We start from the raw sequence: 54,303 nt of genomic DNA on the forward strand, positions 1-54,303 counted from the left end.
TGATCGCCGGCGCCCGCGTCGACGTGGCCCCCTACAAGCAGCATCCCGCCGACTTCGTGCTGTGGAAGCCGTCCAAGGACAACGAGCCCGTCTGGGAGAGCCCCTGGGGTCCCGGCCGCCCCGGCTGGCATATCGAGTGCTCGGCCATGATCGAACAGGCGCTCGGCCTGCCCATCGACATCCACGGCGGCGGTATCGACCTGCTGTTCCCGCACCATGAGAACGAGATGGCCCAGGGTCTCTGCGCCGGCCATGAGCATGGCGCTGGCAAGGACACCGAATATGCCCGCTACTGGATGCACAACGGCTTCCTGAACATGGGCGACGAGAAGATGTCCAAGAGCGTCGGCAACGTCGCCCTGGTGCACGAACTCATCGCGCAGGCGCCGGGCGAAGCCCTGCGCTGGGCCCTGCTGGTGGGCCAGTACCGCGCGCCGCTGGACTGGACCAACGACCTGATCGAGCAGTCGAAGAAGGCGCTCGACCGGCTCTACGGCGCCCTGCGGCGCTCTAGCGAGGTGAAGGCGCAGGCCACGGGCCCGTCGGTGGCCTTCATGGAAGCCCTCGAGGATGACCTCAACACGCCGGCCGCCATGGCCGAGCTGTTCGCCATGGCCACGGCTCTGGAGACCGCCCGCGGCGAGGACCGCGCCTATGCCAAGGGCGAGCTGCTGGCCTCGGCCAATCTGATGGGCTTCCTGTTCGCCGATCCGGAATACTGGTTCCAGGCTGGCGTCAGCGACGAGCTGCGTGAGAAGGTCGACGCCCTGATCGCCGACCGGGTCGCCGCGCGCACGGCCAAGGATTGGGCCGCCGCCGACCGCATCCGGGGCGAGTTGACCGCGTTGAATATCGAAGTGATGGACAATCCGACGGGGGCGACCTGGCGGATAAAGGAACAGAGCTGATGCCGGGGATCAACCAACCCAAGACCTTCACCACCGCGGCGGGCCTGACCTTCAAGAAGGCGGGCGGCGGCGGCGGACCAGGCGGTGAGAAGATCGAATACCGTGTCGGTGTCCAGGCCCCGGCCCGGGTGGTCTGGGCGGTCATCGCCGACCTTGAGGCCTGGTCGCAGTGGAACCCGCTGTATCCCAAGGCCGTGGGACCGCTGTCCATCGGCAAGCCCCTGACGCTGACGCTGCAGCTTCCCGACGAGGCGCCGGAGACCATTCGCCCGGTGGTCACCGACTGGACGCCTGACAGCCTGCTGCACTGGAAGCTGACCCTGGCGGCCGGATTCGTCCGCACCGTCCGCTATCTGGAGATCGACGAGCTGGCGGAGGAAAGCTGCATCTTCTCCAACGGCGAGATCCTGGGCGGGCTGATGGGCCGCTACGTCGCCCGGCGCATGGGCCGCAAGATGTACCGCGGCTTCGAGGCCATGGGCGAGGCGCTCAAGGTCCGCGCCGAGGCCAAGTGGCGCGCCGAGAGCCGAAGCCCTACATCAAGCTCATGATCGACGAGCTCTATTCGACCAAGCTCCTGAAGCTCGCGGCCAACCTGCCGCACAGCGGACGGCTGCCGGATCCAGAGGGTTCGTCGGAGAAGATTTCCAAGCTCTGCGGCAGCCGGGTGACCATCGACGTGGTCATGGACGGCGACCGCGTCGGCCAGTTCGCTCAGGACGTGAAGGCCTGCGCGCTCGGCCAGGCCTCGGCCGCGGTGCTGGGCGCCCACGTGCTGGGGGCGACGCTCGCGGAGATCGAGATGGCCCGCGATCAGTTCCGTGCTATGCTGAAGGACGGCGCAGCTGCGCCTGTTGGACGTTTTTCGGACCTAGAGATGCTCGCGCCCGTGAAGGATTACCCGGCCCGCCACACCTCGACGCTGCTGGCGTTCGAGGCCGCGACCGATGCTGTCCGGCAGGCGAGCACCCGAACTAGCCGCGCCGGCATAGCTTGATCGCCATCAACCGTCGGCGTAATCGCTGCGGCTGACTTGCAAGGCGTCTGCGTCCCGGCATGACCTTTTATCAAACCTGCGTCAGAGGCGCCCTTCGCGCCTACAAGCTGACGCTCTCGCCTCTGATCGGGCGCCAATGCCGGTTTCTTCCGACCTGTTCGGAATATGCGGCGGAGGTCCTGATCGGGCATGGCCCCTGGCGCGGCTCCTGGCTCGCGGCCCGGCGGTTGTGCCGCTGTCATCCTCTGGGCGGTTCGGGCTATGACCCGCCGCCCCCGCCGCGCGGGACGCCCGAGGGCTCCGCCCGGAAATGGACGTGTGAAACATGATCGACCTGATTTTCCCCGACGGCTCCCAGCGCCAGTACGAAGACGGCGCCACGGGCCGTTCCGTCGCCGCCTCCATCGCCAAGTCCCTGGAGAAGCGCGCCGTCCTCATCAAGCTGGACGGCAAGCTCTATGACCTGGACCGCCCCCTGCCCTCGGGCGGTGTGTTCGAGATCCTGACGCGCGACGCGCCCGAGGCCCTCGACACCATCCGCCATGACGCCAGCCACGTGATGGCCGAGGCGGTGCAGGAACTGTTCCCTGGCACGCAGGTGACCATCGGCCCGGCCATCGAGGACGGCTTCTACTACGACTTCGCCCGCGACACGCCCTTCAGCCTGGACGACCTGGCCACCATCGAGAAGCGCATGAAGGAGATCGTCGACCGCGACGAGCCGATCACGCGCGAGGTCTGGAGCCGCGACGAGGCCATCGCCCATTTCACGGCGATCGGCGAGGCCTACAAGGCCGAGATCATCTCCGACCTGCCCGAGACCGAGGAAATCAGCGTCTATCGCCAGGGCGCCTGGAAGGACCTGTGCCTGGGTCCTCACCTGCCGTCGACGAAGCATGTCGGCAAGGCCTTCAAGCTGACCAAGCTGGCCGGCGCCTATTGGCGCGGCGACCACCGCAACGCCCAGCTGCAGCGCATCTACGGCACCGCCTGGGCCAGCGAGGCCGACCTTGAGGCCTACCTCACGCGCATCGAGGAGGCCGAGAAGCGCGACCACCGCAAGATCGGCCGGGCCATGGACCTCTTCCACCTGCAGGAAGAGGCCAAGGGCATGATCTTCTGGCACCCCAAGGGCTGGACCCTGTTCCGCATCGTGGAGAACTACATCCGCCGCCGTCTCGAGAGCGACGGCTACCAGGAGGTCAAGACGCCCCAGATCATGGACCGGGGGCTCTGGGAGCGCTCGGGCCACTGGGAGAAGTTCGGCGCCAACATGTTCGTCTGCGAAACGACGGAAGGCGAAGAGCTGGCCGTTAAACCGATGAACTGTCCGGGACACATCCAGATCTTCAACATCGGGCAAAAGAGCTATCGGGACCTGCCCCTGCGCCTGGCCGAGTTCGGGGCCTGCCATCGGTATGAGCCGTCGGGCGCCCTGCACGGCATCATGCGCCTGCGCGCCTTCACCCAGGACGACGCCCACATCTTCTGCCGCGAGGATCAGATCGAGGAGGAGACGACGAAGTTTGTCCGCCTGCTGAACTCGGTCTATTCCGACTTCGGCGTCCATCTCGACAGCGTCAAGCTGGCCCTGCGCCCCGACCTGCGGGCCGGTTCCGACGAGGTCTGGGACATCGCCGAGGACAAGCTTGACCGCGCCGCCCGCCAGGCGGTGAACATCGAGATCGAGCGGATGCCCGGCGAGGGCGCCTTCTATGGCCCGAAGCTCGAGTTCCACCTGCGCGACGCCATCGGCCGGACCTGGCAGTGCGGCACCCTGCAGCTGGACTTCGTGCTGCCTGAGCGTCTGGACGCGGAATATACGGCCGAGGACGGTTCCAAGCAGCGGCCTGTGGTCCTGCACCGGGCGGTGTTCGGGGCCGTGGAACGGTTCCTGGGTATCCTGATCGAGAACCACGCCGGGGCTTTCCCGCTGTGGCTCGCGCCCACCCAGGTGGTGGTCGCCACAATTACGTCCGACGCGGATGATTACGCCTTGGCGGTGGCTCAGGAGCTTCGCGCGGCGGGGCTGCGGGTTGAGACCGATCTGCGCAACGAGAAGATCAACTACAAGATTCGTGAGCACAGTCTGGCCAAGGCCCCGGTCATCGCCGTGGTCGGCCGGCGGGAAGCCGAGGAGGGCAAGGTGGCGTTGCGGCGGTTCGGATCGGACGGGCAGGAAATCCTTTCGCTCGCTCAAGCCGCGAAGACTCTTGCCTTGGAAGCCTTAGCGCCCGATGTTGCCCGCTCCACCACGGGGGCGGCGTCCGTTTCCCCTCGTGAACCGGTCGGGGCCAGGGAGGCTGGATGAACGGCATCGCCGCACCGATCGTCGCCTACGAACCCGCGCCAACGCCTGATTTCGTAAGGCCGCGCCGCAAGGTGTCGGTGGTGATGGTCGTGTTCATGACCGGTGCTGCGCTTGAGGAAAGCGTCGCCTGCGTGCTGGCCGATTCGGCGGTCGATGAGTTCGTCATCGTCGACAACGGCTCGACCCGCATGGAGGCGGCGCGGCTCGCTGGAGTGGCCGATTGTGACCGCCGGGTGGTGCTGATCAACGGCCAGGGCAATGTCGGATTCGCGCGCGGCGCGAATCTCGGCGCCAAGGCCGCCAGCGGCGACGTCATCGTCTTCCTCAATCCCGACGCCTTCCTGCAGCCGGGCTGCGTCACCGAGCTGGTCCGCGCCATCGAGGGCCGCCCGGTGCCCTGCATCGTCGGCGGCCGGGTGCTGAACACCGACCGCACCGAGCAGCGCGGCGCACGCCGGGGCGATATCACCCCCATCAGCGCCCTGATGAGCCTCAGCCACCTGGCCAAGCACGTCCCGGCCTGGAGCCGCTTCGAGGTGCATTGGGAAAACGACGCCGCTCCTGACTGTGTGGCCGCCATCCCCACCATCTCCGGCGCCTGCTTCGCCATGCGCCGCGAGGACTTCGACGCCGTCCAGGGCTTCGACGAAGGCTATTTCCTGCACGTCGAGGACGTGGACCTGTGCTGGCGTGTGCGCCGCGCCGGCGGCATCGTGCTCTTCCAGCCCAAGGCCGAGGTCGTCCATCTCGGCCACACCAGCCATGCCAGCCCCATCAAGGTGGAGTTCCATAAGGGCGTCGGCCTGGCGCGCTACTTCCGCAAGCGGGCGGAGAGCATCTCCGAGACCCTGCTGGCCTGGATGCTCTCGCCGATCATCGTCTGCACCGCCGTCGCGCGCCCCGTCATGTGGCGCGTCCGGGGTAGAGCGACCTAGAGCGCAATTCTTCGCTCATCCCGGCGAAGGCCGGGACCGAGGTACATCCACCGCATTCCGGATTCCTGACTCAGGCTGTGACCTATGACCTGGGCCCCGGCCTTCGGCGGGGTGAGCGGTTTAAGGTCAGGCGGGGAACAGCCCCGACCGCGCCACCGACGAGGTCGGCGGTTTTCCCAGCAGATCCGACACCCACTTGGCCGTGCTGATCAGGCCCGGCAGGTCGTAGCCCGTGCTGAAACCGGCCCGCTCCAGCATGTAGACCAGGTCCTCGGTGCCGATGTTGCCCGTGGCGTCGGGCGCGAAGGGGCAGCCGCCCAGCCCGCCGCAGCTGGCGTCCAGGATGTCGACGCCCGCCTCCACGCCGGCATAGGCGTTGGCCAGGCCGGTGTTGCGGGTATCGTGGAAGTGCAGCCGCAGCTTCTTATCGCCGATCGCCGCCTTCACCGCCTCGACCCGGGCGCGCACGGTCCAGGGGTCAGCCACGCCGATGGTGTCGGCGAGGGCGATCTCCGCGATATTCAGGCTGGCCGCCTCGCGGGCCAGCGCCACCACCTGGTCCTGCGACACTTCCCCGTCGAAGGGGCAGCCGAAGGCCACGGAGAAGGTGGCGCTGATCGGCGGCCCACCCTGCGCGTCGCGGCGGGCGGCGATGGCGGCCAGGGCGGCCATCTGCTCGGCGGTGTTGGCGCCCTGATTGCGGATGCCGAAGCCGTCGGTGGCGCAGACCACCACATTGGCCTCGTCGCACCGGGCCGCGACCGCCCGCTCCCAGCCCTTCATGTTCAGCACCAGGCCGATGCGCGAGCGCCCGGCGGCGGTGGGCAGGCCCTCCATCACCTCCTCGGCGCCGGCCATCTGCGGCACGCGCTTGGGATTGACGAAGGAGACGGTCTCCATCCGCTTGGCGCCGGCGGCCTCCAGGCGGCTGATGAAGGTCAGCTTCTGATCGACGTCCAGCAGGGCCTTTTCGTTCTGCAGGCCGTCGCGGGGGCCGACCTCGACGATCTCGATGAATCGGCTCATGGCGCGGGCTCCGGAAGCTGCGGCGGCGGGGCGTAGATGCGCAGGGTGGTGTCGTCGCCGTTGGAATAGTCCAGGCCGGTGATCTCGCCGATCTGGCGCGGTTTCAGGCCGCGCGCCTTGATGGCGGCGTCGAAGGCCTTCTGCTCGCGGCTTTCCACGACTGCGGGCCGGTTGTCGGCCAGGGCCTCTGCCGCCTGGTCTGGGCCGCCCAGGTCGGTGGGGGTGCCCAGTGCGAATACCAGGCTGGGCTCGGCGTAGCCGGCCACGGCCACGGGGGCCGGCGCAATCCCCTGGCGGGGCAGCAGTCTAGCCTGGGCCAAGGCGTGCTCCGTGCGTTGCGACAGCCAAAGCGGCTCCAGTCGTGGCGCGAGGCCGGCGACGAGGGCCGTGTGGCCAAGAATTCCCAGGGCGCCGGCCGTGACGAGCGCCGTCGCGGCCCGGCCCTTCATCAGCATATAGCCGCCTGCAAGGCCTGCCGTCGCCAGCAGAGCGCCCGCCGTCAGCGCGGCGGGGATGTCGGAGGCGTCGCCATACTGGCTCATCAGATAGCCGACCCCACCGGCCAGCAGGGCGCCGACGAAGGCCGAGAGGCCCGCGCCGATCCAGCGGACCCGGGCGCCCAACGGCTCGCGCAAGGCCGCCGCCGCTAGCCAGGCCAAGGCCCCGTAGGTGGGCAGGGTGTAGTGGACCAGCTTGGTGGGGGTCAGTTCGAAGACCAGGAAGGCCGGGATCAGCCAGGCCAGGGCGAACCGCACCCCGGGCTCAGCGCGATGGCGCCAGCCATGGGTCAGGGCCGCGGGCAGCAGCAGGGTGGCCGGGAAGAACAGCAGCGGCGTGGCCAGCGTATGATAGCCGGGGAAGGCCCCGTGGCTCTCCTGGCCGCCGGCCAGCTTGGGGGCGAGATCGCCCACCAGGGCGGCGCTCCAGAACCCGCCGTCGGTGGCCACGGTCACCGCCCAGGCCCAGGGCCCGACAACGGCGGCGAACAGGATCAGGCCCCAGCTCCAGCCCATGTCCTTGATCCAGGGCGCCTTGCGGTCCCAGATCCACAGGGTGATGGCGGTGAGCGCGACGACCATCAGGCCCACGGGGCCCTTCACCAGCACGGCGGCCGAAAGCCCCGCCCAGAATAGCAGCCGGGTCAGCCGTCCGGCGTGGACCTCGCCTCGGCTCGACGCGTACAGCCGGGCGAAGGCCGCGACGGCGAGCGTCGTTGTCCCGCACAGCACCGCGTCGGTCTTGGCGATGAAGGCCTCCGACGAGAGCAGGAAGGTCGAGGCCAGCGTCGCGCCGGCCAGCAGGCCGACAGGTCCGCCGAAGAAGGCCGCCGCCCCCCAGGCGCAGGCCGCCGCCGCCAGCATGGCGCCCAGCAGGGAGGGGATCCGATAGGCCCAGATGTCCCGCGCCTCGGCCTCCGACAGCAGGGCCACCGATCCGGCCTGCAGCCAGTAGATGCCCACCGGCTTCTTGAAGCGGGGCTCATCCTGGAAGCGGATCACCACGAAGTCGCCGGTCTCCAGCATCTGGGCCGTGGCCTGGGCGAAGCGTGATTCGTCGCGATCCAGCGGCGGCACGGCGAAGACGCCGGGCAAACCCGCCAGGAAGGCGATCAGGGCGGCCAGGGCCGGCCCACGCCAGCCCCGGCTCCAGCGTTCGATAAAGCCGTCCAGAGTCATGATCGCTTGATAGCACGATCCTTCCAGGCGCCGACTTTTCCGGTAAGGAGAGGACATGGCCAGTTCCGCAGCCTCAGGGCCCGACATCTCCGTGGTGGTTCCCGTCTTCGACGAGGAGGGCGCCGCGCCCGACCTGGCGCGGGAAATCGCCGCCGCCTTCGCAGGCCGAAACTACGAGATGGTCTTCGTCGACGACCGCTCGCGGGATGGCACGGTCGCCGCCCTGACTGCGCTGAAGTTGCAGATCCCGCAGCTCCGCGTCCTGACCCACCGCTCCAACTCCGGCCAGAGCCGCGCCATCCGCACCGGCATCCTGGCCGCCCGCGGCGACATCATCGTCACCCTCGACGGCGACGGCCAGAACGACCCGGCCGACGGCCCCAAGCTGGTGGACGCGCTGCTGGCCGGCCCCTCGACCCTGGCCCTGGTCGGCGGGGAGCGGGTGAAACGCCAGGACAGTCAGGCCAAGAAGATCGCGTCGAAGTTCGGCAACGGCGTACGCAAACGTCTGCTGAGGGACACCGCCAACGACACCGGATGTGGTCTGAAGGCCTTCCGCCGCGAGGCCTTCCTGCGGCTTCCCTATTTCGATCACATCCACCGCTACATCCCGGCCCTGATGATCCGCGAGGGCTACCAGGTGGATTTCGCGCCGGTGAACCATCGCCACCGCCAGACCGGCGCGTCGAAATACACCAATTTCGGCCGGCTGATGGCCTCGGTCTCGGACCTGCTGGGGGTGATGTGGCTCCAGACACGCGCCCGCAACCCTGGCGGCGCAGACGAGGTCTAGCCGACCCCGCTCGGTGAACCGCCTTTGCGGCCCGCGACAAAGCGGTTAACGCTTAGAGGTCGCCGGGTTTGCCGGCCGCGTGAGGGGGCTTTCGCGATGTTCGCCGCGTTTCCGCTGCTGGCCCTGCCGGTGCTGGTCTACAATCTGCTCGCGCTCACCCTGACCGGGGGCTTCTCGGCCTTCGACGCCTCGACGCGGATGAGTGAGCAACTGTTCGTCATCCAGATGACCTCGAAGGCCGCCTGGCCGGTCAGCCTGGGGGACCTGCTGCTGGCCGCCGCCCTGGTGGTGCTGTTCATCGAACTGCTTAAGTCGACCACCAGCCGGCGGGTCGCCATCGTCAATCACTCGCTGTCGATGATCCTGTTCATCATCTGCCTGGTGGAGTTCCTGCTGGCGCCAGCCTTCGCGACCTCCACCTTCTTCCTGCTGACGATCATGGTGCTGCTCGACGTGCTGGCCGGCTTCATCGTCACCATCGTCTCGGCGCGCCGCGACGTGGACTTCAACCCCGACGGGGTCTGAAGACTCTCCGCTAGGTGAGGGCCGTGAAGATCAGGGCGACCACGGCGACGTCGAAGATGCGGATGATAGCGAACATGGGGCGCCCCTGCGGGATGGTTTCCCGGGGGGTCAAGCAAGACCGGCGCCAGAGCGCGTGCGCCTGATGGCGCTCTTCTTCGACACCGCCTGGTTCGACGCCCAACTGGCCGAGCGCGGGCTTTCACGGCGCGTGATGGCCGCCGCCGCCGGTATGAGCGAGGCCGACCTGACCCTGGTGTTCAAGGATCAGCGGGAGCTGTCGGAGGCCGAGGTGGCGGCCTTCGCGGAGTTGCTGGGCACCGTCCCGGCGGAGATCGCCAAGCAGGCCGGCGTGTCCACGCCCGTCCCCGGAGCCGGGCCAGACGCGCGGATCTCGGCGCTGGAACGGAGGGTGGCGGCGCTGGAGGCGGAGCTCGCGCGGCTTAAACGCTAGACACATTACCCGCTCGTCCCGGCGAAGGCCGGGATCCAGATACATCCGCCGTGTTCGGGATTCTTGGTTCAGGTCGTGACCTAAGACCTGGGTCCCGGCTTTCGCCGGGATGAGCGGAGACTAGATTTCGGTCTTGCCGATGGAGCCCTTGCGGGCGCGGCGGTCAGCCTTGCCGGACCATTCGGTGGCCCCATAGACGCTTCTTGCCGCCCCGAGCGTCTCGGGCCCGCCGCGCAGGCCGCGCTTCTGGCCGTCCTGACCCATCAGCTGGGCGCTGAACATGCTGGCGCCCTCGGCCGAGTGATTCGGAGCCGGGCGGGCAGGCTCGCCCGCAATGACCGCCGGGACGCTGCGGTCGTCGGTGTCGTGCAGCTCTTCGCTCTCATTCACCCGGGCCCGGTAGGTCCGGCGCGCCTGGGCGGCTCTGCGAAGGGGATCGATGGGCGAGGTCATGACAAGGTGATCCTGACTCCGCCTTCGTTAAAAAACTGAGGCTTCAGGTTTTCGAGATCAGCTTCTCGATCTGGGCCTGCATCTCTTCCATCCGCCGCTTCATCTCGTCCAGGGCTGGATCGGCGGCCGGCGCCGGCGCGGGCTCCGGCGCGCGGCCCGCCGCCATCGGCTCTTCCGTACGGGTGTAGGCGAAGGGCGAGAACATCTTCATGGCTCGGTCGAACAGGGCCAGGTTCTGGCGGATCTGGTCGTCATAGACGCCGATGCCGGCGCCGTGGCCGAGCGTCGAGAACTGGGTGCGCATGCGCTCCTGCTGCTCGGCGAAGGTCGACAGGGACAGCTCCAGATAGGAGGGCAGGAAGGCCTGCATGGAGTTGCCGTAAAACCCGATGAGCTGGCGCAGGAACTGGATGGGCAAGAGGTTCTGTCCCTCGCGCCCTTCTTCCTCGACGATGATCTGGGTCAGGACCGATCGGGTGATGTCCTCGTTGGACTTTGCGTCATAGACCACGAAGTGGACGCCCTGCTTGACCATGTCGGACAGGTGTTCGAGCGTCACGTATGAACTCGACGCGGTGTTGTAGAGCCGCCGGTTCGCGTACTTCTTGATGACCACGCGGTCTTCGTTCGACTTGCCGGTATTGCCCTGAGCGTCCGCCATCCCAGATCCTTTTTTTGAGCGCGACCCCCGAGGCGCGCTCCTATCTTGCGGCGCAGTATCGCGGATGCGAGCGCGTTCGCAAAGCGCGCTCCGGTCGCAGGCGAACGATTTCACCCCCTTGCTCATTCATCAGCGGTTCTCGATAGATAGGCGCTCAAGAGCTTGAAGGAGCCCGCCATGACCGACGTCGTCATCGTTTCGGCCGCCCGCACCCCGGTCGGATCGTTCAATGGGGCGCTCGCCGCCCTTCCGGCGCACGAACTGGGCAAGATCGCCATCCAGGCCGCCATCGAGCGCGCGGGCATCACCGCCGCCGACGTGGAGGAGGTGATCATGGGCCAGGTGCTGCAGGCCGGCGCCGGCCAAGGCCCCGCCCGCCAGGCCTCCATCAACGCCGGGATCCCGCAGGAAAGCCCGGCCTGGAGCCTCAACCAGCTGTGCGGTTCGGGCCTGCGGGCGGTGGCGCTGGGCGCCCAGCAGATCGCCGACGGCTCGGCCGGCATCGTCATCGCCGGCGGCCAGGAGAGCATGAGCCAGTCGCCCCACGCCTCGCAGCTGCGCAACGGCACCAAGATGGGCGACACCACCTTCGTCGACACCATGATCAAGGACGGCCTGCTGGACGCCTTCCACGGCTACCACATGGGCCAGACCGCCGAGAACATCGCCTCGCGCTGGCAGATCACCCGGGGCGAGCAGGACGAGTTCGCCGTCGCCAGCCAGAACAAGGCCGAAGCCGCCCAGAAGGCCGGCAAGTTCGTGGGCGAGATCGCGCCGGTCACCATCAAGGGCCGCAAGGGCGACACCATCGTCGACCAGGACGAATACATCCGCCACGGCGCCACCCTGGAAAGCGTCGCGGGGCTGCGCCCGGCCTTCAACAAGGAAGGCTCTGTGACCGCCGCCAACGCCTCTGGCCTCAATGACGGCGCCGCGGCCCTGGTGCTGATGAGCGCCGACGAAGCCAAGAAGCGCGGCCTCAAGCCCTTGGCCCGTATCGCCTCCTGGGCCTCGGCGGGCGTCGATCCGGAGATCATGGGCACCGGCCCGATCCCCGCCAGCCGCAAGGCCCTGGAAAAGGCCGGCTGGTCGGTGGGCGACCTCGACCTCATCGAGTCCAACGAGGCCTTCGCCGCCCAGTCGATCTGCGTGGTCCGCGACCTCGGCCTCGACCCGGCCAAGGTCAACGTCAACGGCGGCGCCATCGCCATCGGCCATCCGATCGGCGCCTCGGGCGCCCGCATCCTGACCACCCTGCTGCACGAGATGAAGCGTTCCGGAGCCAAGAAGGGCCTGGCGACACTGTGCGTCGGCGGCGGGATGGGCGTGGCGATGTGCGTCGAGCAAGTCTAGCCGCGCAGTAGAGTCAGCGTCGGAGCAACCGGCGCGGGAACGGGTTTTAGGGAGAGACGGGAATGGCGAGAGTCGCATTCGTCACGGGCGGGACCCGTGGCATCGGCCGGGCGATCTGTGAACGCCTGAAGGCCGACGGCATGAGCGTCGCGGCCGGCTACTCCGGCAATGAGGAAGCCGCCGCCGCCTGCGCCAAGGAGTTGGGCGTCATGGTGGTGAAGGGCAATGTCGGCAACTTCGAGGATTGCGAGCGGGCGGTGAACGTGGTGATGGCCGAGCTCGGCCCCATCGATGTGCTGGTCAACAACGCCGGCATCACCCGCGACGGGGTCTTCCACAAGATGAAGCCCGAGCAGTGGTCCGAGGTCATCCGGGTCAATATGGATAGCGTCTTCAACATGACCCGCCACGTGATCGAGGGCATGCGCGAGCGCGAGTGGGGCCGGATCATCAACATCTCGTCGATCAACGGTCAGAAGGGCCAGATGGGCCAGACCAACTACTCCGCCGCCAAGGCCGGCGTGATCGGCTTCACCAAGGCGCTCGCCCTGGAGAACGCCCGCAAGGGGGTCACCGTCAACTGCATCGCGCCCGGCTATATCGACACCGAGATGGTGCAGGCTGTGCCGGAGAACGTGCTGGCCTCGATCATCAGCCAGATCCCGGTGGGCCGGCTCGGCAAGGGCGAGGAGATCGCCGACATGGTGGCCTTCCTGGCCGGCGAGCATGCGGGCTACGTCACCGGCTCGACCCTGTCGCTGAACGGCGGCCAGTACATGGCGGGGTAGGGCGCCAGCGCCACACCTTACCGATCAAGGCGTTCGGAGCTTGAGCGTAGGCCTATTGGCGTCCAAAAAGCGCCCCAGTCGTCGAGCATCACACCTACCTGATGAGAAGCGAAACCCCGGCGCCTGCGTGCAAGCTCGCCTTCGTCATGGCCCTGGCCATGACGGGGCTGTTCGCTGCGCCGGCCTGGGCCGGGCCGGACAATCTGCGGGAGAGCCTGTTCGGACAGCACCCGGCGGCGGGGCGTAGCCAGTCCCCGCCCGTCGCCCGCTATGTCAGCCAGGAGGGCGACGTCTTCGTCCTCGACCGCAGCCAGAACCGGCCGCTGCTGAAGTTCCAGGACAGCCCCGAGGTCTGGGCGCTGAAGCCCCAGCCCGCCCCGCGCGGCGACATCATCTACAAGAACGACCTGGGCGAGCCGGTGCTGCGCGCCACCCGGCTGGGCGGCCTGACCCTGTTCACGCCGGACCGGCCCGGCGGCACGGCCGCGGCCCTGGCCGGGGGCGGTCCGGCCCTGCGGCTGCCGGTCCTTGGCCCCCAGCAGCTGCTGGAGCGCCTGGCCCAGGCCAGCGCCCGGGCGACCCGGGCGGCGCGGCGGCTGATCCCCTTCGAGGCCGACGCCTCGCCGGCCTCCTCGGCCCTGGTGGCCGACGCCGCCCTGGTGACGTCGGAGGCGGTGATCCGCATGTCCAAGCGGCCCGGCGGCCTGGCCCTCATCGCCCGCTTCAGCAAGGTCAAGCTGGTGGAGGGCCACAAGCCCGGCGCCAGCGTCCAGCAGGGGGTCATGCGCATCACCATCACCCCCGACGATGGGCTGGCCGGGCGCCCCTCCTCCGACCGGATCATGGCGGCGGCCGGCGGTCGCTGACGTGGTGGCGGCGGCGGATGGAAGAGGTGGCCCTTCAGAGGCCGTCAGGCGCCGACCAACCCCTGTTTCATAAGGACCTCGGCCGACCGACATTGGCCAACAGGTGACCGTTGAGGTCCCACGCTATCCCTTGAAGCTGTCCTTGGCCGCGCGCACCGCGCCGAAGGCCTCGTGCGGCGCCATGCCGGGGTTCAGGACCGGGGCGCGCAGGAAGGGGTTGGTGGCCTTCTCCAGGCCGATGGTGGTGGGGACGGTCCACTCGCCCCGCGCCCGGGCCGCGAAGATGGCGTCGGTGCGGGCCTTCAGGTCCGGGCTTGCGTCCACCGACAGCGCGAAGAGGGCGTTTGAGGCGGTATATTCGTGGGCGCAGTAGACGGCGGTGTCGTCGGGCAGGGCGGTCAGCCGCGAGAGGCTGTCCCACATCTGCGCCGCCGTGCCCTCGAACAGCCGGCCGCAGCCAAGCGCGAACAGGGTGTCGCCGACGAAAGCCACATGGTCGGCCGCGTCATAGAAGGCGATGTGGCCCAGCGTGTGGCCGCCGGACTCGATCACCTCGAAGGTGGTCTCCCCCAGCTTCACGCGGTCGCCCCCGGCCACCTTGCGGTCGACGGGGGACAGCCGCTCCACCTCGGCGGGCCCCACGACCGTGGCGCCGGTGGCCGCCTGGATCGCCGCATTGCCGCCGGCGTGATCGGGGTGCCAGTGGGTGTTGAGGATCAGATCGAGCTTCCAGCCCAGCTTGGCCAGCTCGGCCAGGATGGCGGCGGCGTCCGGGGTGTCGATGCAGGCGGCCAGGCCGGTGGCGTCGTCGCGCACCAGGAAGCCGTAATTGTCCGACAGGCAGGGGAACTGGTGGATGGTGACCGACATGGGCTTTCCTCCTGAAGGGACCCTGCGGATTTAGGTTGGGGGTCGCGATAAGTCGAGGGCCGCCCTAAGTTCAGGCCATGCGCCGCGACGTCCTCGAGCTCCGCCAGTTCTACGCCTCCAAGCTGGGGCGGGCGGCGCGCGAGATGACGGCGCGCAAGGTGCTGGAGACCTGGGGCGACGGCCATGGCCTGGATATCCTCGGCCTCGGCTACGCCACGCCGTTCCTGGGATCCCTGCGGCCCACGGCGCGCCGGGTGGTGGCGGCCATGCCGGCCCAGCAGGGGGTGGAGGTCTGGCCGGCGGGCGAGCGCAATCTCGCAGCCCTGACCGCCGAGGACGCCCTGCCGTTCCAGAACGCCTTCTTCGACCGCATCCTGGCGGTCCACGCCCTGGAGGAGAGCCCCGACCCAGTGGGCCTGCTGCGGGAGGTCTGGCGGGTGCTGTCGCCCTCCGGCCGGGTGATCGTGGTGACAGCCGCGCGCAACGGCCTGTGGGCCAACGCCGAGGCCACTCCCTTCGGCCACGGCCGCCCCTATACGCGCAGCCAGCTGGCCGAACTGCTGCGCGAGGCCGAGCTGGAGCCGTCGGGCTGGACGCGGGCCCTCTATGTGCCGCCGATCCCCTGGATGGCCGGCTGGGCCGAGGGGTTCGAACAGGCGGGCTCGCGGCTGTGGCCGGGGTTTGCCGGCCTGGTGCTGATGGAGGCGGTGAAACAGACCTTCGCCGTCAAGCCCCGCGCCCACCGCGCCCGGGTCCGCGTGGCGGTCCCGGCGCTCAATCCCCTGCCGGCCGGCAGGGCGCCTGTTTCGCGGGCCCACGGCAAACTGATTAGGGTCCCCCTTGGAGCGGGCCGCGGTTCGCCCTAGCTTGGGGTCCAGCGGTCGCCCTGAGACGGCCCAGCCGGAGTTCCGCCCATGAAAATGATCGTCGCGATCATCAAGCCCAGCCGCCTCGACGCGGTGCTGGACGCCGTCACCGAGGCCGGCGCCTCGGGCCTGACCGTCACCGAGGTGCGCGGCTACGGCCGCCAGCGGGGCAAGACCGAGGTCTATCGCGGCGCCGAGTACGAGGTGAAGCTGCTGCCCAAGGTCAAGCTGGAGATCGCCGTCCCCGACGACATCGCCGAGCGCGTCATCGAGGCCGTCTCCCGCACCGCCAACACCGGCAAGATCGGCGACGGCAAGGTCTTCGTGCTGGACCTGGAACAGGCCCTGCGCATCCGCACCGGCGATAGGGACGCGGCGGCGATCGCGGGGTGATCCAACGTCCTTCTCCCCTTGCGGGAGAAGGTGGCCCTGCGGAGCAGGGTCGGATGAGGGGTCGCACGCCCCGACGGGTCGTCGTCAATTCTGTTCCGCCGCGCCGGTGTCACGGCGGGAAGACTAGGAACCCCACGAACGGCTGGCCACTCCCGAGGCCTCGCCGATTTCACGCCGTGTCACCGCAAGTCCGAGGGCGCGGTCATCGCAATTCGCGTTAGCGATCAGCTTGTCTCCGGCCGCCATTCGCGGCCAATAGGGTGGCATGAGCCGGAAGTTCTTCGCACCCAGGCCCTCTGTCGCGAACCCCCGAGCCGTCCTCCTGGGGGAGGTCTTGGCGTTCGCGAGATCGGCGTCGGCCTGCCCCGGCGTCCTCCGCATCGCGCTTGTCGGCTCCCTCGCCACCTGCAAGCCTGTCCCCAAGGATGCCGACGTCCTTGTCACCCTTGAGGACGCCGCCGAGTTGGGACCGGTGGCCCGCGCTGGGCGGCGCCTGAAGGGCAAGGCCGGGAGCATCAATCTGGGCGCCGACATCTTCCTTTGCCGGCCGGACGGTCGCTACATCGGCCGTATCTGTGGCTTTCGAGAATGCCATCTGCGGGTGGCCTGCCATGCCCGCACCTGCGGAGGGCGCGACCACCTTTGCGATGACCTCGATATCCTGACCCTTCCACCAGACCTCACCCTGGCGCCGCCCCTAGTGCTTTGGCCACGGCTTGAACGGCGCACCGTGCTGCCCGACGATGTCGAGCGGCTGCTGGTGGCGCCGCTGGCTACAGGATAATTTTGCAATTGATATCATGTCACCTAATCCACATAGGCCTCGGCCAGACGACGGGGGCCCGCCGGCGCTTGCGCGTCGACGGACGACCAAGGCGTCAGGGCCAGGAGGGCGGTGGCGAACAAGGCGCGGTGCATCCCCGACCCTGGCAGGCGACGCGCGGCTCGGCAACGGGTCTCCCTGGCCGAGGCGAGGGGTCAGGGGACCGGGGTCATGGACTCAGCCTCGACCGCGACGGCGGCGGCCTCAAGGGCGCATCCGTCGGGGCATTCCGAGTGGACACCCTCTAAGGCCTAGCTTGCGCTAAGGCCTAGCTTGAGCCGGCGGCGCGATGCTAGCCTGGGTTGCGCGAGGGGGAGCCATGCCTGAATTCAAAGCGGCGGTGCTGGCGGTCTGCGGACTGGCGTTTTCGCTGCTGTTCGGGGTGATCGCCTTCCGGGTGATCATACCGGCCATCCTCGAGGCGCATTTCGAAGGCGGCACCCTGGTGGCGTCGCTGGCGGGCCTGGCAGTGGCCGGGCTGCTGGTGGCCTTCACCGCCTGGTGGGTGCGGCTGGTCGCGCGGCGGCTGCGGGGCAGTAGCGGCGTCAAGATTGAGGGGAACCATGCCGAACCTGATTGAGGAACGCGAGGAGCGTGAGGCTGAGCGCAAGGCTGCGGCGGCGGAAGCCCGCCAGCAGTGGACCCGGCGCATCAAGTTCTTCGGCGCGGTCGGGGGCCTTGCGCTGTTTCTGCTGGTGTCGGGCTGCACGGTGCTGAGCCACTCCACCACCATCCAGTCGGGCGAGGTGGGGATCCTCAACAAGACCTTCGGCGCAAACGCCGGGGTGCAGCCGACCGAGCTGCGTCCTGGATGGCACTGGCGCGGGATCGGCGAGCAGATCATCAAGTACTCGACCCGCCAGCGCATCTATTCCTTCACCCGCGAGGCCAACAGCGACGGCAAGGAGAACGAGGAGATCGCCTTCGCCGACCAGACCGGCCTGCCGATGACCGCTGACGTGCAACTGACCATCAAGGTGCAGGACAACCGGGCCGCCGAGATCTTCGCCAAGTACCGGCTGAACTTCGATGACCTGATCGACGGTCCGATCCGCAATGACACCCGCTCCTTCCTCTCCCGCGAGACCGAGAAGGTGCCGGTGTCCTGCAACCTCAATCAGCCCAGCGCCGCGCCCGGCGGCGCGCCGACCCCCGCGCCTTCGGAGTGCACGGGGTCGCTGATGGGCGCCGGGCGCCAGGCGGTGCTGCAGAAGGCCTTCGCGCCGCTGCGGGCCAAGTGGGCCGCCGAGGGGGTGGAGATCTCCGACCTGCAGTGGGTGGGGACCATCCGCTATCCCGACGCCATCACCAACGCCATCAAGGCGCGCACCGAGACCGAGCAGCGGACCCTGGCGGCGCAGCAGCGGAAGGCCGAGGCCGAGGCCAACGCCGCCGCCCAGATCGAGACGGCGCGCGGCATCGCCGAAAGCACGCGGCTGCGGGGGGAGGCGCTGCGGGCCAATCCGGAGATCATCGAGCAGATCTACGCCGAGCGCTCGCAGGGCCTGTGCCCGCCCAAGGCCACCACCTGCATCCTGGGCCAGGGCGCGTGGGGTCTGGTGCCGACGGCGCCGAGGTGAGGGGTTTAAGGTGACTGCGGACAAATCGTCCGGACCCGCGTCTGGACCGTCCGCGCGCGCAGGGCGCTGTCGCCGCAATCCCGGATGACGTGCAATTGATAACGCGTCACCGTAATCCGGCGATCGGGATGCGGCGGCGATCGCGGGGTAGGCCTCCACCGCTCATCCCGGCGAAGGCCGGGACCCAGGTGAAATCCACGTCGCGAAGCCGCAACTCGACCGTCGATGACCTCTAGCCGCTCGGGATGAATCTGGGTCCCGGCCTGCGCCGGGATGAGCGGATAGGGTGGATTCCCTGCTCATGCCAGGCTCAATTTGAGCAATTTATAACGCGTCACCGTAATTTTTGAATAGAAGCCAGCCCGGCTCTGATCTGGGGAATGGCGCTGCTGTCCTCGTATTTCCGTAGCTAAGCAAATGACGAGGTTTGGAACCTGACGGACGGGCCTCCGTTGGCTGGAGATCATTAGCGCCGTGCAGACAGCGGCTCGCCCCGGGAAACATCCATGGTCCGCTCTTCCGCCGCCTTCGCCATGCTCGGCGCCGCTTCCATTCTGGCTCTGACGGGGGCGGGTTGCGCGCCCAAGACCACCGAGGCGGTCCCCGCCACGCCCCTGGCCGCCGCGGCGCCCACCGCCGACGCCGACATGCAGGCTGTGCTCGACCAGTTGGCGGCGCTGGGCGGCAAGCCCATCGAGACCCTCGAACCGGCGGAAGCCCGCAAGCAGCCGACGCCCGCCGACGCGGTCAAGGCGCTCATGATCAAGCAGGGCATGAGCACCGCCGCCGACCCCGCCGTCACCACCAAGGATGTGACCTACCCGGCGGGCGCGGGTCTGCAGAAGGCGCGCGTCTACAGGCCCACCGGCGCCAAGGGTCCGCTGCCCGTGGTTCTCTACATTCACGGCGGCGGCTGGGTGATCGCCGACATCGACGTCTATGACGCCGGTCCCCGCGCCCTGGCCAAGCTGGCCAACGCGATCGTGGTCTCCATCGAATACCGCCATGCGCCGGAAGCCAAATTCCCGGCCGCCCACGATGACGCCAACGCCGCCTATCAGTGGGTCGTCGCCAACGCCGCAAAGTGGGGCGGTGATCCTAAGAAGCTGGCCATCGTGGGCGAAAGCGCCGGCGGCAACATGGCGATGACGGTCGCCATGACCGCGCGCGACAAGGGCTGGCCCAAGCCGCTGGCTGTCGTGGCCGTCTATCCAGTGGCCGACACCTCCATGGAGACCGCCTCGAAAAAAGCCTTCACCGCGGCCAAGCCGCTGAACACCCCGATGCTGGCCTGGTTCTTCAAGCACACCCTGACCTCGAGCGATCAGGCGAGCGATTCGCGCCTCAACCTGGTGTCGGCCAAGCTCGACGGCCTGCCGCCGACCACGATTATCCTGGCGGAAATCGACCCGTTGCATGATGACGGCGCGCACCTCGCTGACAGACTGAAGGCCGCCGGCGTGACCGTCGACGTGAAGGAATACGCCGGCGTCACCCACGAATTCTTTGGAATGGGTTCGGTGGTCGCCGACGCCAAGGCGGCGGAGACCTACGCGGCCGACAAACTCAAGGCCGCCTTCGGTCTGTCCCCCGCATGACCTGACGTCGCCCGCTGGCGATCGTCGGAGACGGCCAGGCGCCCGTGGGAATAGGCCTCGCACAGGCGCTCGGCCGCGGTTTCGGCGTCGGCGAAGGTGACAGCGCCTGGACGGCGTGGCGCAGGCGGGGCGCGTGGGTCAGGCTCCAGCCTCGCCCCACGGGGCGCCGTTCGCAAGGGTGCAGAGGGAACCCCCCGTCGCCCCGGCGCTTGTGGGTTCACCAATGAGGTGACCCATGAAACTCCGCGCCCAGCCGATCAATTGCACCCTGAAAGGGGACGCCACCAAGGCGAGCTCGACCGACGCCATGATCGCCCTGCTGGCGAAAGAGTTTGGAGCCCTTGAGGTCGAGGTCGCCGATCCGATCCGGATCGCGGCGCTGAACATCGCGCCCGGGGTCAGTTCGGACGAGGGCGACGGGGATGAATGGCCCGGCGTGCGGACGAAGATCCTCGCCGCTGACATCCTGATCTTTGGCACACCGATCTGGATGGGGCAGCCGTCCAGCGTCGCCAAGCGGGTGCTGGAGCGGATGGACGCCTTCCTGGGCGAGACCGACAAGCAGGGACGGATGCCCTCCTATTCCAAGGTCGCGGTGGTGGCCATTGTCGGCAATGAGGACGGGGCGCACCACAGCTTCGCCGAGATCGCCCAGAGCCTGAACGACACCGGCTGGACCCTGCCGGCGGTGGCCGGCTGCTACTGGGTCGGGGAGGCCATGGGCTCGGTGGACTTCAAGGACCTGAAGGCCACTCCCAAGAAGGTCGCACAGACCGCCAGGATGGTGGCCGGCAACGCCGCCCATCTGGCGGGCCTGCTCAAGGCCAAGCCCTATCCGGGCTAGGGCCCCTCAGCCAGAGATCATGGGCCTTCCAGCGCCGTGATCATCGCCACCCGGGGGGCATGGCGGCCGCCGTCGAAGGGGGCGGTCAGGAAGGCGTCGACGATATCGAGCGCCAGGCCTTCGCCCACCACCCGCGCGCCCATCGACAGCATGTTGGCGTCGTTGTGCCGGCGGATCATGCGGGCCGAGAAGGTGTCGGCGCAGACGCCGCAGCGGATTCCCTTGATCTTGTTGGCGGCCATCATGATGCCCTGGCCGGTGCCGCACAGGATGACGCCGAACCGGCAATCCCCCGACGCGACACGGCGCGCGGCGGCCGCGCCCTGCGCAGGATAGGGGATGCTCTCGGGGCTCGTCGGTCCGATGTCCACCACCTCCCACCCCAGGGCCGCGATGTGGGCGGCGAGGGTCTGCCGCAGGGCGATGGCGGTGTGGTCGCTGGTCAGGACGATGCGGCGGTTGGCGGTCATGGCGGCGGCGTCCCAAGGCGATCTGGCGGCTCGGCCTGCCGCCTGGGCGGGGGATTACACTGACGGCGGGCGGACAAGAACCCCTTCCGGCCGCGCGGGGCCGGCGCCGCACAGGTGCGCGGGCGGCCAGGAGCGGGTAGAGAACCGCCATGTTGCGGATTTCGGAACTCAAGCTGCCCCTTGACCACGAGGCGGACGCCCTGCCGGCGGCGATCGCCGCGCGGCTGGGGGTCGCTCCGGGCGATATCGTCTCCTGGTCGGTGTGGAAGCGGGCCCACGACGCGCGCAAGAAGGCGGCGATTCTCAAGGTCTATATCGTCGACGTCGAGCTCGCCGACGAGGCGGCGGTGGTGGCGCGGTTGGCTGGCGACCCGCATTTGCGGCCGACGCCAGACACCGGCTACCGGTTCGTGGCCAGGGCGCCGGCCAGCGGCGGCCCGCGGCCTGTGGTGATCGGGGCCGGGCCCTGCGGCCTGTTCGCCGGGCTGATCCTGGCGGAGATGGGATTTCGTCCCATCATCCTGGATCGCGGCAAGTCCGTCCGTGAACGGACGAAAGACACCTGGGGCCTGTGGCGGCGCGGCGAACTGGACCCGGAGTCCAACGTCCAGTTCGGCGAGGGCGGGGCCGGGACCTTCTCCGACGGCAAGCTCTACAGCCAGGTCAAGGACCCGCGCCACCTGGGCCGCAAGGTGCTGACCGAGTTCGTGGAGGCCGGCGCGCCGGCGCAGATCCTCACCGAGGCGCACCCGCACATCGGCACCTTCCGCCTGGTGACCATGGTGGAGGCCATGCGGGCCAAGATCGAGGCCCTGGGCGGGGAGTACCGGTTCGGCCATCAGGTGACCGATGTGGAGATCGAGCCTGCGCCCGGCGGCGGGCGGCGCGTGGCGGGCCTGCGCCTGAAGGGCGGTGAGCGCATCGCCGCCGAGCAGGTGGTGCTGGCGGTGGGCCATTCGTCGCGCGACACCTTCGCGATGCTCCACGACCGCGGCGTCCATATCGAGGCCAAGCCGTTCTCCATCGGCTTCCGCATCGAGCATCCGCAGTCCTGGATCGACAAGGCGCTGTTTGGGCCCTGCGCCGGGCACCCGGACCTGGGGGCGGCCTCCTACTCGCTGTCGCACCACTGCACGAACGGGCGGACGGTCTACAGCTTCTGCATGTGCCCGGGGGGCACGGTGGTGGCGGCGACCTCGGAGCCCGGCCGGGTGGTCACCAACGGCATGAGCCAGTATTCGCGCAACGAGCGGAACGCCAATTCCGGCTTCGTGGTGGGGATCGATCCCGCCGACTATGGCAGCGACCATCCCCTGGCCGGCATCGCCCTGCAGGAGGCGCTGGAGAGCGCGGCCTTCACGGCCGGCGGCGGCGGCTATTTCGCGCCGGGGCAGCGGGTGGGGGACTTCCTGGCCGGGCGGGCGTCAACCGACCTTGGCAGCGTCGAGCCGAGCTACAAGCCGGGTGTACGGGCGACCGACCTGGCCGCCCTGATGCCGGACTATGTGAGCGCGGCGATGCGCGAGGCCCTGCCGGTCTTCGGCCGCAAGATCCCGCGCTATGACGATCCCGACGCCCTGCTGACCGGGGTGGAGACGCGGACCTCCGCGCCGATCCGCATCACCCGGGGGGCGGATTTCCAGAGCCTGACCCTGGCGGGCCTGTTCCCGGCCGGCGAGGGGGCGGGCTATGCCGGCGGCATCCTCTCGGCGGCTATAGACGGCATCAAGGTGGCCGAGGCGGTGGCGCGGGCGATGGTGGGGGAGGCCTGAGCGTCCTAACCCGGTCCCCACTGTTCGGAAACCGCTCTAGGGTCGGTGGGCTCGGTCTTCGCCATCGCCGGAACTCTCGGGCGGCGGAGCGGTTGTAGGTTTGGCCCTTCGAGGCCAGAGTGCATAGGTCGACTCCGCGCCGGAAGGCGGCGGAGCCGCCTGTGACGACGATGCGGCCCAGGACGCGCGTATCGTCGCCCGTATGGTGTTCTAGAGGGGCGCTTATATGACCCACCTCGCCGGAGGACTGCTGGCCCTGGCCGCCGTCCTCGTCTGCATCGCCCGCCACACCGCCGGAAAGCCGCCCCTCTGGCGGTCGAAGGTCGCCTTCGTGGGCTCGGTCCTGTGCCTGATCGCGGGCGGGGTGCTGGTGGCCCTGGACCCCCTGGCGATCGGCGAGACCCCGGTCGTGATCATCGCCGTGCTGTGCCTGTTCGAAGGGGCCATGGCGCTGATAAGCCTGATGGCCGCCGCCGGGCGGCCCCAGCCGCGGTGGCTGTCCTAATCCCTTTTATGTTTGTCGCGTGACGGGCGCCTGAACCGGTACCCACTTCAGGCTGTCCCACGACCCGAGTTTCCCCCCCGGACCCTCATCCCAGACCTCTGGGATCCGGCGCCCCCCAGCCGATGATCCGGACCCTGGCTCACGCCAGGGCGAGCGGGAGGGTTATTTTGGGAAGAGTTCGCCGTTTCCCGCCGGCGCGGCGGCCTCGGCGGCGCCTTTGCGGCTCAGCAGGAAGAGCGCGGTCTCCGATCGCCAGTTCTCCAGCGCCCGGGTCGGGTCGATGGGCCGTGCGGGCTTGCCGGCGTTCAGCGCCGAGCAGGCCTCGATCCGCAGATCCAGGTCGTCACAGAGTGCGGTGAAGTCGTGCAGGGTGCAGAGGTGGATGTTCGGCGTCGACCACCAGGGCTCGGGCAAGGCCTTGGTCTCGGGCATACGGCCCTGGACCATCAGCGACCAGCGCACCCGCCACTGGCCGAAATTGGGGAGCGACACCACCGCCCGGTCGGCGATGCGCAGCAGCTCGTTGAGCACGTGGCGGGGCTCGCGCATCTGCTGCAGGGTCTTGGACAGGATGGCGTAGTCGAAGGCCTGGGTGGGGAAGTGATCGAGGTCGCGGTCGCCGTCACCCTGCACCACCGCCAGGCCGCGGGCCAGGCAGGCCGAGACGCCGGCGCTGGAGATTTCCAGGCCCTGGCCGTCGACGCCCTTTTCCCGGGTCAGCAGCTCCAGCAGCTCGCCCTCGCCGCAGCCGACGTCGAGCACGCGGGAGCCTGGGCGCACCAGGCGCAGGATCTCCTTGAAGTCCTCGCGGGTGGTCTTCACGCCAAACCCCGCTTCTCGGCGGCCGAGGCGAGGAAGCCGCGCAGGGCTGAGTCCAGGTTCGGCTCCTCCAGGAAGATGGCGTCGTGGCCCTTGTCGGTGGTGATCTCGGCAAAGCTGGCGCGGCAGCCGGCGGCGTTCAAAGCCCGCACGATGTCGCGGCTTTCGGCGGTGGCGTAGAGCCAGTCCGAGGAGAAGGACAGCACGCAGAACCGTACGTTTCGGGCCCGCAGGAAGGCGTTAGCCAGCACCCCGCCGTGGCTGGCGGCCAGGTCGAAATAGTCCAGGGCGCGGGTGATGTAGAGATAGGAGTTGGCGTCGAAACGATCGACGAAGCTGGCGCCCTGGTGGCGCAGATAGCTCTCCACCTGGAAGTCGGCGTCGAAGCCCCAGGACAGGCCGTCGCGCTGCAGTTCGCGGCCGAACTTCCGCTGCAGGGCGGTCTCCGAAAGATAGGTGATGTGGGCGGCCATGCGGGCCACGGCCAGGCCCTTTTCCGGTCGCACGCCCTCAAGCTCGTAGGCGCCGCCCCGCCAGTCGGGGTCGGCCATGATCGCCTGGCGGCCCACCTCGTGGAAGGCGATGTTCTGGGCCGAATGGCGGGCGGCGGCGGCCACCACGATGGCCGAGAACAGCCGCTCCGGGTAGTCGGCGGCCCACTGCAGGACCTGCATCCCACCCATGGAGGTGCCGACCACGGAAAACAGGGTTTCGATCCCGAAGGAGGCCACCAACATGGCCTGGGCGCGGACCATGTCGGCGATGGTGATCATCGGAAAGGCCAGGCCATAGGGCTTGCCGGTGGTGGGATCGGGGGAGGCGGGACCGGTGGAGCCCATGCAGCCGCCGATGACATTGGGGCAGATGATGAAGTAGCGCTCGGGGTCCAGCGGCAGGCCCGCTCCCACCACCGTGGTCCACCAGCCGGGCTTGCCGGTCACCGGATGGGTGGAGGCCACATACTGGTCGCCGGTCAGGGCATGGCAGATCAGGACGGCGTTGGACTTGTCGGCGTTCAGCGTCCCGTAGGTGCGGTAGGCCATCTCCAGAGGGGCCAGGACCGCGCCGGAATCCAGGCGCAGCGGACGGTCGGCCGGCGACCTCCAGGTCCCGCCGTCGGTGGGGGTGGCGAGGGGGACTTGGCGCACGTCGCTCATGAGCCCGCTTGGACCGCCAACCTCTTTCGCTGTCAACCGCTTCGCGTCGGCGGCGAGGCCCGCTATGAACCGGGGCGTGATCCCACGCATGGGTGGGGCGACGGAGAGACCATGGACCGGCTGATCCTCCTGCGGCACGGCGAGGCCGAGCGCGACGCCCCGAGCGGCGACGATTTCGACCGCCGGCTGGCCGGGCGCGGGATCGCGGCGTCGGCCGCCATGGGCGAGACCCTGGCCGAGCTGGGCTTTTCGCCCGACCTGGCCCTGGTCTCGGCCGCAGCGCGGACGCGGGACACCTGGGAGGCGGTCTGCAAGGCCTTCCCCAAGGCGCAGGTGCGGTTCGAGGACAGCCTCTATCTCGCCGAGCCCGAACGGGTCCGGGTGCTGGCGGAAGCCGCCGGCGCCACCTGCGGCACGGTGATGGTGGTGGGGCACAATCCGGGCCTGCAGGACCTGGCCGTCCAGATGCTCAAGGCGGGCGGGGCGCCAGCGGCCCTGATCGCCAAGGCCCAGAACGGCTTTCCCACGGCCGCGGCCGCGGTGTTCCTCTTCGACCACGCCGGCCGCCCGTCCTATGACGGCCTGTTCTTCCCGGGGCGGTGATGGGCGGAAGGGCATTCGTTTCCTTCTCCCCTTGCGGGAGAAGGTGGCCGGTCGGAGACCGGTCGGATGAGGGGGCGCACAGACATTTCCGAACAATAACTGCCGTCATCCCGGACGGCCGCCAGGCCGATCCGGGACCCAGGAGCCGGAGCAATCCCCCCTGGGTCCCGGCCCTACGCTTCGCTGCGGCCGGGATGACGTCCGGCTTTTCCGGATGGGCATTTCGACCCCTCATCCGACCCTGCTCCGCAGGGCCACCGTCGAGAGCGAGCCGGGCTACTCAAGCCCGGCTAGGCAGTTCGCCAACGATTTGGCGAACTGCCGCTCTCGACCCCGCAAGGGGAGAAGGACACGCTTTTGCGCATCGGACCTCATGACCCGCATCTATAAGATCCTGACCCGCGCCGAGTGGAGCGCCGCCGAGGCCGCCGGGAGTTTCCTCGGCTCGGCGGTCGACCTGGCCGACGGCTTCATCCACTTCTCCACCGGGGCGCAGGCGGCCGAGACCGGACGGCGCTACTTCAAGGACCTCACGGGCCTGGTGGTGCTGGAGGTGGAGGCCGACGACCTGGGAGGCGACCTGCGTTGGGAGCCCTCGCGGGGCGGGGACCTGTTTCCGCACCTCTACGACGTCCTGACGCCAGCGCAGGTGCGGGCGGTGACCGACGCGCCTCTGGGGCCTGACGGCGTGCCGCTGCTGGGAGACCTCGCGTGATCCACGACCTCGCCGCCCGTGTCCTGCGCGTGCTGGACCCGGAGGACGCCCACGGCGTCACCCTCAAGGGCCTGGAGATGGGCCTGGGTCCGCGCGCGGGCCGCGACGACCCGATCCTGGCCACCACTTTGGCGGGGCTGGCCCTGCCCAACTGCGTGGGCCTGGCGCCCGGCTTCGACAAGAACGCCCAGGTGTTCGGGCCGATGCTGGCGGCGGGATTCGGCTTTGTGGAGTGCGGCACGGTCACGCCGCTGCCCCAGGCCGGCAATCCGCGCCCGCGTCTCTTCCGGCTGACGGAAGACCAGGGCGTCATCAACCGCATGGGCTTCAACAATCAGGGGCTGGAGCCCTTCGCCGCGCGGCTGGGCAAGCGTGGCCCTGGGGTGATCGGGGCCAATATCGGCGCCAACAAGGATGCTGAGGATCGGATCGGCGACTACGTCACCGGCCTGACGCGGCTGTGGGGCCTGGCGTCGTACTTCACCATCAACATCTCCTCGCCCAACACGCCGGGCCTACGCGCCCTGCAGACCAAGGCGGCGCTCGAGGAGCTGCTTGGCCGCTTGGCCGAGACCCGCGACCGGCTCCCCGCTGAGGGCAAGGTTCCCATGTTCCTCAAGGTCGCGCCCGACCTGGAGGCCGGCGAGGTCGAGGCCATCGTCGAGACGGTGATCGCCAATGGCTTGAACGGGATCATCGTCTCCAACACCACCATCGGCCGACCGGACCTGCGCTCAAGCCATGCGGGGGAGACGGGCGGGCTGTCGGGCGCGCCGCTGAAGGCTCTGGCCCAGCAGATGATGGGGGAGTTCCATGCCGCCACGGCGGGCCGGGTGGCGCTGATCGGCGCGGGCGGGATCGCCTCGGGCGCCGACGCCTATGCGCGCATCCGGGCGGGGGCCTGCGCGGTGCAGCTCTACTCCGCCATGGTGTTCGGTGGGCCGGGCCTGGTGCAGCGGATCAAGGCCGACCTGGCCCAGCGCCTGCGGGCCGACGGCTTTGCAAATGTCGCCGCCGCCGTGGGGGCAAACCGATAGATTCCCCTGTGACGCGAACAGACGTCGCGTTGCCGAAAGCCCCACGGTGAAGTAGGGGGAAAGGTTCATGGCGGACGCCCCTCAGCCTCAGGCGCCCCCGAGGCGAACCAGACGGCGGTTCTTCTGGCCGGGCGGCCTCTCCGCGCGTCTGCTGATCCTGACCATCCTGTTCGTGGCCTCGGCGGGCGCGCTCGTCCTGCCGCCGGCGCTGGCGGCCTTCGAGGAGCAGTGGCTGCTGGACCGGGTGCGCGCCGCCGAACTGGCCACCATCGCCCCTGACGTCGCCCCCGACCGGGTGGTGAGCGAGGCCCTGGCCGCCCAGCTGCTGGAGGGCGCCGGCGTCCAGCGGGTGGCGATCCAGACCGAGGGCATGCGCCGCCTGGTGCTGCAGGGACCCAAGCTGGAGCGCGCGCCCTATCTGGTGGACCTGCGCGACCAGGCGCCGGTCTCCTGGCTGTCGGCGCCCTTCCAGACCTTGATGGGCGGCGGCGAGGGCCGGATGGTGCGGGTGATCGCCGAGCCGCGCATCCGCAAGGCCGACTTCATCGAGATCGTCGCCCCCGACGCCGTGCTGAAGCGCGAGCTGACCCGGTATCTGTGGCAATTGCTGCTGGTGATGGCCTTCGTCTCACTGATGGCCGGCATCCTGGTCTATCTGTCCCTGGCCTTCTTCCTGGTGCGGCCGATGCAGCGGATCACCCATGCCATGGAGCGGTTCCGCGCCGATCCCGATGACCCCGCCTCGCACCTCGATCCCTCCGGCCGCCGCGACGAGATCGGCCGCGCCGAGGTGGAGCTGGATCTGATGCAGGCCGATCTGCGGGTGGCGCTCAATTCCCGCGCCCGGCTCGCGGCCCTGGGGGAGGCCGTGGCCAAGATCAACCACGACCTGCGCAACATGCTCACCAGCGCCCAGATCGCCTCGGAGCGGCTGGCGGCGTCGCGCGACCCCAAGGTGGCCCAGGCCCTGCCGCGCCTGGAGCGCGCCCTGGACCGAGCCGTGAAGCTGGCCACCGACGTCCTGGTCTATGGCAAGACCCAGGAGGCGGCCCCCGACATCGGCGCCCTGCCCTTCGCGCCGGCCCTGGAGATGGCCGCCGAGGAGGCCAGGCTCTCCGCCGATGGCGTGCGTCTGCAGGCCGAGATCGATCCCGCCGACCAGGTCACCGCCGACCCCGACCAGCTGCACCGCATCGTCGCCAACCTGCTGCGAAACGCCCGCGAGGCCATCGAGGCGCAGGACGGCCGCACGGCGCCGGGGGTGGTCACGGTGTCCCTGAGCCAGGTGGATGGGGCGACCCTGATCCGGTTTTCCGACAATGGGCCGGGGGTGTCGAAGCGCGCCCAGGATCGGATATTCCAGCCCTTCGCGGGGTCCAGCCGTCCCGGGGGCGCGGGGCTCGGCCTGGCGATCGCGCGCGAGCTGGCGCAGGGCCACGGCGGCGACCTGGTGTTGGCGCAGACCGGCGACCAGGGCTCGGTCTTCGAGCTGCGGTTACCGGGCGCGCCGCCGCGGCGGAAGGCCAAGCGGGTAAGGGCGAAGAGCTCCTAGTTCCCTCACCTCGCCTCTGATCGTCATGGCCGGGCTTGTCCCGGCCACCCATGACCTCCGTGGTTCAGCAAGCATCCCTGGTGTCGGCCGCGCGACCTGCGGCGATGCGGAGATCATGGGTCCCCGGGACAAGCCCGGGGATGACGATTGATGAGCTGTTGTCTCTAAGGCGCCTTCGCGATCCCCTCACGGCGGGGGTCGGCGGCGCCCACCAGGCCGGCAGGCGTCATGACGATGCCGTGCAGGCCGGAGTCTTCGCCGCCGCCGGTCCTGAGGACCACGCCCTTGGCGGCCAGACCCTCCACGACGCCGGCCGGGAACTTGGCGGGCTCGGAGGCGTAGCTGTCGCCCCGCGCGATCAGGTTGGGCAGGGCGATGGCCTGGTCGATGGGCAGCTTCCAGTCGATGAAGGCCACCAGGGCCTTGAGGTTGTAGGCCAGGATCGCCGAGCCGCCGGGGGAGCCGAGGGCGGCGACGAAGCGGCCTTGCTGATCCAGCACCACGGCCGGAGCCATGGACGAACGCGGACGCTTGCCGCCGGCCACGGCGTTGGCGGCGGGGACGCCGTCCTTCTCCTTGGGCGCGAAGGAGAAGTCGGTGAGCTGGTTATTGAGGAAGAAGCCGTTCACCATCCGGCCGTTGCCGAAGATGCTCTCCACCGTGGTGGTCATGGAGACCGCGTTCCCGGCCGCGTCGACGATGACCATGTGCGAGGTGCCGCCCGGCTCCACCGTGGCGTCGGGGGCGCGAACGCCGGCGCCCTTGGGCTTGCCGGGGGCGGGGGCGGGGCCGGCCCTGTCGGGGTTGATGAGGGCCGCGCGGCTGGCGTCATAGGCGCTGTCCAGCAAGCCCGCGGTCGGCACGTCCACGAAATCGGGGTCGCCCATGTAACGGTCGCGGTCGGCGTACATCAGCCGGCTGGCCTGGGAGAACAGGTACCAGCCCTGGGCGTCGTTGGGATGGGACGCGATGTCGGTGTGTTCCAGGATGCCCAGGGCCTCCAGCACGGCGGGGCCGCCTGAGGGGGCCGGCGGGGTGCAGACCACATAGATGCGGAACGGGCGGCAGGTGGCGGGCGTGACCTTGGGCTTGTAGCCTTTGAGATCGGCGAGGGTCATCGTGCTGGGCAGGTCGCCCTGGTGCAGGCGGGTGACGATGGCATCGGCCACCGGGCCTTCCAGCAGGGCCTTGGGGCCCTCGGCGGCGACCTTGCGCACGGTGGCGGCGTAGGCGGGGTTTTTCAGGGTGTCGCCCGCCTTCATGCGGGTCCCGTCGGGGTTGGTGAAATAGGCCACCGCGTCCGGGGCGCTGGCCTGGGGGAAGCGGCCGACGATCATGCCGGCCAGGCGCGGGCTGACCTTGAAGCCGTCGTCGGCCAGCTTCTCGGCGTCGCCGAACAGGCTGTTCCAGGCGAGCTTGCCGTGCTGCGACTGGGCCAGGGAGAGCATGGCGATAGCGCCGGGCACGCCGGAGGAGCGGCCGCTCATCAGGGCGGTGACGAAGGGCAGGGGCTTGCCGTCGGCGCCCAGGAACAGGGCGTCGGTGGCGGCGGCCGGCGCCGTCTCGCGGCCGTTATAGGCGGTCACCTTGCGGGTCTTGGCGTCGTAATAGGTCATGAAGGCGCCGCCGCCGAGACCCGAGCTCTGCGGCTCGACGAGGCCCAGCACGGCCTGGACGGCGACGGCGGCGTCCACCGCCGAACCGCCCCGCCGCAGCACGTTGACGCCCGCCTCCACCGCCAGCGGATTGGCCGCCGCCACCATGCCGGTTCCGACGCCGGGCGCGGGCGCCGAGGGGGCGGGCTTCAGGGAGGCGCAGGCGCTGGCCAGGGTGGCCAGCAGGACGATGCTCAGGCGCTTGAATTGCGACACGGATGGACCACGCGGAGATGAGGGGACTGAAATGCGAGAGGCGTCAGCATAGCGAGGCGCGCGTGGACAACAAACGCCAAGCCATGCTTCTGGTTCGATCATGAACCTAAAGCCCCCCGCCGCCCCTGGAACGCGCAACCTGATCACCGATGTGCCCGGCCTGATGGTGGGCCAGGCCCAGGACCTGAACCTGCGCACCGGGGTCACGGTAATCCTGCCCGACGACCGGGCGGTGGCGGCCTGCGACGTGCGTGGCGGCGGGCCGGGCACGCGGGAGACCGACGCGCTGGCGCCGGAGAACCTGGTGGAGGCCATCGACGCCATCGTCTTGTCGGGGGGCTCGGTCTACGGCCTGGCCGCCGCCGATGGGGTGGTCAGTTGGCTCGGGGCTCGGGGCCGGGGCTACGGCCTGGTGAACCGTCCAGGCGTGCCCAAGTCGCCGGTGGTTCCGGGCGCCATTCTTTACGACGTCGCCAACGGCGGCGACCGGGATTGGGGTGAGGACCCGCCCTATCGCCGGCTGGGCCGGGAGGCCGTCGAGGCCGCGGGCCTGGACTTCCAACTCGGGACCGCGGGCGCCGGGACCGGCGCCATGGCAGGCTCCCTGAAGGGCGGGACCGGCTCGGCCTCGATCCTCGCCGCCGACGGCATCGCGGTGGGGGCGGTGGTCTGCGTCAACAGCTTCGGCTCGGTGGTGTCGGGCGACAACAAATCCTTCTGGGCCGCGCCCTTCGAGATGGACGGTGAGTTCGGGGGCCAGGGCTCCGCGGGGCTGTCGGCCCAGCCTGACGTCTGGGGCCTGGCCAAGGCCGATCCCCAGGCGCGGATGAACACCACCATCGCCTGCGTCGCCACCGACGTGGTGCTGACGCCCGCCCAGGCCAAGCGGGTGGCGGTCATGGCCCAGGACGGCCTGGCCCGTTCGATCCGGCCCGTCCACGCCCCCTTCGACGGGGATGTGGTGTTCGCGCTCTCCACCGGCCGCCGGCCCCTGGAGGGGGGCGACTTCACCATCGCCCGCATCGGCGCCCTGGCCGCCGACTGCCTGGCCCGCGCCGTGGCCCGGGCGGTCTATGAGGCGACGCCCTGGCCGGGGTCGGATGTGCGCTGCTGGCGGGACCTCTGAGCACGGGCGGCGGCTTGCTGCGCCGCTCCGGAGATCGTATTCCCCGCGTCTGATCGGGCGGGAACGGCCCTTGCGAATGTGGGGCGGACCTTTGGCGTCGCGACTGGCGATCTATCATCCGTCGGGCCAGTTCAACCTGGTCAACAATCCGTTCGGCAAGGACGTGGCCAACCTGGAACTGTTCCGGGCGCTGTCGGCGCACGGCGGCTTCGACCAGGTCACCTTCCTTAGCCAGGCCAGCATCTCCGACGCCGATCTGCGCCAGGGCCTGCTGGGGGACGCCCCCGGCGGCACGGCCCTGACCAGCAACAGCCTGCTGGCCCAGGGGGTGGTCGCCCAGTCGGGCGTCATGCTACGCGGCACGCCGGCGCTGTCGGACATCTCCTGGCTGCGGCGGCGCGCCGTGGGCGACCGCGCCTACAGCCTGATGGGCCTGGTCCATACTCTGGCCCCTCCCGCCCTGCGGGCCGACATGGCGACAGCCGTCACCTCGCCGATCCAGCCCTGGGACGCCCTGATCTGCACCTCGCCCTCGGTACAGGACGCGCTCAACCAGATGTTCGACGCGTGGTCGGGCTTCCTCGCCGACCGCTTCGGCGGGGCGAAGAACCCCAAGCCCTACCTGCCGCTGATCCCGCTGGGCGTCGACCAGCCGGCCATCGCGGCGCGCGCCGACCGGCCGCAGGTCCGCGCCCAGGTCCGTGAGGAGCTGGCCATCGCCGAGGACGACATCCTGGTGCTGTGGCTGGGCCGGCTGTCGTTCTTCGAGAAGGCCGCGCCGCAGCCGATGTTCCGCGCCATCGAGGAGGCGGCCCAGGCCAGCGGCGTGAAGGTCCACTTCGCCATGGTCGGCTGGTTTCCCAATGGCGATCAGGACCGCGCCCGCTACCAGGCGGCGGCGCAGGCCTATGCGCCCTCGGTCACGGTCCACTTCCTGGACGGCAACGACCAGGCCCGGGTGGGATCGTTCTGGGCCGGCTCGGACATCTTCATCTCGCTGGTGGACAACATCCAGGAGACCTTCGGCATCACCCCGGTGGAGGCCATGGCCGCGGGCCTGCCGGTGGTGGTCAGCGACTGGGACGGCTACCGCTATACGGTGCAGGACGGCGAGCAGGGGTTCCTGATCCCGACCCTGGGCGGCGCCCCCGGCGGCGTCGGGGTCGGGGCCGCCGAGCGGCATGTCCTGGGCCTGGAGTCCTACCAGCTCTATGTCGGCGGCCTGGCCCAGCACACGGCGGTGCATGTGGGCCGTGCGGCCGCCGCCATCGCCGCCCTGATCGCCTCGCCCGACCTGCGCCGCAGGATGGGGGAGGCCGGCCGCAGGCGCGTGTGCGAGGTGTTCGACTGGCCGGTGGTGGCCCGCCAGTACGCCGCCCTGGCCGACGAACTGACCGCGATCCGGCAGGCCTCGCCGCCCGACACCACCCAGGGCCGGTTCAACCCGGTGAAGGGCGATCCCAACCGTGACTTCGCGGGCTTCCCCACCGACGTTCAGAGCATCGACACCCTGCTGCGGGTGCGGCCCGGGGTGAGCCAGGCCGACATCGACCGGGCCCAAGGCCTGGACCTCGACCGCTTCGCCAGCAACTGGCGCTGCACGGCCCAGGAATGCGGCGCGGTGCTGACGGCGCTCGGCGCCGAGACCCGCTCGGTGAAGGACGTCCTGCTGACCTTCCCGGTGGAGCGCCGCCGGGCGGTTCAGATGGGCCTGATGTGGATGTGCAAGCTGGGGATGCTGGACTGGCTGTAGAGGCCGGCCCCTAGGGGTTGATCTTGCGCGTGTAGAGCTGGCCGATGGGGGCGCCCATGAAGATGTTCATCTTGCGCTGGAAGATGTTCATGAAGGCGTCGATGGCGGGCTTGGGCATCTTCAGCACGTCCTGCGTACCTGGCCGGTCCATGGACCACAGATAGTCGTCGAAGATCATGATCCCGCCGACCTTCAGCACCTGGAACGACATCACCGCGTCGATCAGCACGTCGGGCGCCTGGTGCGACCCGTCGACATAGACGAGGTCGAAATACTCGGTCTTGCCCTCGGCGATCAGCTTGGCCAGAGCCAGGTTGGAATACATCTTCATCCGGGTGATCTCGGCCTTGTGCGGCGTCTTACCCTGGGCGATCTCGATATTGGCGTTGAAGCGGCGCTCGACGTCCGGCATCGAGGTCTCGATCTGGCCGCCCTTCTGGTGTTCGATCCCGCCGTCCCAGGTGTCGATGCAGGTGATCTCGACATCGCCTTGCGCCGCGACCGTGCAGTGCTCGATCATCCAGACGGTGGAGCGTCCCTCGAAGGAGCCGATTTCCAGGATCCTGCGCGGCTTGTTCTTGTCGATGATCTGACGCCAGGTCGGGACGTTGCCGGAAAACCAGTCCCGGGAAAATTCGTAGGGGACGATGGCGGGCGCCTCGGCGGTGTCGGTCATGCGGATCGCCTCATGAGCGGGCTCTGGGCCCACCTCTTGTTTGAGCGTCCCTTGTGTTTGTTCTCCCAGGGCGCGTCAAGTTGACCGGAGCGATAGCCTGAGCCGCGAAAGGTGCGAGATCGTGGTTGAATCACGCCCGGCGAACCGCTAGATACCCGCCCTTCGCCGAAAGGCGATGTGCGCGCCCGTAGCTCAGCTGGATAGAGCATCAGACTACGAATCTGAGGGTCGGACGTTCGAATCGTTCCGGGCGCGCCAAATTCTTCTCCCTGACAGCCCAGGCTCCCGCACCCCGCGTTCTTGCGCGCTCGGCGGTTCACGCCGAAGGTCAGCCTTGGCAAAGGGGGGAACGCCATGCGCATCCATGAAACCAGGCTGGCGGGCCTCTGCGGCCTGGTCTTGATGAGCGCCTGCTCGCCGCGGGCCCCGGCGGCCAAGCCCGCCCCGGCCCCCGTCGCCGAGGCGATGCCAGTCTCGGCCCTGAAGTCGGCGCCGGAATTCGCCGCCTGCGCATGGCAGGAGGTGAAGGGCGGCAAGCTGGCCCTGCAGGCCTTCGCCTGTGGTCCCGAGCAGGGCGGCGTGCATATCGAGGCCGACGACGGTCTGCCGGGCTTCCAGCTGGTCTATGCCGGTCCGCCGGCGGAGCGCCGCCCGGTGATCCGCACCTTCGCCAAGGCGGCCGATGCGCCGCTGGAAGCGATCCTGCCGGGGGTTCGCGCGGCCTCGCCCGGCGCGCAGACGGCCACCTGCGCCTTCGCCCCGGCCCAGGGTTATGACGACAAGGACAAGGGCCGTTACGTGCTGCAGCCGACCGGGGCGGCCAAGACCGCCTGGGAGGCCAGCGAGGCTCGCGGCGAGCCGCAGGAAGCGCCCTGCGGGCCGCTGGGGGTCTCGGTGGTGGGCGACCGCTATTTCAAGGTGATGCCCGGCCATCCTGACATCGTGGTCTATGCCGACATGGGCAGCGAGATTCAGATCTTCGACCCCGAGACCCTGAGGGTTATCGCGCCCTAGGACCTATTGCGGCAGACGGGTGGTCATCGGAACCTCTGGATCGATCGACGGCGGGCTGGCCGCGGTCGGCGCGGGGGGCGGAGGCGCGGTCACGATCGCCGGCGCGGCCAGGAGCGGGGGCGTGATCGGCGCGGGGGTCTCCGCCACGGGGGCGACGCGCCGGGGCTGCGGCGCGGGCGCGGCCCTGACCGTTCGCACGGCGGCGGCAGGCGGCGGGTCGGCGACCGGCTGGCCGGCTGCTGCTGCTGGGACCGCTGCCTGGGGGAGCACCGGCGCGACGGGCGTCACGGTCGCGGGGGCCTCGACCGGCGCGGGCGGCGCGGGCGGGTGGCGGAACAGCAATAGGCCTCCAACCACGAGGGCGGCGATCAAGACCCCCACGCCAGCCACCGGCGGGAAGGGCAGGCCGCCGACGCGGGCGGTCGGTGCGGCGCTCGTGCGGGCGAGCACCGAGTCGCTCACCAGGGTCGGATCCGGCGGCTCGGCGAGCGGCGCGGGCTCGATCTCCGCCGGCGCCGGCTTGATCTCCGCCGCGGCGGGCGAGCTGGGCTGGGGCGTGACGGCGGGCCGCGGACCGGCCTGCGGGACCAGGCCGCCGGTCAGGATGTTGCGAGGCGCGGCGGCCGGCGCCGGGACGCGTATCTGGTTCGACGGCGGGGTCGGCCGCTTGATCGGCGTGTTGACGCCAAAGGTGGTCGGCGGCTGCAGGCCCCATGCGCCACGGGGCGTACCGAACGGGTTGTCATCCTGGCCGGGCGGCATCTCATCTCCCTGGGGTCCCCCGACCTGAAGGTCAGGTGCCCCGCGACTTGGACGGTTCTATGACGGCCGGGGCGCAAACAGCCGCCGGAACCGCTCCACCACCACCGGCGACAAGGCCGCCACCACGCCGCCGGCGTCGGCCACCCAGTTGCGGATCGCCACCTCCAAGCTCGCGCCCCGCGCATACTGGGTCACGGCCAGGATCAGGCCAAACAGCAGGTAGCCGAGGGCGATCCTGCGGATATGGGTGCGCGGCATGGCGGCCAGGCCGGCGCAGGCCGCGACGTAGAAGGCCGCGAAGTGCTCCAGATAGTGGGAGTGCAGCAGCCTGGGCGTCAGCCAGCCCGGCGCGATCGAGGCCAGGAAGATGGCCAGCAGGGTCAGGCCGAAGCCCAGCCGCGCGAGGACCGCCAGCAAGCCGGTGTCAGGGTAGGTCGTCGCCGGCGTCTCGGTCACTCGGCGGCGACTTTCACGCCGGCGGGCATGCGGGAGCGGTGATAGGGCCGATCGCCCAGGACGGTGGCGCGGTTCATGATCCGGCGGTGGGGCAGGTAGTCGTTGACCGCGTAGTGCTGGGTCACCCGGTTGTCCCAGAAGGCGATGGCGTTGTCCTTCCAGCGCCAGCGGACCAGGAACTCCGGCTTCTGGATGTGCTCGAACAGCATGTTCAGGATGGCGTCGCTCTCCTTGCGGCGCAGGCCCTTGATGCGGTCGGTGAAGCCATAGTTGATGAACAGGCCGTCTTGGCCCGTCTCCGGATGGGTGCGCACCACCGGGTGCAGGACGGGCGGATTGGCGGCCAGCGCCTTGGCGTGCTTCTCGGCGCCGGCGCCCGCCGCCACGATGCCCTGCTGCGGGAAGCCGCGGGCGAAGTCGTGCACCGCGTCCAGCCCTGACAGGAATTCCCGGAAGGTGGGCGACAGGGCCTCATAGGCCGCCTTCATGTTCGACCAGATGGTGTCCCCGCCGCTGGGGGGCAGGTGCTTTGCGTAGAGGATCGAGGCCATGGGCGGGGTCTCGATGAAGGTTACGTCGGTGTGCCAGCTGTCGTTGTCGGTGGGGTTGTCCTTGTGGTTGTCCAGGATGAACAGCTCCGGGGCCTCGGGCACGCCGGGATAGAGCGGGTGGGTATGGAGCGCACCAAATCGCGCGGCGAAGTCGCGATGTTGAACGGGCGTGATGTGCTGGTCCTCGAAGAAGATCACCTGGTGGGCCAGCAGGGCCGCGCGGACCTCTTCCAACTGCCCGTTGTCCAGCCGTTGGGAGAGGTCGATGCCCTCAACGACGGCGCCGATGGTGGGGGTGAGCGGTGTCACCTGGAACTTGGCCATGCTGGGTCTCTCCCTTATCCCTTATCTAAGCCCGCCTTGGCCCCGCTTGCCAGGGTCGGTGAGGGGGAATCATGGCAGTTTGCCGCCATGTCCAGTCCCCCCGGCCTTCCCGAGTTCGATCTGCCGATGATCTTCGCCGACAAGGTGGCGGGCCTGGGCTTTCAATCGGGCGTCTTCCGGGTGGCCCTGGCGGCCAATGTGTCCAACACCGCCGGCGTCACCGAGGTGGTGAAGTCCGGGTTCCTGATCCTCAGCCCCGAGGGCATGCTGGAGCTGCGCAGCCAGGTCGATCAGCTGCTGGGCGAGCTGGAACGGCGCGGGTTGATGAACCTCAAGCCCGACAAGCTGGACGGCTAGAAGGCCTTATCGTCCAAGGACTTGCGCCGCATGCGACAAAGTGTCCGCCACGCTTAAGGCTGATCTTAAGTCGCATACCCGACCCTGAGCCCATGACGCCTGCCGTTAGAGCGGGTTCACGTGGGGCTACCGATGACCGTGACGACGATGGGGGCGCGCCGACGCCTCACGCTCCTGGGCCTTGGCCTGGGTGCGGCTCTCCTCAGCCAGCCGGCCGCCGCCCAGGACAGCGCCTGGACGCTCGCGGCCACCTATACCGCCGATGTCGCGGGCCCGGTGTCGGGCGGCGCGTCCCAGGCCGGCAAGGTCCTCGACAACCTGCTGATCGAGGCCGACCTCGACCTGGACAAGGCGCTCGGCTGGACCGGCGCCACCGCCCACGTCTCGCTGCTGAACAACTCAGGCGGCGCCCCCAACGACATCGCCGGGACCCTGCAGGGGATCGACAACATCGAGGTCACCCGGCCCCGCGCCAAGGTCTATGAAGCCTGGGTGCAGCAGGACGTCGGCAAGGCGTCGGTGCGCGCCGGCCTCTATGACCTGAACAGCGAATTCTACACCACCGACGCGGCGGGTCTGCTGATCTCGCCGGCCTTCGGCATCGGGTCGGAGCTGGCGGCCACCGGCCCCAACGGCCCCTCGATCTTCCCGTCGACGGCGCTGGCGCTGCGGGTCCGGCTCGTCCCGAGCGACGCCACCTATGTCCAGGCCGCGGTGCTCAACGCCCATGCCGGGGTGATCGGCGACCCCGATGGCGTGGACACAGCCTTCGATGACGGCGGCCTGTTGATCGCCGAGGCCGGCTGGACCGGGCGCGGCAAGGTGGCGGTGGGCGCCTGGGGCTATACGAAGAAGCAGGAGGACATCCTCGACCTCGACGCCGCGGGCGATCCCGTGCAGCGCACGGCGACCGGCGTCTATCTGCTGGTGGAGCAGCCGCTGAACGGCGCGCAGGGTGATGTCCGCGCGGTGGCGGGCTTCCTGCGCCTGGGCGTCTCGGACGGCGACACCACGCCCTTCAAGGGCGGCGGCCAGGCAGGCCTGCTGATGACCCAGGTGTTCGCGGGCCGCCCGGACTCGGCGCTGTCCCTTGGGGTCGCCTATGGCGGGCTCTCCGACAAGTTCCAGCAGACCCTGACCGCCGGCGGCGTTTCGGCGGAATCCTCCGAGTCGACGATCGAGCTGACCTATGCCGACAAGGTGGCCCCGCGCCTGACCCTGCAGCCCAGCGTCCAGTACGTGATCCATCCCGGCGGCGACCGCGACGCCGACCCGGCCCTCGTCCTCGCGCTTCGCGTGTCCATCGATTTGTAACCACTTCCCGTTAACCAGGATTCCGACTCACCGGCGCGCGGCCGGCCGGCCAAGGACCGACTTGATGAGCTTCATTTCCAATCTGCGCATTTCCGCCAAGGTGATGGTGATCGTCGCCATGCTGCTCAGCCTGACGGCCGGCATGACCGCGTTTGCGGTGATCAAGGCCGACGAGATGGCCGCCGCCACCAATCATCTGGTGGCCGATCCGGTGAAGGGCAACTCGCTCGCCGCCCGCGTGGACAGCGCCTTCACCCGCATGCACCAGCTGGCCTACGAGAGCGTGGTGGAGACCGACGACGCCAAGCTGCCGGAGCTGCAGAAGGCGTTCGACGGCCAGGTCGCCGAGGTGCGCGCCGCGATCAAGGAGATGAAGCCGCTGATCGAGGGCGAGCATGTCGCCCCCTACAAGGTGCTGACCGACAGCATCGACGCCTATGTGGCCCTGGATAAAGAACTGGCCGACCAACGCGCCATCCACCTGCTGTTTGACTGCGAGAGCACCCTGCAGGACAAGATGAAGCCTGTCTTCGACCGGGCCGACGCCGCTGTCGGTTTACTTACCAAGCAGCAGCAGGCCGACATCGACCAGTCGGCCCTCGACGCGGCCAAGGATAGCCAGGCGGTGTTCTGGTGGCTGATCGGCGCCGGCGGTACGGGCGCCCTGCTGCTGGGGGCGCTGGCCGTCTACATCTCGCGCAAGGAAATCGCCGGGCCCATCGCCGGCATGACCAGCGCCATGGAGAAGCTCGCCTCTGGCGACCTCTCCACCCATGTCTCGGGCAAGGAACGTAAGGACGAGATCGGCGCCATGGCGCGCGCCGTCCAGGTGTTCAAGGAAAACGGCCTGGCGCTGACCACCGCCGAGGCCGAGAAGGTCCGCATGGAGGCCCAGAGCGCGCAGGAACGCCAGCGCGCCGAGGCTGAACGCGCCGCGCTCGCCGCCGAACAGGCCCATGTGGTGGACTCGGTGGCCGAGGGCCTGTCGCGGCTGTCTGACGGCGATCTTCTGCACCGCCTGCCCGATGATTTCCCGGTCGCCTATGTGAAGCTGAAGGACGACTTCAACCGCGCCATGAGCGGCCTGGAGGAGGCCATGCTGGTGATCGCCGGCAATGCGTCCAGCATGCAGAATGGCGCGGGCGAGATCTCGGGCGCCGCCGACGACCTGTCGCGCCGCACCGAACAACAGGCCGCCAGCCTGGAAGAGACCGCCGCCGCCCTCGACGAGATCACCGTCACGGTGAAGAAGTCGGCCGCCGGCGCCGAACAGGCCAATGACGTGGTCAACGCCGCCCGCGGCGACGCCGAACGCTCGGGCGTGGTGGTCAACCAGGCCGTCGAGGCCATGGGCGAGATCGCCTCGTCCTCCAAGCAGATCAGCCAGATCATCGGCGTCATCGACGAGATCGCCTTCCAGACCAACCTGTTGGCCCTGAACGCCGGGGTCGAGGCCGCCCGCGCGGGCGACGCCGGCCGTGGCTTCGCCGTGGTCGCCTCGGAAGTCCGGGCGCTCGCCCAACGCTCGGCCGAAGCCGCCAAGGAGATCAAGACCCTGATCGCGGCCTCCACCCGTCAGGTGGAGAGCGGCGTGCGGCTGGTGGGCGAAACAGGCACGGCGCTCGCCGGCATCGTCAACAAGGTCAGCGAGATCTCCGGCCTGGTCTCGGAGATCGCCGCCTCGTCCCAGGAACAGGCCACCGGCCTCAACCAGGTCAACGCCGCGGTCAACCAGATGGACCAGGTGACCCAGCAGAACGCGGCCATGGTGGAGCAGTCCACCGCCGCCAGCCACAGCCTGTCACAGGAAGCCCAGGAGCTGAACCGCCTGGTGGCCCGCTTCAAGACCAGCGGCGCCCAGGCCGCGCCCCAGGCCGCCCGTCGTCAAGCGCCGGCCGCGGCCCACGCCCCGCGTCCGCAGATGCGCGCCACCTCCCAGGTGGCCCAGCGCCCGGCCGACGACAGCTGGGAAGAATTCTGACCCACCCCATTCGACCCGCAGCGTTCCTCCTCCGCGGTTCGTCAGTAAGGCCCTCCCCCTCCCCAGGGGGGAGGGTTTTTCTTTGAGGTGTCAGTCCTTGCCCACCAGCTTGGTCACTTCCGCCACCTGGTCCGGCGTCAGCTTCCAGTCGCCGGCCTTGGCGTTGGCGACGATCTGGTCGATCTTGGTGGCGCCGGCGATCACCGAGCTCACCACCGGGTGGCCGAGGATCCAGGCGAAGGCCAGCTCCAGGATCGTGTGGCCATTGTCCCGCGCCCAGGCGTCCAGCTTGTCGATCTGGTCGAAGTTCTTGTCGTTGAGGGCCGCCGCGCCGCGCGGTCCCCAGGCGGCCAGACGGGTGCCCTCGGGCGGCGCCTCGCCACGGCTGTACTTGCCGCTCAGCAGGCCGGACGCCAGGGGGAAGAAGGGCAGGAAGCCCAGGCCGAACTGCTCGCAGGCCGGCAGCACCTCGCGCTCCACATTGCGCTCCAGCAGGCTGTAGTTGTTCTGCGCCGAGACGAAGCGCTCCAGGCCTTGGGTCTTGGAGATCCAGTCGGCGTCAGCGATCTGCCAGCCGGAGAAGTTGGAGTTGCCCAGATAGAGAACCTTGCCGTCGCGGACCAGGTCGTCCAGCGCCCGCAGGGTCTCCTCGATCGGGGTCTCCGGATCGGGGCGGTGCATCTGGTAGAGATCGATGCGGTCGGTGCTCAGGCGCTTGAGGCTGGCCTCGACGGCGCTGACCACATAGCGGCGCGATCCGCCGGCGTTCTCGCCCATGGCGAACTTGGTGGCCACCACGGCCTTGTCGCGCTTGCCCTTCAGGGCCGCGCCCAGGAATTCCTCGGACTTCGTGCCGCCATAGACGTCGGCGGTGTCGAACAAGGTGATGCCGTTATCCAGGGCCGCGTCGACCACGGTCTGGGTCTCTTCCGCGCTGATCCGCATCCCGAAATTGTTGCAGCCCAGGCCGATGGCGCTGACCTTCAGGCCGCTGGTTCCCAATCGCCGCTGTTCCATGTCGCCGCTCCCAATGCATTTGGTTTGAATGCGGGGACCATAGGACGCTGAGGCTGGCGAAGGCTACCTTCTCCTCTCCCACAAGTGGGAGAGGAGGGGATGCTCCTCAGGCGCAGCTGACGATATCGAGTTGCTCGGCGTCGGCCTCGTCCAGCACGGTCTGGATGGCGATCAGCAGGCGCTCCAGCTCCAGGGGCTTGGGGACCAGGATGTCCATGCCGGCGGCGGTGTACTCCGCCGCGTGGTGGGCCATGGCGTTGGCGGTGAGCGCGATGATCGGGGTGCGGCGATGGCCCTCGGCCCGTTCCCACTCGCGGATCAGGCGGGTGGCGGTGGGGCCGTCCATCACCGGCATCTGCACGTCCATCAGGATGGCGTCCCAGTCGCCGGTGGCGGCGGCTGCGACAGCCAGCTCACCGTTATCCACACAGGTGACCTCGACGCCCACCTGGGCCAGCAGGGTGCGCAGCACCAGCTGGTTCATGGGATTGTCCTCGGCCGCCAGGATGCGCAGGGCCGAGCCGTCGCGTAGGGGCGGGGCCTCGAAGGCCTCGTCTCGCACCACCTGGCCGTCGGCGTCGCCGAGCCGGGTCAGGGGCAGGCGCACGGTGAACACCGAGCCCTGGCCCTCGACGCTGGCGGCCTTGATGTCGCCGCCCATCAGGGTGGCCAGTTCGCGGCAGATGGCCAGGCCCAGGCCCGTTCCGCCAAACCGCCGGGTCGTGGAGGTGTCCTCCTGGACGAACTTCTGGAACAGGGCGCCGACCCGGTCGGCGGCGATGCCGGGGCCGGTGTCGGTGACCTTGAACACCAGGTGCGGATCGGCGACGGAAACATCGACCGTCACCTCGCCCCGGTCGGTGAACTTCACGGCGTTGGAGACGAGGTTGTAGACGATCTGGCGCACCCGGGTCGGATCGCCGGCCCAGAGGCCGCGCGCCTCGGGGGCGATGGTGACGGCGAAACTGACGTCCTTTTCGGTGGCGAGCGTGGTGAAGGTGGCGTGCGCCCCCTGGACCAACTGCTCGACGTCGAGGGTCGAGTCCTCCAGCTCCAGCCGGCCGGCCTCGATGCGCGACAGGTCCAGCAGGTCGTTCAGCAGGGCCAGCAGGGTCTCGCCGGCCTGACGGATCACCGTCAGACGCTCGCGCTGGATGTCCGGCAGCTCGTCGCGGGCCATGGCCTGGGCCATGCCCAGGACCCCGTTCAACGGCGTGCGAATCTCGTGGCTCATGGTGGCCAGGAAGGCCGACTTGGCGTCGTTGGCGGCGTTGGCGTCGTCGCGGGCCCGCTCAAGGGTCACGTTCAGCTCACGCAGCTGACTCTCGGACTCCTTCAGGTCCTGGATGGACTGGGTGATCACCACGCAGCGCACCGGGCCTTCGCCAGCGAAGCGCGCCGCGGTCATCCGGAACCACTCGCCGCTGATCGCCTGATAGGCGCGAATGAAGGACTTGGTCTTGCCGTCGAGGATGCTGCGCAAGCCCCTTTCCAGGGCCTTGCCGTGGTTGCCGGGCAGCCGCGACACCACGTCAAAGAGGTTGCGGCCCATGGGATAGACGATGCTGTCGACCATCTCGGCGCCCCGGGAGCGGAAGGCCTGGTTGGCGGCCACGATGGCGCCGGTCTCGTCGATGACGGTGAGCATGGCCGCCACCCCGTCGATGACCCCGCGGCCGAAACGCTCTGATTCCAGCAGCTCGGCGTGGGCCTGGCGCTGGGCGGTGATGTCCTGCATGGCGCCATGGATGGCCACGCACTTGCCGTCCACCATCTCCGGCTCGCCGACGATCCGGAACCACAGGTCTCCGCCGTGCGGCGTGATCATGGGACTCTCGAATTCGATCCGCCCGCCGGTGTCCATGGCCTGGCGAATATAGGCGCGGACGCGGTCGCGCTCGCTCTCGGGATAGATGGCCAGTGTGGCGGCGTGGGTCTCGACGCGGTCGGGCCGGGCCAGCATCTCCTGGACCTCGCGGCTCCAGCGAACGACATTGGCGCTCAGGTCCACCTCCCAGCCCCCCAGTCGCGCCAGGTGGCCGGCCGAGCGCAACGAGGTCGAGGTGGCCTTCAGCCGGGCCTCGAGCTGCTTGGCGGAGGTGACCTCGGTCTGGACCGAGACGAAGCCGTCGTGGGCGCCGGCGCCGTCGTAGGTGGGCCGGACATCCAGGTCGATCCAGAACTGGCGGCCGTCCTTGGCCTGCAGCTGGACCTCGAGGCGATAGCCCTCGCCGGCGGCGATGTGGGCGCGCATCCGGGCCATGGTCTCGGGATCGGTCTGAGGCGACCCGAGCACGGCGCAGGGGGTCTGACCGAGGCAGTCTTCCAGGGTGTAGCCGCTGATGGCCGAAAAGCCCTCATTGACCCACTCCACGCGGCCGGCGACGTCGAGCAGGATCGTGCCGCTGGAGGTCGCCCGGGCGATCCGCGCCAGACGGCTGTCGAGATCGGACCCGGTACGCGACGCCACGCCCTCAGCCCCCACAAAGTGAATCTTCCCCATACTTAACTCTGTTACGCGGGGAATGAACAAAGGGGAAAGCCGGCGCGAGAATTCGCCGCAGGCCGGCGGTTCAGTGTCCGCCCGAGGCGCCCTTGGACATGGCGAACTCCTCCTCCGGCGACAGCACCAGCCTGTGGCGGCCGACCACGGCGAAATAGGCGATCCCGATGGCGAACCAGATGGCCACCCCCAGCACGCCGGTCCGATAGATCGGGTCCTTCAGCTGGTAGACGATGGTGACCAGCGCGATGATCACCGTCAGGCCTGCACCGGCCATGCCGAGCGGGCTCTTGTAGGGCCGGGGCAGGTCGGGGAACTTGCGGCGCAGCAGGATGAAGCTCAGCCCCTGCATCACGTAGGAGAACATGGCGCCGAACACCGCCATGTTGAGCAGGGCCCCGCCGATCACCGCCGCGCCCTTCTCGGCCCCCAGGCCGAACCAGACCGCCAGCATCACCGCCAGGCCCACCAGGCCGCCGATGGCGAGCGCCAGGCCGGGCGTCTTGCGGGCCGCGTTGGTCACCGACAGGGCGCGGGGGAAGTAGCCGGCCCGCGACAGGGAATAGATCTGCCGGCCATAGGCGAAGATGATGGCGTGGAAGCTGGCCACCAGGCCCGCCACCGCCACCGCCGACAGCGCCTTGGCCAGGCCGCCGCCGTACAGGACCGCAAACCCGTCCAGGATCGGCTGGCCCGACTTGGAGAGGTCGGCGGTCCCCGGCGGGATGGATGAGTTCAGCCACAGCACCAGCAGGGCCGAGGCGATCAGGGTGAAGATGCCGGCCAGGATGCCCTTGGGCAGGTCGCGCTGCGGGGTATGGGATTCCTCGGCCGCCAGCGGCAACTGCTCGATGGCCAGGAACAGCCAGACGGCGAAGGGCAGTTGGGCGAGCGCCCCGCCGATCCCGGCCGGCAGGAAGGGCCCATGTCCTTCGGGCAGCACGGTCCCGCCTGGGCCCACGTTCATCGCGTATTTCAGGAAGTCGGCCTGCGGAAAGGCGCTGACCCAGAACACCGCCAGGCTGGCCAGGGCCAGCAGGGTCACCACCACCGTCACCTGGAAGGACAGCGCCACGCCCGCGGCGTTGATCCCCACAAACAGGATATAGGCCCCGATCCAGTAGAGCGGCTGGAACTCCGGCGGCGTCTCGAAGATCGCCGAAAGATAAGTCCCGATGAAGAAGCAGACCACGGCGGCGGTCAGCACGTACTCCACGTTCTCGCACAGGCCGGTGATGAACCCGCCCCAAGGCCCCATGGCCGCGCGCGCGAAGGAATAGGCGCCGCCGGTGTGGGGCTGGGCTGCCGCCATCTCGGCGATGGAGTAGGTGAGGCCAAGGTACATGGCGGTGATGATGGCCGTCGCCACCAGCATGCCGCCCCAGCCGCCGGTCCCCATGCCCAGGTTCCAGCCGGAGAACTGGCCGGAGATCACCGCGCCGACGCCCAGCGCCCACAGCGAGAACACCCCGGCATAGCGCTTCAGGCCACGCTTCTCGAAATACTCCGCGCCTACGGTCTCGTAGGTGACGCCGGTTTCTTCCGCCATGACCGTCCTCCGGTTGAAGTCTCAGAGGATGCGCGCCCTACGCCCCGCTGCAACGGTGAAGGTTAACGCAAGGCCCGGCGCGGCCGTCTGGCCCGGTTTGACGGCGCCCGGCGGTCAAGCCGGCGGCAGTTGGTCGTGGGTTTGCGTGGTCAGGCTGACCAGGTCGCTCTCATCTTTCAGGGCGACGCCAGTCAGGCCCAGCCGCCTCGCCTCGGCGATATGCCAGGCCAGCTTGAAGGCGGCCTCGTCATAGGAGAGGCCTTGGGGACGGATATTGGAGATGCAGTTGCGCTCGGCGTCGGTGCGGCCGACGCGCGGCCCGTGGGTCAGATAGACCCCCAGGCTATCGGGGCTCGACAGCCCCGGACGCTCGCCCACCAGCAGGGCCACCATGGCCGCCCCCAGGGCCTCGCCGATCTCGTCGCCGAGCGCGACGCGCCCCTGGGTCGCGATCACCACGGGGCCGAGGCTCCAGCCGGCGCGGTCGAGATAGGGCTGCAGGGCTTGGGTCAGCGGGACGGCATGGGCGTGGACGGCGGCGCTGGACAGCCCGTCGGCAACCACAAGCACCAGGTCGGCGTCCCGGGGCTCGGCGCGGTCCAGGACTTCGCGGCTCGCGCTCGACAGCCGCCGCCCGAGGTCCGGCCGCCGCAGATAGGTCGCCCGGTCCGGCGCAGCGCTGGCCACCTGGAGGGTGGCGTGGCCCAGCGCCGCCAGGCCGCGCGCGACGCCCTCACTATCGAAGGGCGCATGCACGGCGTCGCGCGCCTGGGCGTGGGCGAGCGACAGGGCCAGCACCTCCCGGGTCGGCAGGGCCGGGCCGGCGCGGCCCAGCGCGATCCGCGCCGCCGTCAGGCCGGTGAGGTGGGTCCAGGGATCGCGGGCTGGCGGTTCGGCCATCAGGCGCCGGTCAGCAGGGGATGGCTCGCCGTGCGCGGCAGCAGCCGTCCGTCGCCGCCGGTGATCTTCAGCCCTTCCAGCCAGGCCTCGAACTCCGGCGCCCGTTTCAGGCCCAGCAGCTCGCGGATGTAGAGGGCGTCATGAAAGGAGGTGGACTGGTAGTTCAGCATCACGTCGTCGCCCCCCGGCACCCCCATGACGAAGGTCACACCGGCCGTGGCCAGCAGGGTCAGCAGGGTGTCGATGTCGTCCTGATCGGCCTGGGCATGGTTGGTGTAGCAGACGTCGCAGCCCAGGGGCGCGCCCATCAGCTTGCCGCAGAAGTGGTCCTCCAGCCCCGCTCGGATGATCTGCTTGCCGTCATAGAGGTATTCCGGCCCGATGAAGCCGACGACCGTATTGACCAGCAGCGGATTGAAGGCGCGCGCGACCGCATAGGCCCGGGCCTCCAGGGTCTGCTGGTCGACGCCGTGGTGGGCGCCCGCCGACAGGGCCGAGCCCTGGCCGGTCTCGAAGTACATGACGTTGTCGCCCACCGTGCCGCGCTTCAGCGACAGGGCCGCCTCCCGGCCCTCTTTCAGCAGGGCGAGGTTCACCCCGAAACTGGCGTTGGCGGCCTGCGTGCCCGCCACCGACTGGAACACCAGGTCCACCGGCGCCCCGCGCTCGATCAGTTCGATGGAGGTGGTGACGTGGGCCAGGACGCAGGCCTGGGTGGGGATCGAAAACCGCGTGATCAGCCCGTCCAGCAGCCGCAGCAGTTCACCGGTGGCCGCCAGGCTGTCCGACGCCGGATTGATCCCGATCACCGCGTCGCCGCAGCCGTACATCAGGCCGTCCAGCACGCTGGCGGTGATCCCCGCCGGATCGTCGGTGGGATGGTTGGGCTGCAGGCGGACGGCGAGCGTGCCGGGCAGGCCGATGGTGTTGCGGAACCGCGTCGTCACCCGGCACTTTGACGCCACCAGGATCAGGTCCTGATTGCGCATCAGCTTGCTCACCGCCGCCGCCATCTCCGGGGTGATCCCGGCCGCCAGGCGGGCCAGCACGGCGGGGGTGGTGGTCTCGGCCAGCAGGAAGTCGCGGAACTCGCCGACGGTCAGGGACGCGATGGGCGCGAAGGCGTCCGCGTCATGGCTGTCGCAGATCAGCCGGGTGACCTCGTCGGTCTCATAGGGGATCAGGGGCTGGTCCAGCAGGGTCTTCAGGGCCACGTCGGCCAGGGCCAGCTTGGCCGCCACGTTCTCCTGCGCGCACGACGCCGCCAGTCCGGCCAGTGCGTCCCCCGACCGCAGCGGCGAGGCTTTGGCCAGCAGGTCCTTCAGGTCCGGAAAGGTCCAGCTGGTCGTGCCCACGACCTGTCGATAACCCATGGCGCGCCCCATTCAGGCGGCGATCATGGCGCCTTCGCCCGCAGCTCCCAACCCCCGCTCATCCCGGCGAAGGCCGGGACCCAGGTGAAGCCCACTTTGATTTCAGGACGCGCTCAATTGAGCAGCGAAACATCACCGCGCCTCAGATGAATCTGGGTCCCGGCCGTCGCCGGGATGAGCGGATCTTTACAGGGCCCGCGCCAGCCGCAGCGCTTCGGCGTTCTCGGCGCGGGCGCGGCGGTCGTTGATGACGACGTCGGCGTCGAGGGAGTCATCGTAGGAAATCTCGTCGTCGAACGGCGAGATGATGGCGTCGGGCAGGTCCATTTCGTTCGGCATCGGACGCTTCTCCAAGGTTAGCGCTCGCCTGTCGCGGGAGTCGTAGGATGCCGTTCATCTCCCGTTAATGAAAGCGTCACCGTTCGCTTTTGACGGACTCTCACGCACTGTTGACCCGCGCCGATCCGCCGCACCGCGCGGCCACTTTCAGTGATCATCGATCAGAAAGCGTATTGGCGTAGGCGCGGAACGGTATTTAGATGAATTCAACGCCGCGTCGGGGACGGCGAGGACGCTTCCGCAAGCAGGGACGCGTCTTCGCAACCGCGAGAGTAGAGCGTCGCGGGAAGGAATTTGTTTTGCAGCGCACCATTACCGAGGGGCCTGACTACTTTCATAAAGTTGTCGATTGCCAGTGGGCCTGTCCGGCCCACACGCCAGTTCCCGAATACATTCGCTTGATCGCCGACGGCCGCTACTCAGACGCCTACATGGTCAATTGGCGGTCCAACGTCTTCCCTGGGATCCTGGGCCGCACCTGCGACCGCCCCTGCGAGCCGGCCTGCCGCCGTGGCCGGGTCGAGGACGAGCCGGTCGCCATCTGCCGGCTGAAGCGGGTCGCCGCCGACAACAAGTCCGACATCACCGCCTTCCTGCCGCAGATCCCCATGCAGCAGAACGGCAAGACCGTGGCCCTGGTGGGCGCGGGACCCGCCGCCCTGACGGTGGCCCGTGACCTGGCGCCGCTCGGCTATCACGTCGTGGTCTTTGACGGCGACGCCAAGGCCGGCGGCATGATCCGCCGCCAGATCCCCCGCTTCCGTCTGCCTGAGGAAGTCATCGACGAGGAGGTCTGCTACATCACCGGCCTGGGCATCGACATGCGCCTGGGCCAGCGGATCGACAGCCTCAAGGCGCTGCTGGAGGACGAGACCTACGACGCGGTCTTCGTCGGCACCGGCGCGCCGCGCGGCCGCGACCTCGACCTGCCCGGCCGCAAGGAGGCCGCGGCCAATATCCATATCGGCATCGACTGGCTCTCCAGCGTCGCCTTCGAGCATGTCGACCGCATCGGCAGGCGGGTCATCGTCCTGGGCGGCGGCAACACCGCCATGGACTGCTGCCGCACCTCGCGCCGGCTCGGAGGCGAGGACGTCAAGGTCATCGTCCGTTCCGGCTTCGACGAGATGAAGGCCTCCCCCTGGGAGAAGGAAGACGCGCTGCACGAGGACATCCCGATCCTCAACTTCCTGGTGCCCAAGGAATTCACCCACGTGGGCGGCAAGCTCACCGGGGTGATCTTCGAGAAGGTCGTGGCCCAGTTCGACGAGCGCGGCCGCCGCAAGCTGGTCGCCTCGGGCGAGCCCGACCAGCACTTCGAATGCGACGACGTCCTGGTGGCGGTGGGCCAGGAGAACGCCTTCCCCTGGATCGAGCGCGACCTTGGCGTCGACTTCGATGAGTGGGGCATGCCCAAGGTCGACGAGGTCACCTTCCAGTCCACCCTGCCCAAGGTGTTCTTCGGCGGCGACTCCGCCTTCGGGCCCAAGAACATCATCTGGGCCGTGGCCCAGGGCCACGATGCGGCGATCTCCATCGACAAGTTCTGCCAGGATCAGGACGTTCATGACCGGCCGCCGCCCGGCACCTCGATGGTCAGCCAGAAGATGGGCATCCACGAGTGGAGCTACGACAACGACATCTCCAACGACCTGCGCCACCGCGTGCCGCTGCGGGGCAAGGACGAATCCCTGAAGAACGTGAAGCTGGAGGTGGAGCTGGGCTTTGACCTGCAGCTTGGCCTGGCCGAGGCCCAGCGCTGCCTGAACTGCGACGTCCAGACGGTGTTCGCCGAGCCGATCTGCATCGAGTGCGACGCCTGCGTCGACATCTGCCCGGTGGACGCCATCACCTTCACCGCCAATGGCGACGAGGACGACCTGCGCCTGCGGCTCAGCGCCCCGGCGCTCAACCTGACCCAGGACCTCTACGTCTCGGGCGACCTGAAGACCGGCCGGGTGATGGTCAAGGACGAGGATGTCTGCCTGCACTGCGGGCTGTGCGCCGAGCGCTGTCCCACCGGCGCCTGGGACATGCAGCAGTTCACCCTTGAGATGACCCACGCGGGGGAAAAGCCATGCGCCCGCTAGAGGCCGTCAACGACTTCGTCGTCAAGTTCGCCAACGTCAACGGCTCGGGCTCGGCCAGCGCCAACGCCATGTTCGCCAAGTCCTTCCTGCGGATGGGCGTGCCGGTGGCGGCCCGCAACATCTTCCCCTCCAACATCCAGGGCCTGCCCACCTGGTACGAGGTCCGCGTCACCGAGGCCGGCCACCAGGGCCGCCGCGGCGGGGTCGACATGATGGTGGCCATGAACCCCCAGACCTGGGACCGCGATCTCGCCGAGATCGAGCCCGGCGGCTACCTGTTCTACGACTCCACCAAGCCCCTGCCGCCGTCGAAATTCCGCGAGGACATCACCGTCGTCGGCGTGCCGCTCACCCGGATGTGCAACGAGGCCTATTCGGTCCCGCGCGAACGCCAGCTGTTCAAGAACACCATCTATGTCGGGGCGCTCGCCGCCCTGCTGGACATCGAGATCGGCGTCATCGAGCAGCTGCTGGCCGAGCAGTTCGCCGGCAAGGAGCGGCTGATTTCGGCCAATGTCGCGGCCCTGCACATGGGCGCCGACTATGTGAAGGCCAACCTGGCGCCCCTGGGCCTGCGCGCGCGCCGCGCCGACAAGGTGGGCGACCGGATCTATGTCGAGGGCAACATGGCGGCAGGGTTAGGCGCCGTCTATGGCGGGGCCACGGTCTGCGCCTGGTATCCCATCACGCCGTCCACCTCGCTGGCCGAGGCCTTCACCGAATTCTGCGGCGACTACCGCACCGATCCGAAGACCGGCAAGGCCCGCTACGCCATCGTCCAGGCCGAGGACGAGATCGCCTCCATCGGCATGGTGGTGGGCGCCGGCTGGAACGGCGCGCGCGCCTTCACCGCCACCTCGGGTCCGGGCATCTCGCTGATGCAGGAGTTCGTGGGCCTGTCCTACTTCGCCGAAATTCCGGCGGTGATCTTCGACGTCCAGCGCGGCGGCCCGTCGACCGGCATGCCCACCCGCACCCAGCAGTCCGATATCCTCTCGGCGGCCTATGCCAGCCACGGCGACACCAAGCACGTCATGCTGTTGCCGCAGGATCCGGGCGAATGCTTCGAGATGGGGGCCCTGGCCTTCGACCTGTCGGACCGCCTGCAGACCACCATCTTCGTCATGCTCGACCTCGACATCGGCATGAACGAGTGGCTCACCGAACCCTTCGCCTGGGACGACAGCCGCAAGCTCGATCGCGGCAAGGTCATGACCCATGACGAGCTGGAGGCCGGCCGCGACTTCGGCCGCTATCTCGACGTCGACGGCGACGGCATTCCGTTCCGCACCTATCCGGGCACCCACCCCACCAAGGGCGGCTATTTCACCCGCGGCACCTCGCGCAACCCCTATGCCCGCTACAGCGAGGAGGGCAGCGTCTATGTCGACAATGTCCAGCGCCTGTTGCGCAAGTTCGAGACCGCCAAGGGCCTGGTCCCGGCCCCGGTCCGCCGCAATGCCGCCAAGCCCACCCGCACCGGCGTGATCTATTACGGCTCCACGGGCGCGGCCATGGACGAGGCCCTGCAGGTGATGGCCGCCAATGGCCGCCACGTCGACGCGATGCGGGTCCGCGGCTTCCCCTTCGCCGACGAGGTGTTCGCCTTCATCGCCGCCCATGACGAGGTCTTCGTGGTGGAGCAGAACCGCGACGGCCAGCTGCGCACCCTGATCATGAACGAGGGCGGGGTCGACCCGGCCAAGCTCACCGCTGTGCTGCACTATGACGGCACGCCCATCACCGCCCGCTTCATCGCCGGAGAGATCGGCGGTGCGCTCAGCCCCGCCGCGCCGACGCCGGAACGCCGCCAGGTTCCGGAGGCCGCCGAATGACCTACATCACCAAGCCCCAGCTGCATCACCCCAGGCTGCTGGAGAATGCGCTCGGCAAGACGCGGCGCGACTACGAAGGCTCGGTCTCCACCCTCTGCGCCGGTTGCGGCCACGACTCGATCTCGGCGGCCATCATCCAGGCGGCCTACGAACTGGACCTGCCGCCGCACCGGGTGGCCAAGCTGTCGGGCATCGGCTGCTCGTCCAAGACCCCGGACTATTTCCTCGGCGCCTCCCACGGCTTCAACACCGTGCACGGCCGCATGCCCTCGGTGCTCACCGGCGCCAACCTGGCCAACCGCGACCTGATCTATCTGGGGGTCTCCGGCGACGGGGACTCTGCCTCCATCGGCTTTGGCCAGTTCGCCCACGCCATCCGGCGCGGGGTGAACATGACCTATATCGTCGAGAACAACGGGGTCTATGGCCTGACCAAGGGCCAGTTCTCCGCCACCTCCGACAAGGGGTCGAAGTCCAAGAAGGGCGTGGTCAACCACGACAGCGCCATCGACCTGGTGAGCGTCGCCCTGCAGCTGGGCGCCACCTTCGTCGCCCGCTCCTTCTCCGGCGACAAGGCCCAGCTGGTGCCCCTGATCAAGGCCGCGCTCAGCCACCAGGGCTCGGCCTTCATCGACTGCATCAGCCCCTGCATCCAGTTCAACAACCACGCGGGCTCCACCAAGAGCTTCGACTATGTCCGCGATCACAACGAGGCGGTGAACACCCTGGATTTCGTCGTGCCGCGCGAGGCGATCCACGTGGACTACGAGCCCGGCACCAACACCATGGTCACCCAGCACGACGGCTCGGTCCTCAACCTGCACAAGCTGGCCGAGCACTACGATCCCACCGATCGCATCTCGGCCATGGCCTACCTCGCCAGCCGCCAGGCCCAGGGCGAGGTGGTCACCGGCCTGCTCTATGTCGACCCCAAGGCGCAGGACCTGCATGAAGGCCTGGAGACGGTGGAGACCCCGCTGAATCAGCTCACCGACGCCGAACTGATCCCGGGGTCGAAGGTGCTGGAACGGCTGAACGCCTCACTGCGGTAAGACCCTAGGCGTCGCCTCCGGCGCCGCCCCCTCACCCTACCCTCTCCCCATGAATGGGGAGAGGAGATCTAGCTCGGCATCGCAGCATCACCTCCTCTCCCCCTCTGCGGGGG

At 69.1% G+C, this 54,303-nt stretch carries 53 protein-coding genes and 1 tRNA gene (1 of these 54 only partly in view); 35 read left to right on the forward strand and 19 right to left on the reverse strand.

What is annotated here, in order from left to right; translation table 11 throughout:
* The 6 genes in view from cysS to JKL49_RS19915 are tightly spaced (at most 59 nt apart) and all read left to right on the forward strand, a layout consistent with a single transcriptional unit that may run on beyond the window.
* Window positions 1-908: the 3' portion of a cysteine--tRNA ligase gene (gene cysS / locus JKL49_RS19890; RefSeq protein ID WP_215343174.1), read on the forward strand. Its footprint begins 493 nt before the window's first position; the window shows 908 of its 1,401 coding nt (coding positions 494-1,401); its start codon lies beyond the left edge, outside the window; the stop codon is at window positions 906-908.
* A complete protein-coding gene (locus JKL49_RS19895; protein ID WP_215906627.1) occupies window positions 908-1,459 on the forward strand; it encodes an SRPBCC domain-containing protein in 552 nt (183 codons plus the stop codon). Before cysS ends, JKL49_RS19895 begins: the two co-directional genes overlap by 1 nt.
* Window positions 1,456-1,905 (forward strand): iron-sulfur cluster assembly scaffold protein, encoded by a 450-nt coding sequence (locus tag JKL49_RS19900; protein ID WP_215343175.1) that lies wholly within the window; start codon window positions 1,456-1,458, stop codon window positions 1,903-1,905. The genes JKL49_RS19895 and JKL49_RS19900 overlap by 4 nt, the downstream gene beginning before the upstream one ends.
* A 59-nt stretch (window positions 1,906-1,964) precedes the next feature.
* On the forward strand, window positions 1,965-2,234 hold the full coding sequence (gene yidD, locus JKL49_RS19905; RefSeq protein WP_215343176.1) for a membrane protein insertion efficiency factor YidD: 270 nt from the start codon (window positions 1,965-1,967) through the stop codon (window positions 2,232-2,234).
* Window positions 2,231-4,216 (forward strand): threonine--tRNA ligase, encoded by a 1,986-nt coding sequence (thrS, locus tag JKL49_RS19910; RefSeq protein WP_215343177.1) that lies wholly within the window; start codon window positions 2,231-2,233, stop codon window positions 4,214-4,216. Before yidD ends, thrS begins: the two co-directional genes overlap by 4 nt.
* A complete protein-coding gene (locus tag JKL49_RS19915; protein ID WP_215343178.1) occupies window positions 4,213-5,151 on the forward strand; it encodes a glycosyltransferase family 2 protein in 939 nt (312 codons plus the stop codon). The genes thrS and JKL49_RS19915 overlap by 4 nt, the downstream gene beginning before the upstream one ends.
* Before the next feature lie 126 nt (window positions 5,152-5,277).
* Here the strand turns inward: JKL49_RS19915 and JKL49_RS19920 are convergent, their stop codons facing one another.
* The gene (locus JKL49_RS19920; protein WP_215343179.1) at window positions 5,278-6,177 is read right to left on the reverse strand and encodes a hydroxymethylglutaryl-CoA lyase; all 900 of its coding nucleotides are present in this window, start codon (window positions 6,175-6,177) and stop codon (window positions 5,278-5,280) included.
* Complete coding sequence (locus JKL49_RS19925; protein ID WP_215343180.1) at window positions 6,174-7,853, reverse strand: ArnT family glycosyltransferase; 1,680 nt, start codon at window positions 7,851-7,853, stop codon at window positions 6,174-6,176. Before JKL49_RS19925 ends, JKL49_RS19920 begins: the two co-directional genes overlap by 4 nt.
* Before the next feature lie 55 nt (window positions 7,854-7,908).
* Here JKL49_RS19925 and JKL49_RS19930 point away from each other — a divergent pair, with 55 nt between their 5' ends.
* From JKL49_RS19930 to JKL49_RS19940, 3 genes are all read left to right on the forward strand, one after another.
* On the forward strand, window positions 7,909-8,646 hold the full coding sequence (locus JKL49_RS19930; RefSeq protein WP_215343181.1) for a glycosyltransferase family 2 protein: 738 nt from the start codon (window positions 7,909-7,911) through the stop codon (window positions 8,644-8,646).
* A 96-nt stretch (window positions 8,647-8,742) separates the two neighbouring features.
* Complete coding sequence (locus JKL49_RS19935) at window positions 8,743-9,171, forward strand: hypothetical protein (protein WP_215343182.1); 429 nt, start codon at window positions 8,743-8,745, stop codon at window positions 9,169-9,171.
* Between the two features lie 142 nt (window positions 9,172-9,313).
* On the forward strand, window positions 9,314-9,622 hold the full coding sequence (locus JKL49_RS19940; RefSeq protein WP_215343183.1) for a helix-turn-helix domain-containing protein: 309 nt from the start codon (window positions 9,314-9,316) through the stop codon (window positions 9,620-9,622).
* A gap of 120 nt (window positions 9,623-9,742) precedes the next feature.
* Here the strand turns inward: JKL49_RS19940 and JKL49_RS19945 are convergent, their stop codons facing one another.
* Together JKL49_RS19945 and phaR are read right to left on the reverse strand one after the other, a co-directional pair.
* Entirely contained in the window at window positions 9,743-10,075 is a 333-nt protein-coding gene (locus tag JKL49_RS19945) for a hypothetical protein (RefSeq protein ID WP_215343184.1), read from the reverse strand.
* A 43-nt stretch (window positions 10,076-10,118) separates the two neighbouring features.
* Window positions 10,119-10,736: a polyhydroxyalkanoate synthesis repressor PhaR gene (phaR, locus tag JKL49_RS19950; protein WP_215343185.1), complete on the reverse strand. Its 618-nt coding sequence runs from the start codon at window positions 10,734-10,736 to the stop codon at window positions 10,119-10,121.
* A 177-nt stretch (window positions 10,737-10,913) separates the two neighbouring features.
* Here phaR and JKL49_RS19955 point away from each other — a divergent pair, with 177 nt between their 5' ends.
* The 3 genes from JKL49_RS19955 to JKL49_RS19965 all read left to right on the forward strand — a co-directional run bounded on the left by JKL49_RS19955 (window position 10,914) and on the right by JKL49_RS19965 (window position 13,743).
* A complete protein-coding gene (locus tag JKL49_RS19955) occupies window positions 10,914-12,089 on the forward strand; it encodes an acetyl-CoA C-acetyltransferase (RefSeq protein WP_215343186.1) in 1,176 nt (391 codons plus the stop codon).
* Between the two features lie 62 nt (window positions 12,090-12,151).
* The gene (gene phbB / locus JKL49_RS19960) at window positions 12,152-12,877 is read left to right on the forward strand and encodes an acetoacetyl-CoA reductase (protein ID WP_215343187.1); all 726 of its coding nucleotides are present in this window, start codon (window positions 12,152-12,154) and stop codon (window positions 12,875-12,877) included.
* Between the two features lie 101 nt (window positions 12,878-12,978).
* Window positions 12,979-13,743, forward strand: coding sequence for a DUF4908 domain-containing protein (locus JKL49_RS19965; RefSeq protein ID WP_215343188.1), 765 nt, complete (start codon window positions 12,979-12,981; stop codon window positions 13,741-13,743).
* A gap of 123 nt (window positions 13,744-13,866) precedes the next feature.
* On the opposite strand, the gene gloB is transcribed toward JKL49_RS19965, so the two are convergent.
* Window positions 13,867-14,613, reverse strand: a complete 747-nt coding sequence (gloB, locus tag JKL49_RS19970) for a hydroxyacylglutathione hydrolase (RefSeq protein WP_215343189.1) — start codon at window positions 14,611-14,613, stop codon at window positions 13,867-13,869.
* 77 nt (window positions 14,614-14,690) lie between these two features.
* On the opposite strand from gloB, the gene JKL49_RS19975 reads away from it, so the two are divergent.
* The 7 genes from JKL49_RS19975 to JKL49_RS20005 all read left to right on the forward strand — a co-directional run bounded on the left by JKL49_RS19975 (window position 14,691) and on the right by JKL49_RS20005 (window position 20,717).
* Window positions 14,691-15,479, forward strand: a complete 789-nt coding sequence (locus JKL49_RS19975; protein ID WP_215343190.1) for a class I SAM-dependent methyltransferase — start codon at window positions 14,691-14,693, stop codon at window positions 15,477-15,479.
* A 48-nt stretch (window positions 15,480-15,527) separates the two neighbouring features.
* Complete coding sequence (locus JKL49_RS19980) at window positions 15,528-15,872, forward strand: P-II family nitrogen regulator (RefSeq protein ID WP_215343191.1); 345 nt, start codon at window positions 15,528-15,530, stop codon at window positions 15,870-15,872.
* A 334-nt stretch (window positions 15,873-16,206) separates the two neighbouring features.
* On the forward strand, window positions 16,207-16,656 hold the full coding sequence (locus JKL49_RS19985; protein WP_249778355.1) for a hypothetical protein: 450 nt from the start codon (window positions 16,207-16,209) through the stop codon (window positions 16,654-16,656).
* A gap of 358 nt (window positions 16,657-17,014) precedes the next feature.
* Entirely contained in the window at window positions 17,015-17,275 is a 261-nt protein-coding gene (locus JKL49_RS19990; protein ID WP_215343193.1) for a hypothetical protein, read from the forward strand.
* Window positions 17,259-18,275, forward strand: a complete 1,017-nt coding sequence (locus tag JKL49_RS19995) for an SPFH domain-containing protein (protein ID WP_215343194.1) — start codon at window positions 17,259-17,261, stop codon at window positions 18,273-18,275. The genes JKL49_RS19990 and JKL49_RS19995 overlap by 17 nt, the downstream gene beginning before the upstream one ends.
* A 506-nt stretch (window positions 18,276-18,781) precedes the next feature.
* The gene (locus tag JKL49_RS20000; RefSeq protein WP_249778356.1) at window positions 18,782-19,873 is read left to right on the forward strand and encodes an alpha/beta hydrolase; all 1,092 of its coding nucleotides are present in this window, start codon (window positions 18,782-18,784) and stop codon (window positions 19,871-19,873) included.
* A gap of 235 nt (window positions 19,874-20,108) precedes the next feature.
* Window positions 20,109-20,717, forward strand: coding sequence for a flavodoxin family protein (locus JKL49_RS20005; protein ID WP_215343195.1), 609 nt, complete (start codon window positions 20,109-20,111; stop codon window positions 20,715-20,717).
* A gap of 17 nt (window positions 20,718-20,734) precedes the next feature.
* Here the strand turns inward: JKL49_RS20005 and rpiB are convergent, their stop codons facing one another.
* The gene (rpiB, locus tag JKL49_RS20010; RefSeq protein ID WP_215343196.1) at window positions 20,735-21,187 is read right to left on the reverse strand and encodes a ribose 5-phosphate isomerase B; all 453 of its coding nucleotides are present in this window, start codon (window positions 21,185-21,187) and stop codon (window positions 20,735-20,737) included.
* 149 nt (window positions 21,188-21,336) lie between these two features.
* Between rpiB and JKL49_RS20015 the strand changes: the two genes are divergently transcribed.
* Window positions 21,337-22,959, forward strand: a complete 1,623-nt coding sequence (locus tag JKL49_RS20015; RefSeq protein ID WP_215343197.1) for an NAD(P)/FAD-dependent oxidoreductase — start codon at window positions 21,337-21,339, stop codon at window positions 22,957-22,959.
* A gap of 226 nt (window positions 22,960-23,185) precedes the next feature.
* A complete protein-coding gene (locus JKL49_RS20020) occupies window positions 23,186-23,464 on the forward strand; it encodes a hypothetical protein (protein ID WP_215343198.1) in 279 nt (92 codons plus the stop codon).
* A gap of 162 nt (window positions 23,465-23,626) precedes the next feature.
* Here the strand turns inward: JKL49_RS20020 and metW are convergent, their stop codons facing one another.
* Together metW and metX are read right to left on the reverse strand one after the other, a co-directional pair.
* Complete coding sequence (gene metW / locus JKL49_RS20025) at window positions 23,627-24,286, reverse strand: methionine biosynthesis protein MetW (protein ID WP_215343199.1); 660 nt, start codon at window positions 24,284-24,286, stop codon at window positions 23,627-23,629.
* The gene (metX, locus tag JKL49_RS20030; protein ID WP_215343200.1) at window positions 24,283-25,440 is read right to left on the reverse strand and encodes a homoserine O-acetyltransferase MetX; all 1,158 of its coding nucleotides are present in this window, start codon (window positions 25,438-25,440) and stop codon (window positions 24,283-24,285) included. Before metX ends, metW begins: the two co-directional genes overlap by 4 nt.
* A 111-nt stretch (window positions 25,441-25,551) precedes the next feature.
* Between metX and JKL49_RS20035 the strand changes: the two genes are divergently transcribed.
* The 4 genes from JKL49_RS20035 (at window position 25,552) to JKL49_RS20050 (ending at window position 29,347) form a co-directional block, all read left to right on the forward strand.
* A complete protein-coding gene (locus JKL49_RS20035) occupies window positions 25,552-26,043 on the forward strand; it encodes a SixA phosphatase family protein (RefSeq protein ID WP_215343201.1) in 492 nt (163 codons plus the stop codon).
* Window positions 26,044-26,416: 373 nt separating this feature from the next.
* Window positions 26,417-26,758: a DUF952 domain-containing protein gene (locus JKL49_RS20040; protein WP_215343202.1), complete on the forward strand. Its 342-nt coding sequence runs from the start codon at window positions 26,417-26,419 to the stop codon at window positions 26,756-26,758.
* Window positions 26,755-27,795: a quinone-dependent dihydroorotate dehydrogenase gene (locus JKL49_RS20045; protein ID WP_347340429.1), complete on the forward strand. Its 1,041-nt coding sequence runs from the start codon at window positions 26,755-26,757 to the stop codon at window positions 27,793-27,795. Before JKL49_RS20040 ends, JKL49_RS20045 begins: the two co-directional genes overlap by 4 nt.
* A 67-nt stretch (window positions 27,796-27,862) precedes the next feature.
* Complete coding sequence (locus JKL49_RS20050) at window positions 27,863-29,347, forward strand: sensor histidine kinase (protein WP_215343203.1); 1,485 nt, start codon at window positions 27,863-27,865, stop codon at window positions 29,345-29,347.
* A gap of 164 nt (window positions 29,348-29,511) precedes the next feature.
* On the opposite strand, the gene JKL49_RS20055 is transcribed toward JKL49_RS20050, so the two are convergent.
* Entirely contained in the window at window positions 29,512-31,218 is a 1,707-nt protein-coding gene (locus JKL49_RS20055; RefSeq protein WP_347340430.1) for a gamma-glutamyltransferase family protein, read from the reverse strand.
* Window positions 31,219-31,318: 100 nt separating this feature from the next.
* Here JKL49_RS20055 and JKL49_RS20060 point away from each other — a divergent pair, with 100 nt between their 5' ends.
* A complete protein-coding gene (locus JKL49_RS20060; protein ID WP_215343205.1) occupies window positions 31,319-32,344 on the forward strand; it encodes a P1 family peptidase in 1,026 nt (341 codons plus the stop codon).
* Between the two features lie 91 nt (window positions 32,345-32,435).
* Entirely contained in the window at window positions 32,436-34,097 is a 1,662-nt protein-coding gene (locus JKL49_RS20065; RefSeq protein ID WP_215343206.1) for a glycosyltransferase family 4 protein, read from the forward strand.
* Between the two features lie 10 nt (window positions 34,098-34,107).
* Here JKL49_RS20065 and JKL49_RS20070 read toward each other — a convergent pair whose 3' ends face one another.
* Complete coding sequence (locus tag JKL49_RS20070) at window positions 34,108-34,773, reverse strand: class I SAM-dependent methyltransferase (protein ID WP_215343207.1); 666 nt, start codon at window positions 34,771-34,773, stop codon at window positions 34,108-34,110.
* 181 nt (window positions 34,774-34,954) lie between these two features.
* On the opposite strand from JKL49_RS20070, the gene JKL49_RS20075 reads away from it, so the two are divergent.
* Together JKL49_RS20075 and JKL49_RS20080 are read left to right on the forward strand one after the other, a co-directional pair.
* Window positions 34,955-35,031 (forward strand) — tRNA-Arg (locus JKL49_RS20075).
* Between the two features lie 96 nt (window positions 35,032-35,127).
* Window positions 35,128-35,787: a hypothetical protein gene (locus tag JKL49_RS20080; protein ID WP_215343208.1), complete on the forward strand. Its 660-nt coding sequence runs from the start codon at window positions 35,128-35,130 to the stop codon at window positions 35,785-35,787.
* 3 nt (window positions 35,788-35,790) lie between these two features.
* Here JKL49_RS20080 and JKL49_RS20085 read toward each other — a convergent pair whose 3' ends face one another.
* From JKL49_RS20085 to tauD, 3 genes are read right to left on the reverse strand one after another with little or no spacing between them, the layout of a single operon-like run.
* The gene (locus JKL49_RS20085; protein ID WP_215343209.1) at window positions 35,791-36,549 is read right to left on the reverse strand and encodes a hypothetical protein; all 759 of its coding nucleotides are present in this window, start codon (window positions 36,547-36,549) and stop codon (window positions 35,791-35,793) included.
* Window positions 36,550-36,606: 57 nt separating this feature from the next.
* Window positions 36,607-37,005 carry a hypothetical protein gene (locus tag JKL49_RS20090; protein ID WP_215343210.1) on the reverse strand — a complete coding sequence of 133 codons (399 nt, stop codon included), beginning with the start codon at window positions 37,003-37,005 and terminating at the stop codon, window positions 36,607-36,609.
* Window positions 37,002-37,880 carry a taurine dioxygenase gene (gene tauD / locus JKL49_RS20095; protein WP_215343211.1) on the reverse strand — a complete coding sequence of 293 codons (879 nt, stop codon included), beginning with the start codon at window positions 37,878-37,880 and terminating at the stop codon, window positions 37,002-37,004. Before tauD ends, JKL49_RS20090 begins: the two co-directional genes overlap by 4 nt.
* 87 nt (window positions 37,881-37,967) lie before the next feature.
* On the opposite strand from tauD, the gene JKL49_RS20100 reads away from it, so the two are divergent.
* The 3 genes from JKL49_RS20100 (at window position 37,968) to JKL49_RS20110 (ending at window position 41,532) form a co-directional block, all read left to right on the forward strand.
* Window positions 37,968-38,237, forward strand: coding sequence for a hypothetical protein (locus tag JKL49_RS20100; RefSeq protein WP_215343212.1), 270 nt, complete (start codon window positions 37,968-37,970; stop codon window positions 38,235-38,237).
* Between the two features lie 132 nt (window positions 38,238-38,369).
* Window positions 38,370-39,551, forward strand: a complete 1,182-nt coding sequence (locus tag JKL49_RS20105; RefSeq protein WP_249778357.1) for a carbohydrate porin — start codon at window positions 38,370-38,372, stop codon at window positions 39,549-39,551.
* A gap of 64 nt (window positions 39,552-39,615) precedes the next feature.
* A complete protein-coding gene (locus JKL49_RS20110) occupies window positions 39,616-41,532 on the forward strand; it encodes a methyl-accepting chemotaxis protein (RefSeq protein WP_249778358.1) in 1,917 nt (638 codons plus the stop codon).
* A gap of 90 nt (window positions 41,533-41,622) precedes the next feature.
* Here JKL49_RS20110 and JKL49_RS20115 read toward each other — a convergent pair whose 3' ends face one another.
* The 6 genes from JKL49_RS20115 to JKL49_RS20140 all read right to left on the reverse strand — a co-directional run bounded on the left by JKL49_RS20115 (window position 41,623) and on the right by JKL49_RS20140 (window position 49,213).
* Window positions 41,623-42,549, reverse strand: coding sequence for an aldo/keto reductase (locus tag JKL49_RS20115; protein ID WP_215343213.1), 927 nt, complete (start codon window positions 42,547-42,549; stop codon window positions 41,623-41,625).
* Between the two features lie 106 nt (window positions 42,550-42,655).
* A complete protein-coding gene (locus tag JKL49_RS20120; protein ID WP_215343214.1) occupies window positions 42,656-45,019 on the reverse strand; it encodes a PAS domain-containing hybrid sensor histidine kinase/response regulator in 2,364 nt (787 codons plus the stop codon).
* Window positions 45,020-45,122: 103 nt separating this feature from the next.
* Entirely contained in the window at window positions 45,123-46,601 is a 1,479-nt protein-coding gene (locus tag JKL49_RS20125) for an amino acid permease (protein WP_215343215.1), read from the reverse strand.
* A 114-nt stretch (window positions 46,602-46,715) separates the two neighbouring features.
* The gene (gene eutC, locus JKL49_RS20130) at window positions 46,716-47,501 is read right to left on the reverse strand and encodes an ethanolamine ammonia-lyase subunit EutC (RefSeq protein WP_215343216.1); all 786 of its coding nucleotides are present in this window, start codon (window positions 47,499-47,501) and stop codon (window positions 46,716-46,718) included.
* On the reverse strand, window positions 47,501-48,874 hold the full coding sequence (locus JKL49_RS20135) for an ethanolamine ammonia-lyase subunit EutB (RefSeq protein WP_215343217.1): 1,374 nt from the start codon (window positions 48,872-48,874) through the stop codon (window positions 47,501-47,503). The genes eutC and JKL49_RS20135 overlap by 1 nt, the downstream gene beginning before the upstream one ends.
* A gap of 186 nt (window positions 48,875-49,060) precedes the next feature.
* Complete coding sequence (locus JKL49_RS20140; RefSeq protein ID WP_215343218.1) at window positions 49,061-49,213, reverse strand: hypothetical protein; 153 nt, start codon at window positions 49,211-49,213, stop codon at window positions 49,061-49,063.
* 299 nt (window positions 49,214-49,512) lie between these two features.
* Here JKL49_RS20140 and JKL49_RS20145 point away from each other — a divergent pair, with 299 nt between their 5' ends.
* The 3 genes from JKL49_RS20145 to JKL49_RS20155 are packed head-to-tail and all read left to right on the forward strand — an operon-like array spanning window position 49,513 to window position 54,190.
* The gene (locus JKL49_RS20145) at window positions 49,513-51,303 is read left to right on the forward strand and encodes an FAD-dependent oxidoreductase (RefSeq protein WP_215343219.1); all 1,791 of its coding nucleotides are present in this window, start codon (window positions 49,513-49,515) and stop codon (window positions 51,301-51,303) included.
* Window positions 51,291-53,138 carry a 2-oxoacid:acceptor oxidoreductase subunit alpha gene (locus JKL49_RS20150; RefSeq protein ID WP_215343220.1) on the forward strand — a complete coding sequence of 616 codons (1,848 nt, stop codon included), beginning with the start codon at window positions 51,291-51,293 and terminating at the stop codon, window positions 53,136-53,138. The genes JKL49_RS20145 and JKL49_RS20150 overlap by 13 nt, the downstream gene beginning before the upstream one ends.
* Complete coding sequence (locus JKL49_RS20155; RefSeq protein WP_215343221.1) at window positions 53,135-54,190, forward strand: 2-oxoacid:ferredoxin oxidoreductase subunit beta; 1,056 nt, start codon at window positions 53,135-53,137, stop codon at window positions 54,188-54,190. The genes JKL49_RS20150 and JKL49_RS20155 overlap by 4 nt, the downstream gene beginning before the upstream one ends.
* Window positions 54,191-54,303: the final 113 nt, after the last annotated feature.

Origin of the sequence: Phenylobacterium glaciei (assembly GCF_016772415.1) — a bacterium.
In the GTDB taxonomy this organism is placed as follows: domain Bacteria; phylum Pseudomonadota; class Alphaproteobacteria; order Caulobacterales; family Caulobacteraceae; genus Phenylobacterium; species Phenylobacterium glaciei.

Excerpts from the sequence above, each read along its gene's own strand:
- JKL49_RS19895 (WP_215906627.1), top strand. The coding sequence starts at position 908 with ATGCCGGGGATCAACCAACCCAAGACCTTCACCACCGCGGCGGGCCTG.
- JKL49_RS19900 (WP_215343175.1), top strand. The coding sequence starts at position 1,456 with ATGATCGACGAGCTCTATTCGACCAAGCTCCTGAAGCTCGCGGCCAAC.
- yidD (WP_215343176.1), top strand. The coding sequence starts at position 1,965 with ATGACCTTTTATCAAACCTGCGTCAGAGGCGCCCTTCGCGCCTACAAG.
- thrS (WP_215343177.1), top strand. The coding sequence starts at position 2,231 with ATGATCGACCTGATTTTCCCCGACGGCTCCCAGCGCCAGTACGAAGAC.
- JKL49_RS19915 (WP_215343178.1), top strand. The coding sequence starts at position 4,213 with ATGAACGGCATCGCCGCACCGATCGTCGCCTACGAACCCGCGCCAACG.
- JKL49_RS19920 (WP_215343179.1), bottom strand. The coding sequence starts at position 6,177 with ATGAGCCGATTCATCGAGATCGTCGAGGTCGGCCCCCGCGACGGCCTG.
- JKL49_RS19925 (WP_215343180.1), bottom strand. The coding sequence starts at position 7,853 with ATGACTCTGGACGGCTTTATCGAACGCTGGAGCCGGGGCTGGCGTGGG.
- JKL49_RS19930 (WP_215343181.1), top strand. The coding sequence starts at position 7,909 with ATGGCCAGTTCCGCAGCCTCAGGGCCCGACATCTCCGTGGTGGTTCCC.
- JKL49_RS19935 (WP_215343182.1), top strand. The coding sequence starts at position 8,743 with ATGTTCGCCGCGTTTCCGCTGCTGGCCCTGCCGGTGCTGGTCTACAAT.
- JKL49_RS19940 (WP_215343183.1), top strand. The coding sequence starts at position 9,314 with ATGGCGCTCTTCTTCGACACCGCCTGGTTCGACGCCCAACTGGCCGAG.
- JKL49_RS19945 (WP_215343184.1), bottom strand. The coding sequence starts at position 10,075 with ATGACCTCGCCCATCGATCCCCTTCGCAGAGCCGCCCAGGCGCGCCGG.
- phaR (WP_215343185.1), bottom strand. The coding sequence starts at position 10,736 with ATGGCGGACGCTCAGGGCAATACCGGCAAGTCGAACGAAGACCGCGTG.
- JKL49_RS19955 (WP_215343186.1), top strand. The coding sequence starts at position 10,914 with ATGACCGACGTCGTCATCGTTTCGGCCGCCCGCACCCCGGTCGGATCG.
- phbB (WP_215343187.1), top strand. The coding sequence starts at position 12,152 with ATGGCGAGAGTCGCATTCGTCACGGGCGGGACCCGTGGCATCGGCCGG.
- JKL49_RS19965 (WP_215343188.1), top strand. The coding sequence starts at position 12,979 with ATGAGAAGCGAAACCCCGGCGCCTGCGTGCAAGCTCGCCTTCGTCATG.
- gloB (WP_215343189.1), bottom strand. The coding sequence starts at position 14,613 with ATGTCGGTCACCATCCACCAGTTCCCCTGCCTGTCGGACAATTACGGC.
- JKL49_RS19975 (WP_215343190.1), top strand. The coding sequence starts at position 14,691 with ATGCGCCGCGACGTCCTCGAGCTCCGCCAGTTCTACGCCTCCAAGCTG.
- JKL49_RS19980 (WP_215343191.1), top strand. The coding sequence starts at position 15,528 with ATGAAAATGATCGTCGCGATCATCAAGCCCAGCCGCCTCGACGCGGTG.
- JKL49_RS19990 (WP_215343193.1), top strand. The coding sequence starts at position 17,015 with ATGCCTGAATTCAAAGCGGCGGTGCTGGCGGTCTGCGGACTGGCGTTT.
- JKL49_RS19995 (WP_215343194.1), top strand. The coding sequence starts at position 17,259 with ATGCCGAACCTGATTGAGGAACGCGAGGAGCGTGAGGCTGAGCGCAAG.
- JKL49_RS20000 (WP_249778356.1), top strand. The coding sequence starts at position 18,782 with ATGGTCCGCTCTTCCGCCGCCTTCGCCATGCTCGGCGCCGCTTCCATT.
- JKL49_RS20005 (WP_215343195.1), top strand. The coding sequence starts at position 20,109 with ATGAAACTCCGCGCCCAGCCGATCAATTGCACCCTGAAAGGGGACGCC.
- rpiB (WP_215343196.1), bottom strand. The coding sequence starts at position 21,187 with ATGACCGCCAACCGCCGCATCGTCCTGACCAGCGACCACACCGCCATC.
- JKL49_RS20015 (WP_215343197.1), top strand. The coding sequence starts at position 21,337 with ATGTTGCGGATTTCGGAACTCAAGCTGCCCCTTGACCACGAGGCGGAC.
- JKL49_RS20020 (WP_215343198.1), top strand. The coding sequence starts at position 23,186 with ATGACCCACCTCGCCGGAGGACTGCTGGCCCTGGCCGCCGTCCTCGTC.
- metX (WP_215343200.1), bottom strand. The coding sequence starts at position 25,440 with ATGAGCGACGTGCGCCAAGTCCCCCTCGCCACCCCCACCGACGGCGGG.
- JKL49_RS20035 (WP_215343201.1), top strand. The coding sequence starts at position 25,552 with ATGGACCGGCTGATCCTCCTGCGGCACGGCGAGGCCGAGCGCGACGCC.
- JKL49_RS20040 (WP_215343202.1), top strand. The coding sequence starts at position 26,417 with ATGACCCGCATCTATAAGATCCTGACCCGCGCCGAGTGGAGCGCCGCC.
- JKL49_RS20050 (WP_215343203.1), top strand. The coding sequence starts at position 27,863 with ATGGCGGACGCCCCTCAGCCTCAGGCGCCCCCGAGGCGAACCAGACGG.
- JKL49_RS20060 (WP_215343205.1), top strand. The coding sequence starts at position 31,319 with ATGAACCTAAAGCCCCCCGCCGCCCCTGGAACGCGCAACCTGATCACC.
- JKL49_RS20070 (WP_215343207.1), bottom strand. The coding sequence starts at position 34,773 with ATGACCGACACCGCCGAGGCGCCCGCCATCGTCCCCTACGAATTTTCC.
- JKL49_RS20080 (WP_215343208.1), top strand. The coding sequence starts at position 35,128 with ATGCGCATCCATGAAACCAGGCTGGCGGGCCTCTGCGGCCTGGTCTTG.
- JKL49_RS20085 (WP_215343209.1), bottom strand. The coding sequence starts at position 36,549 with ATGCCGCCCGGCCAGGATGACAACCCGTTCGGTACGCCCCGTGGCGCA.
- tauD (WP_215343211.1), bottom strand. The coding sequence starts at position 37,880 with ATGGCCAAGTTCCAGGTGACACCGCTCACCCCCACCATCGGCGCCGTC.
- JKL49_RS20100 (WP_215343212.1), top strand. The coding sequence starts at position 37,968 with ATGTCCAGTCCCCCCGGCCTTCCCGAGTTCGATCTGCCGATGATCTTC.
- JKL49_RS20105 (WP_249778357.1), top strand. The coding sequence starts at position 38,370 with ATGACCGTGACGACGATGGGGGCGCGCCGACGCCTCACGCTCCTGGGC.
- JKL49_RS20110 (WP_249778358.1), top strand. The coding sequence starts at position 39,616 with ATGAGCTTCATTTCCAATCTGCGCATTTCCGCCAAGGTGATGGTGATC.
- JKL49_RS20115 (WP_215343213.1), bottom strand. The coding sequence starts at position 42,549 with ATGGAACAGCGGCGATTGGGAACCAGCGGCCTGAAGGTCAGCGCCATC.
- JKL49_RS20125 (WP_215343215.1), bottom strand. The coding sequence starts at position 46,601 with ATGGCGGAAGAAACCGGCGTCACCTACGAGACCGTAGGCGCGGAGTAT.
- eutC (WP_215343216.1), bottom strand. The coding sequence starts at position 47,501 with ATGGCCGAACCGCCAGCCCGCGATCCCTGGACCCACCTCACCGGCCTG.
- JKL49_RS20135 (WP_215343217.1), bottom strand. The coding sequence starts at position 48,874 with ATGGGTTATCGACAGGTCGTGGGCACGACCAGCTGGACCTTTCCGGAC.
- JKL49_RS20140 (WP_215343218.1), bottom strand. The coding sequence starts at position 49,213 with ATGCCGAACGAAATGGACCTGCCCGACGCCATCATCTCGCCGTTCGAC.
- JKL49_RS20150 (WP_215343220.1), top strand. The coding sequence starts at position 51,291 with ATGCGCCCGCTAGAGGCCGTCAACGACTTCGTCGTCAAGTTCGCCAAC.
- JKL49_RS20155 (WP_215343221.1), top strand. The coding sequence starts at position 53,135 with ATGACCTACATCACCAAGCCCCAGCTGCATCACCCCAGGCTGCTGGAG.